Origin of the sequence: Mycobacterium sp. 1245499.0, from assembly GCF_001673615.1 — a bacterium.
Taxonomy (GTDB): Bacteria; Actinomycetota; Actinomycetes; order Mycobacteriales; family Mycobacteriaceae; genus Mycobacterium; species Mycobacterium europaeum_A.
On sequence record NZ_LZMG01000153.1, the window covers coordinates 1 to 41,883 of the forward strand.

General features: G+C 69.2%; 28 protein-coding genes and 1 pseudogene. 14 read left to right on the top strand and 15 right to left on the bottom strand.

Features of this window, described 5'->3' with window-relative positions; genetic code table 11:
* The 3 genes from A5646_RS27915 to cobG form a co-directional block, all read right to left on the bottom strand.
* A partial coding sequence (locus A5646_RS27915; RefSeq protein WP_231998264.1) for an SAM-dependent methyltransferase occupies nucleotides 1-169 on the bottom strand: 169 nt, incomplete at its 3' end.
* Entirely contained in the window at nucleotides 166-792 is a 627-nt protein-coding gene (locus A5646_RS07840) for a precorrin-8X methylmutase (protein ID WP_067021047.1), read from the bottom strand. The genes A5646_RS27915 and A5646_RS07840, both read right to left, overlap by 4 nt.
* A gap of 45 nt (nucleotides 793-837) precedes the next feature.
* Nucleotides 838-1,932 (bottom strand): precorrin-3B synthase, encoded by a 1,095-nt coding sequence (gene cobG, locus A5646_RS07845; protein WP_066881049.1) that lies wholly within the window; start codon nucleotides 1,930-1,932, stop codon nucleotides 838-840.
* A 102-nt stretch (nucleotides 1,933-2,034) separates the two neighbouring features.
* Between cobG and A5646_RS07850 the strand changes: the two genes are divergently transcribed.
* The 6 genes from A5646_RS07850 (at nucleotide 2,035) to A5646_RS07875 (ending at nucleotide 9,504) form a co-directional block, all read left to right on the top strand.
* Entirely contained in the window at nucleotides 2,035-2,862 is an 828-nt protein-coding gene (locus A5646_RS07850) for an ABC transporter permease (RefSeq protein WP_067021051.1), read from the top strand.
* 11 nt (nucleotides 2,863-2,873) lie between these two features.
* Nucleotides 2,874-3,629 (top strand): ABC transporter ATP-binding protein, encoded by a 756-nt coding sequence (locus A5646_RS07855; RefSeq protein WP_066867236.1) that lies wholly within the window; start codon nucleotides 2,874-2,876, stop codon nucleotides 3,627-3,629.
* Nucleotides 3,630-3,899: 270 nt separating this feature from the next.
* Nucleotides 3,900-4,574 carry a S9 family peptidase gene (locus tag A5646_RS07860; RefSeq protein ID WP_156749013.1) on the top strand — a complete coding sequence of 225 codons (675 nt, stop codon included), beginning with the start codon at nucleotides 3,900-3,902 and terminating at the stop codon, nucleotides 4,572-4,574.
* A 57-nt stretch (nucleotides 4,575-4,631) separates the two neighbouring features.
* Nucleotides 4,632-8,207, top strand: a complete 3,576-nt coding sequence (gene cobN, locus A5646_RS07865) for a cobaltochelatase subunit CobN (protein WP_067021054.1) — start codon at nucleotides 4,632-4,634, stop codon at nucleotides 8,205-8,207.
* 31 nt (nucleotides 8,208-8,238) lie between these two features.
* Nucleotides 8,239-8,628: a PPOX class F420-dependent oxidoreductase gene (locus tag A5646_RS07870; protein WP_067021058.1), complete on the top strand. Its 390-nt coding sequence runs from the start codon at nucleotides 8,239-8,241 to the stop codon at nucleotides 8,626-8,628.
* A gap of 12 nt (nucleotides 8,629-8,640) precedes the next feature.
* On the top strand, nucleotides 8,641-9,504 hold the full coding sequence (locus tag A5646_RS07875; protein WP_067021062.1) for a type 1 glutamine amidotransferase domain-containing protein: 864 nt from the start codon (nucleotides 8,641-8,643) through the stop codon (nucleotides 9,502-9,504).
* A 3-nt stretch (nucleotides 9,505-9,507) separates the two neighbouring features.
* Here the strand turns inward: A5646_RS07875 and A5646_RS07880 are convergent, their stop codons facing one another.
* The gene (locus tag A5646_RS07880; RefSeq protein ID WP_067021066.1) at nucleotides 9,508-10,215 is read right to left on the bottom strand and encodes a dienelactone hydrolase family protein; all 708 of its coding nucleotides are present in this window, start codon (nucleotides 10,213-10,215) and stop codon (nucleotides 9,508-9,510) included.
* Nucleotides 10,216-10,288: 73 nt separating this feature from the next.
* On the opposite strand from A5646_RS07880, the gene A5646_RS07885 reads away from it, so the two are divergent.
* The 3 genes and pseudogenes from A5646_RS07885 (at nucleotide 10,289) to lnt (ending at nucleotide 15,422) form a co-directional block, all read left to right on the top strand.
* Nucleotides 10,289-10,828 carry an FxsA family protein gene (locus A5646_RS07885; protein ID WP_067021069.1) on the top strand — a complete coding sequence of 180 codons (540 nt, stop codon included), beginning with the start codon at nucleotides 10,289-10,291 and terminating at the stop codon, nucleotides 10,826-10,828.
* Between the two features lie 165 nt (nucleotides 10,829-10,993).
* A complete protein-coding gene (locus A5646_RS07890; RefSeq protein WP_082984671.1) occupies nucleotides 10,994-12,526 on the top strand; it encodes an amidohydrolase in 1,533 nt (510 codons plus the stop codon).
* A 313-nt stretch (nucleotides 12,527-12,839) separates the two neighbouring features.
* A pseudogene (gene lnt / locus A5646_RS07895) lies at nucleotides 12,840-15,422 on the top strand (apolipoprotein N-acyltransferase).
* Nucleotides 15,423-15,461: 39 nt separating this feature from the next.
* Here the strand turns inward: lnt and A5646_RS07905 are convergent.
* On the bottom strand, nucleotides 15,462-15,797 hold the full coding sequence (locus A5646_RS07905; protein ID WP_007770897.1) for an RNA polymerase-binding protein RbpA: 336 nt from the start codon (nucleotides 15,795-15,797) through the stop codon (nucleotides 15,462-15,464).
* 179 nt (nucleotides 15,798-15,976) lie between these two features.
* On the opposite strand from A5646_RS07905, the gene A5646_RS07910 reads away from it, so the two are divergent.
* The 3 genes from A5646_RS07910 to A5646_RS07920 all read left to right on the top strand — a co-directional run bounded on the left by A5646_RS07910 (nucleotide 15,977) and on the right by A5646_RS07920 (nucleotide 31,898).
* Nucleotides 15,977-16,327: a hypothetical protein gene (locus A5646_RS07910; protein WP_082972054.1), complete on the top strand. Its 351-nt coding sequence runs from the start codon at nucleotides 15,977-15,979 to the stop codon at nucleotides 16,325-16,327.
* Nucleotides 16,328-16,744: 417 nt separating this feature from the next.
* Nucleotides 16,745-29,293 (top strand): type I polyketide synthase, encoded by a 12,549-nt coding sequence (locus A5646_RS07915; protein WP_067021077.1) that lies wholly within the window; start codon nucleotides 16,745-16,747, stop codon nucleotides 29,291-29,293.
* Nucleotides 29,294-29,300: 7 nt separating this feature from the next.
* The gene (locus tag A5646_RS07920; protein WP_067021080.1) at nucleotides 29,301-31,898 is read left to right on the top strand and encodes a sugar epimerase family protein; all 2,598 of its coding nucleotides are present in this window, start codon (nucleotides 29,301-29,303) and stop codon (nucleotides 31,896-31,898) included.
* Here the strand turns inward: A5646_RS07920 and A5646_RS07925 are convergent.
* The 9 genes from A5646_RS07925 to A5646_RS07960 form a co-directional block, all read right to left on the bottom strand.
* Nucleotides 31,895-33,130 (bottom strand): cytochrome P450, encoded by a 1,236-nt coding sequence (locus A5646_RS07925; RefSeq protein ID WP_067021083.1) that lies wholly within the window; start codon nucleotides 33,128-33,130, stop codon nucleotides 31,895-31,897. The two genes, A5646_RS07920 and A5646_RS07925, sit on opposite strands and share 4 nt — an antisense overlap.
* An 85-nt stretch (nucleotides 33,131-33,215) precedes the next feature.
* Nucleotides 33,216-33,632: a hypothetical protein gene (locus A5646_RS07930; RefSeq protein WP_065055083.1), complete on the bottom strand. Its 417-nt coding sequence runs from the start codon at nucleotides 33,630-33,632 to the stop codon at nucleotides 33,216-33,218.
* A 9-nt stretch (nucleotides 33,633-33,641) separates the two neighbouring features.
* On the bottom strand, nucleotides 33,642-34,700 hold the full coding sequence (locus tag A5646_RS07935; protein ID WP_067021086.1) for a dihydrodipicolinate reductase: 1,059 nt from the start codon (nucleotides 34,698-34,700) through the stop codon (nucleotides 33,642-33,644).
* A 13-nt stretch (nucleotides 34,701-34,713) separates the two neighbouring features.
* Entirely contained in the window at nucleotides 34,714-35,136 is a 423-nt protein-coding gene (locus A5646_RS07940) for a hypothetical protein (RefSeq protein ID WP_066869672.1), read from the bottom strand.
* Between the two features lie 12 nt (nucleotides 35,137-35,148).
* On the bottom strand, nucleotides 35,149-35,844 hold the full coding sequence (locus tag A5646_RS07945) for a hypothetical protein (RefSeq protein WP_066869669.1): 696 nt from the start codon (nucleotides 35,842-35,844) through the stop codon (nucleotides 35,149-35,151).
* Nucleotides 35,841-35,969, bottom strand: a complete 129-nt coding sequence (locus tag A5646_RS30235; protein WP_011724800.1) for a hypothetical protein — start codon at nucleotides 35,967-35,969, stop codon at nucleotides 35,841-35,843. The genes A5646_RS07945 and A5646_RS30235 overlap by 4 nt, the downstream gene beginning before the upstream one ends.
* 14 nt (nucleotides 35,970-35,983) lie before the next feature.
* Nucleotides 35,984-36,784, bottom strand: a complete 801-nt coding sequence (locus tag A5646_RS07950) for a CbbQ/NirQ/NorQ/GpvN family protein (RefSeq protein WP_067021089.1) — start codon at nucleotides 36,782-36,784, stop codon at nucleotides 35,984-35,986.
* Nucleotides 36,785-36,805: 21 nt separating this feature from the next.
* On the bottom strand, nucleotides 36,806-38,356 hold the full coding sequence (locus A5646_RS07955; RefSeq protein WP_067021092.1) for a nitric oxide reductase activation protein NorD: 1,551 nt from the start codon (nucleotides 38,354-38,356) through the stop codon (nucleotides 36,806-36,808).
* A 188-nt stretch (nucleotides 38,357-38,544) separates the two neighbouring features.
* Nucleotides 38,545-39,210, bottom strand: a complete 666-nt coding sequence (locus tag A5646_RS07960) for a hypothetical protein (protein ID WP_231998265.1) — start codon at nucleotides 39,208-39,210, stop codon at nucleotides 38,545-38,547.
* 427 nt (nucleotides 39,211-39,637) lie between these two features.
* On the opposite strand from A5646_RS07960, the gene A5646_RS07965 reads away from it, so the two are divergent.
* Nucleotides 39,638-40,741 (top strand): dihydrodipicolinate reductase, encoded by a 1,104-nt coding sequence (locus A5646_RS07965; RefSeq protein WP_067021098.1) that lies wholly within the window; start codon nucleotides 39,638-39,640, stop codon nucleotides 40,739-40,741.
* Nucleotides 40,742-40,750: 9 nt separating this feature from the next.
* Here the strand turns inward: A5646_RS07965 and A5646_RS07970 are convergent, their stop codons facing one another.
* Nucleotides 40,751-41,350: a TetR/AcrR family transcriptional regulator gene (locus A5646_RS07970; protein ID WP_067021101.1), complete on the bottom strand. Its 600-nt coding sequence runs from the start codon at nucleotides 41,348-41,350 to the stop codon at nucleotides 40,751-40,753.
* 207 nt (nucleotides 41,351-41,557) lie between these two features.
* Between A5646_RS07970 and A5646_RS07975 the strand changes: the two genes are divergently transcribed.
* Nucleotides 41,558-41,883 (top strand): SDR family NAD(P)-dependent oxidoreductase (locus A5646_RS07975; protein WP_156765549.1); only part of this gene is annotated, 326 nt, incomplete at its 3' end.

The following is a 41,883-nucleotide window of genomic DNA, read 5'->3' on the forward strand; positions in this document are numbered from 1 at the left end:
TGCCGCGCGCGATGCTGCGGCCGTGCCGGGCGCTGTGGTAGGCCACCACGTCGGCCTCGCCGATCACCCGGGCGGCCTTGACGGTCACCAATTCCGGGTCACCGGGCCCCAGCCCGACGCCCCACAGTGTGCCCCTGTCGGCGCTTTGCGCGGTGCCCGCCGCGGTCACTCGCGGTCGCTCGCGATCGCGTTGACGGCCGCGGCCGCCATGGCGCTGCCGCCCCGGCGGCCCCGCACCACCAGATACGACGTCCCGCGGGGGTTGGCGATGAGCTCCTGCTTGGACTGCGCCGACCCGACGAAACCCACCGGTCCGCCCAACACCCCGGCCGGTGGGGCCAGCCCGTCGTCGATCAGCTCGAGCAACCGGAACAGCGCGGTCGGGGCGTTGCCGATGGCCAGCACCGCGCCGGGCAGCCGGTCCGCCCACAGCTCCACGCCGGCCGCCGAGCGAGTGGTCTGCCGGCGCGCGGCCAACTCGGCCGCCCGGGGATCGGCCACCAGGGACACCACCTGGTTGTCGGCCGGCAATCGCGCCGCGGTGATGCCGGCGGCCACCATCGACGAATCGCACAGCACGGGAGCGCCGCCGCGTAGGGCGGCGCCGACCCGGTCGACGACGTCGTCGGTGAACGCGACGTGCTCGGCCACGTCGACCTGCCCGCAGGTGTGAATCAGCCGGACCACCACCCGTGCCACATCGGCGGGAAATCGCGCCAGATCGGCTTCGGCGCGGATCGTCGCGAACGACTGGCGATAGATCTCCGCCGCGTCGCGGGTGTAGTCGAGCACCCGCCCACTTTAAGGCTCTCCCGCGTGGTGACCCGCCGCACCCGGCTACAGGCGCCGGTATCCGTCCGAGGTGGCCACCAGCACGTCACCGGTGAGCGGACTGCCACACGCCCGGTCGCAGCCGACGAAGTGACGGTGCACCCCCGAATCGGGATCCAGCGACCGCGCGGCGTCGGCCCGCACATCGGCGGCCGACCGCGCGCAGCCGGGGCTGCCGGTGCAGGCGCTGACGCTCAGCCAAGGCGAGTTCTCGTCGAACACCAGGCCCAAGGGCGCCAGGACGCGCAGCGCGACGTCGGCGACCTCTTCGGCAAGATCGCACACCAGCACCGAGCGCCACGGCGTGATCACCAGCGGCGCCTCGATCGCCGCCAGGTAGTCCGCGACGCGCGCCGGCAGCACGCCGAGCGGCACCGCGGCGCCCAGCGTCACCCGGCCGTCGTCCTGGCCGATCCAGCCCACCGGCGCCTTGGTGACGGCCGGGAACGAGGGGGCGCGCGGCTCGGCACCGGGCACCAGTCGTCGTAGGTCGTCCAATTCCTGGACGCGCCAAGCGGTTTCGCGAATATCGAGGAACCGCATCGCGAGCGCGACGAGCGTGTCGATCACCTCGTCGTGCGCCAGCCGGACACCGGTGTCGCGTCCGGCCAGCAGCAGCGCGCAGCCGTTGGGAAAGGCGTGCACGCCCACGTCGGCGCGCAGCCCGGAGACGTCGGCCCGCCCGTCGTCCAGGCCGAACCAGAATCGACCGCCCAGCTCGGCGAGCCGGGGCTTGCCGCAGATCGCTGCGTCGAGTTCGCCGACCCAGCGCCGGACATCGAGATGGCCGCCGGAGCGTCCGGACAGCGGTGAGGCGACGATATTGCGGACCCGCTCGTGCGTCGTCGACGGCAACAGCCCCGCGGCGGCGAGCGTCTCGCCGACCGCTTGGACGTCGGTCAGCCCACGCAACTGCACATTGCCCCGAGCGGTCAGCTCGAGCGTTCCCGAACCCGATGCGGTGGAGACGGCGGCCAGCGCGGCCAGTTGGGCGGCGGTGATCATGCCGCCGGGTAGCCGGATCCGGGCCAGCGCACCGTCGGCCGCCTGGTGCACCTGCAGCGCACCCGGGCATGCGTCGGTGTCGCGCGTCCTGGCCACCCGTCCACGGTACGGCCCCGAGCGTCACACGCCGGTCGGGATTGCCTTCAGCCAGACGTAAACCCTTACCCGGGCCCCCGTCCGCGCCTTAGCGTCGGCACAGTGAGCATTGCCACCGCGCTCGATGCTGCCTCGAGCAAGCCGGCCGGCGCCCCAGCCGGCGGGGCTAGCGGGCTGTGGGCGCGCCGCAAATGGGAAATCGTGCGCGTCGTGTCGCCGCTGGCGTTGTTGGCGCTGTGGCAGCTGGGCAGCGCGATAGGCATCATCCCCGCCGACGTGCTGCCGGCCCCCTCGCTGATCCTCGAGGCCGGCGTGGAGGTGACCCGCAACGGGCAGCTCGGCGACGCGCTGCACATCTCGTCCGTCCGTGTCGTCGAGGGGCTGCTGCTGGGCGGGGTCATCGGAATCGTGGCGGGCGCGGCGGTCGGCCTGTCCCGCTGGGTCGAATCGACCGTGGACCCGCCCATGCAGATGATCCGGGCGCTGCCGCACCTGGGGCTGATCCCGCTGTTCATCCTGTGGTTCGGGATCGGCGAGCTGCCCAAGGTGTTGCTCGTCGCGCTGGGCGTGGTCTTCCCGCTCTACCTCAACACCTTTTCGGCGATCCGCCAGGTCGACCCCAAGATGCTGGAAACCGCTCAGGTGCTGGGCTTTTCGTTCACTCAGCGGTTCAACCGGATCATCGTGCCCAGCACCGCGCCGCAGGTGCTCGTCGGCTTGCGCCAGTCGCTGGCCATCGCGTGGTTGACGCTGATCGTCGCCGAGCAGATCAACGCCGACAAGGGAATCGGCTTCCTGATCAACAATGCCCGCGATTTCCTGCGGATCGACATCATCATCTTCGGGCTGACCATCTACGCCCTGCTCGGCATCATCACCGACGCGATCGTCCGGCTCATCGAGCGCCGCACGCTGCGCTACCGACAGTGAAAGGTCCCGGCTTGACTCTCACCGCTGAATCGGACGCCACCACCCGCGGGCGGACCGACATCGCCGGCGAACTGCGCAACGTCGACAAGTGGTACGGAAACCGGCAGGTACTCAACGACGTTTCGGTGCGCGTGAAGAGCGGCGAGATCGTCGCCCTGCTCGGGCGCAGCGGCTCGGGCAAGTCGACGGTCCTGCGGGTGCTCGCCGGGCTGTCGCGCGATCACAGTGGGCAACGCGTGGTGTCCGGCGCGCCGGCGCTGGCGTTCCAGGAGCCGCGCCTTTTTCCGTGGCGCGACGTGCGCACCAACGTCGGCTACGGCCTGACCCGCAGCCGCCTCCCGCGCCAGCAGGTGCGGGAGCGCGCCGAGCGCGCGCTGGCCGACGTCGGGCTGGCCGACCACGCCGGCGCCTGGCCGCTGACCCTGTCCGGCGGTCAGGCGCAACGCGTTTCGCTGGCCCGGGCGCTGGTCGCCGAACCGCGACTGCTGCTGCTCGACGAACCGTTCGGCGCGCTCGACGCGCTGACCCGGTTGACGATGCACACATTGCTACTGGATCTGTGGCGCCGCCACGGGTTCGGGGTGCTGCTGATCACGCACGACGTCGACGAAGCGGTGGCGCTGGCCGATCGCGTGCTGGTGCTCGAGGAAGGCCGTGTCATCCACACGCTGACTGTCGACGATCCGCGCCGCGCGCCCGGTGACCCCGGTCCGCACACCGAGCAGCACCGCGCGGAGTTGCTGGATCGCCTCGGGGTGCGCCTGTGAGCAAGTGGTTTCGCCGCGCTGGCCGCGACGGTCGGATTGCTGTCGGCCGGAAGTGTTTCGCGCACGGCCGGTTTGGGGCCCACGCCGCCACTGGGCGCCCGCAGTAGCCCAAAACTATTGGGCCGCAGCGCGATTAAATTCACCGGTGGCCGTTGTGGCGACCCGCAGGTCTGCCAACTGGGTGGACCACCCGATTCAATGAGGCGGCGCCAAGGCCTCGCCCCTCACTCCAAGGATTGAACACGCGTCAGTATGGGCATCCTGGTGCCCGTGAGAACGCTGGAATACGCCCCGGGTCGACTGGCCGATGTCTTCGGCGAACCGGCACCATCCACGATCCTGCTCTGGCACGGGGCGCAAACCGATGCCCGCGCGGCCGTCGGCCCGCTGGCCGGCATGCTGGCCGGGCGCGCCGCGGTGGTGGTCGCGCCCGACTGGAACTCCCATGCCGACGACGGCGGGCGCGCGGACCTGTTGGCGTCGCTGGAATTCGCCCGCAACCTCGCCACCGACGCCGCGCGCATCCTGCTCGTCGGGTGGTCAATGGGTGGTGCGGCCGCGGCGGGGGTGACGCTGCACGCCGCGCGGCTCGACTTCGCTCCCGCGCACACGGTTTGCCTCGCCGGAGCCTTCATGGTCCCCGATCCGATCTTCGGTGCCTCCCTGCCCGACGTCCTGAACGGCGCCGAAATCGGTTCACCGTTCACGTTGCTGCACGGCGTCGACGACGACGTCGTCCCCGTCGACGCGAGCAGAAACTTCGCCGCCCGCCTGGAGCGGGTGGGCTGGCCGGTGGAATTGGTAGAGCTGGCGGCCGATCACGGCTCGATCGCCGGCGCCGACTACGACGCCCTCGCGGACCGCTACGAACCGGCCAAAGACGGACCGGCGCGGATCGTCGCCCAACAGGTTGCCGACCGGATCGCGGCGATGCTGGGCGGTTGAGCGGTGCGGTCGCGGCCCAGTAGGTGCGGGCGCGCCCCGTTGCGGTACGAATGATGGGTGGCTGAGCCGACCATCCTGCTGCTGTCGACCTCCGATACGGACCTGATCAGCGCCCGTTCCAGCGGGAAAAAGTATCGGTGGGCCAACCCGTCTCGGCTGTCCGAATCCGAACTGCCCGACCTGCTGGCCGACGCCGCCGTCGTGGTGGTGCGGATCCTGGGCGGCTACCGCGCCTGGCAGAGCGGCATCGACGCGGTGATCGCCAGCGGGGTGCCCACGGTATTGGTCAGCGGCGAGCAGGCCGCCGACGCCGAGCTGACCCGCCTGTCCACGCTCGCGGCCGGCATCGCGGTGCAGGCGCACATCTATCTAGCCCATGGCGGCGTCGACAACCTGCGCCAGCTGCACGCCTTCCTGTCGGACACGGTGCTGATGACCGGGTTCGGGTTCACCCCGCCGGTCGTGACGCCGACGTGGGGCGAGCTACCGCGGCCGAACGCCGAAGACGTCGACGGCCCGACGATCGCGGTGCTGTATTACCGAGCGCAGCACCTGGCCGGCAACACCGGCTACGTCGAGGCGCTCTGTCGGGCCATCGAGGACGCCGGCGCGCGCCCGATGCCGATCTACTGCGCGTCGCTGCGCACCGCGGAACCCGAACTGCTGCAACGGTTGGTCGCCGCCGACGCCATGGTGGTCACCGTGCTGGCCGCCGGGGGACTGAAGCCGGCCACCGTGTCCGCCGGCGGGGATGACGACAGCTGGAACGTCGAACACCTTGCCGCCCTGGATATCCCGATCCTGCAGGGATTGTGCCTGACCAGCCCGCGCGCCTCGTGGCGCGAGAACGATGACGGCCTGAGCCCGCTCGACGTGGCCAGTCAGGTCGCGGTGCCCGAATTCGACGGCCGCATTATCACGGTGCCGTTCTCCTTCAAGGAAATCGACGAAGACGGGCTGATCTCCTATGTCGCCGACGCGGAACGCTGCGCCCGCGTCGCGGGACTGGCGGTGCGGCACGCACAGCTGCGCCACGTCGCCCCGGCGGATAAGCGGGTCGCCCTGGTGTTCTCGGCCTATCCGACCAAGCACGCCCGGATCGGCAACGCGGTCGGCCTGGACACGCCGGCGAGCGCCGTGGCGCTGCTGCAGGCGATGCGCGAGCACGGCTACCGGGTGGGTGAGCTGCCCGGCGTCGAGGCCAACGACGGCGACGCCCTGATCCACGCGCTGATCGAGCGGGGCGGACAGGACCCCGACTGGCTCACCGAAGGGCAGCTGGCCGGAAATCCGATTCGGATGTCCGCCAAAGACTATCGTGAATGGTTCGCGACCCTGCCCACCGAATTCACCGATGCCGTCACCGAGCACTGGGGCCCGGCGCCCGGGAATCTCTTCGTGGACCGCAGCAACGACCCCGACGGCGAAATCGTGATCGCCGCACTGCAATCGGACAACCTGGTGCTGATGGTGCAGCCGCCCCGCGGTTTCGGGGAGAACCCCGTCGCCATCTACCACGACCCGGACCTGCCGCCCAGCCACCACTACCTGGCCGCCTACCACTGGCTGGACGCCGGCTTCGGCTCGCACGCGGTGGTGCACCTGGGCAAGCACGGCAACCTGGAATGGCTGCCCGGCAAGACGCTGGGCATGTCGGCGGCCTGCGGGCCCGACGCCGCGCTGGGCAACCTGCCGATGATCTACCCCTTCCTGGTCAACGATCCCGGCGAGGGCACCCAGGCCAAACGGCGCGCGCACGCCGTCCTGGTCGACCACCTCATCCCGCCGATGGCGCGCGCCGAATCCTACGGCGACATCGCGCGTTTGGAGCAGCTGCTCGACGAGCACGCCAACGTCGCCGCGCTGGATCCCGGCAAGCTGCCCGCCATCCGCCAGCAGATCTGGACGCTGATGCGGGCCGCGAAGATGGACCACGACCTCGGTCTCACCGAACGTCCCGAGGAAGACTCCTTCGACGACATGCTGCTGCACGTCGATGGCTGGCTGTGCGAGATAAAGGACGTCCAGATCCGCGACGGCCTGCACATCCTGGGCCAAAAGCCCACGGGGGAGGCCGAACTGGACCTGGTGCTGGCGATTTTGCGGGCACGCCAACTGTTCGGTGGCGAGCACACCCTGCCCGGACTGCGGCAGGCCCTCGGTCTGGCCGAGGACGGCACCGACGACCGGTCCGCGGTCGACCGAACCGAGGCCGTGGCCCGCGAACTCGTTGCCGCGCTACAGGCGGCGGGCTGGGAGGCCGATGCGGCCGAACGGATCACCGACAATGCCGAAGTCGCCGCGGTGCTGCGCTTCGCGGCCACCGAAGTGGTGCCACGGCTGGCCGGTACCGCCGCCGAGATCGAGCAGGTGCTGCGCGCCCTGGACGGCCGGTTCATCCCGGCCGGCCCGTCGGGCTCGCCGCTGCGCGGCCTGGTCAACGTGCTGCCCACCGGCCGCAACTTCTACTCCGTCGACCCCAAAGCGGTGCCGTCCCGGCTGGCCTGGGAAGCCGGTGTGGCGCTGGCCGATTCGCTGCTCGCCCGCTACCGCAACGACCACGGGCGGTGGCCACAGTCGGTCGGGCTGTCGGTCTGGGGCACCTCGGCCATGCGCACCGCCGGTGACGACATCGCCGAAGTCCTTGCCCTACTGGGTGTTCGACCGGTGTGGGACGACGCATCGCGGCGCGTCGTCGACCTGGCACCGATTCCGCTAGCCGAGCTGGGCCGCCCGCGCATCGACGTGACGGTCCGCATCTCCGGCTTCTTCCGGGACGCCTTCCCGCATGTCGTGACCATGCTCGATGACGCGGTACGGCTGGTCGCCGACCTCGACGAGCCCGCCGAAGACAACTACGTGCGTGCGCACGCCCAAGCCGACCTGGCCCAGCATGGCGATCAACGTCGTTCCACCACAAGGATTTTCGGATCCAAGCCGGGCACCTACGGCGCCGGGTTGCTGCAGCTGATTGACAGCCGCAACTGGCGGGACGACGCCGATTTGGCCGCGGTGTACACCGCGTGGGGCGGCTTCGCCTACGGCCGCGACCTGGATGGCCGCGAGGCCGTCGACGACATGAACCGCCAGTACCGGCGCATCGCGGTAGCCGCCAAGAACACCGACACCCGCGAACACGACATCGCCGACTCCGACGACTACTTCCAGTACCACGGCGGGATGGTGGCCACCGTGCGCGCGCTGACCGGCCGGGAGCCGGCCGCCTACATCGGCGACAACACCCGGCCCGACGCGATCCGCACCCGCACCCTGTCGGAGGAGACCACCCGGGTGTTCCGCGCGCGGGTGGTCAATCCGCGCTGGATGGCGGCGATGCGCCGGCACGGATACAAGGGCGCGTTCGAGATGGCGGCGACCGTGGACTACCTGTTCGGTTATGACGCCACCGCCGGAGTGATGGCCGACTGGATGTACGAACAGCTCACCGAGCGCTACGTGCTGGACCCGGAGAACCGGAAGTTCATGTCGGAGTCCAACCCGTGGGCGCTGCACGGCATGGCCGAGCGGCTGCTCGAGGCGGCCGGGCGGGGCATGTGGGCGGCGCCGCAGCCGGAGACCTTGGATGGGCTGCGGCAGGCGCTGCTGGAAACCGAGGGCGATCTGGAAGGCTGACTTCCGCGTAGGCGCGGCGTAGGTTGACACCGTGACGCCGACGTTCGCCGACCTCGCCAACACGCAGTACATCCTGCTGACCACCTTCACCAAGGACGGCAGGCCCAAGCCGACGCCGATCTGGGCGGCCCTGGACAAGCAGCGCGGCGACCGACTTCTGGTCATCACGCAGGAAAAGTCGTGGAAGGTCAAGCGAATCCGCAATACCCCGCGGGTCACGCTGGCCACCTGCACCATGAACGGTCGCCCCACCAGCGAGGCCGTCGAGGGAACCGCGGCCATCCTGGACAAGTCGGAAACGGCCGCCGTCTACGACGCGATCGGCAAGCGTTACGGCATCGTCGGCAAGGTGTTCAACTTCGTCAGCAAGCTACGCGGCGGCATGGACAACAATGTCGGCCTGGAGCTGAAGGTGGCCTGAAACCACGGCGTCATGGCTACGGTGCTGATCCCGATCCCGGACCGCGACTTCGACCCCACCGAGGTCGCCGTCACCTGGAAGGTGCTGACCCGGAGCGGCCACCGGGTGGTCTTCGCGACTGAAACCGGCATGCCCGGGGAGGCCGACGACATCATGCTGACGGGGCGTGGACTGGACCTCTGGTCCGCGCTGCCGGTGCTGGGCGCCGTCGCGCTGATCGGGCTGGCGTTGCGCGCCGATAAGGCGGGCCGCGATGCCTATCGGGATATGTTGCGCTGCAATGAGTTTCAGCGCCCCATTGCCTGGTCTCAGGCCACCCTCGACGGTGTCGATGCGCTGGTGTTGCCGGGCGGGCACCGTGCGCGCGGGATGCGCAGCTACATCGACAGCGACATTCTGCACCGGCTCGTCGTGGCGGCGTTCGCCCGCGGACTGGTGGTGGGCGCCATCTGTCACGGTGTGCTGCTGGCCGCGCGCAGCGTCGATCCCGGCACCGGTCGCTCGGTCCTTCACGGGCGCAAGACGACGGCGCTGACGTGGGCAATGGAGCGGTTGGCCTGGCAGCTCACCCGGTTCACCCGGTTCTGGGATCGCAACTATTACCGGACGTATACCGAGGACCCGGGCCAAGCCGACGGCTACATGTCGGTGCAGGCCGAAGTCACACGGGCACTTGAAGATCCGTCCGATTTCCGGGACGTCTCCCGCGGATCGCCGAACTGGCGGCGCAAGACCTCGGGACTGCTGCGCGACACGCCGACCGACTCGCGGGCCGCTTTCGTCGTCGACGGCGGGGACTATGTGTCGGCGCGCTGGCCCGGCGACACCCACACGTTCGCCACGGTCTTGTCGCAGAAGCTCACCGCGGCCCGCTGACGGCTACGTCGCGGCGCCCGTGCCCAGATGCTCGCCGAAGAATGCGAACACCCGGCGCCACGCGTCTTCGGTGGCGTCGCGGTCGTAGCCGAATCCCGCGATGCGAAGCAGCGGTTGGCCGGGCAGCTCGTTGGCGAAGCTGTGCCCGGCGCCGGGGTAGGTCTTTACATCGGCGGTGATGTTCTTGGCGGCGATCGCCTTGTTCAGCTTTTCGGGCGCACCCCGCCCCAGCGGGTCCCGGCCGCCGAAGCTCGCCACCACCGGGCACGCGCCGTCCAGCGTCTTGTCGAGGTTGCGCGGCAGGGGAGTGCCGTAGAACGGTGCGGAAGCGCCGAAACCCTTGGGGGACATGACAAGAGCAAACTGGCCGCCCATGCAGAAGCCCGCGACACCGACCTGCCCGGAGCACTCCGGCATGGCCTGCAGGTGGTCCCGCGCGGACAGGATGTCGTCCAGGGCGCGGCCGCGCTGCGTCTGCAGCTCCTTCATGACGCGCGTGATGCAGCGGATGCGGCCACCGCGGGCATACAGGTTCGGGGTGACGGCCAGATATCCGGCCGCGGCGATGCGGTCGTTGATCGACTGCTTGTCTCGCCCGTAGCCGATCGCGTCGTGGATCACCACCACACCCGGCCACGGTCCTTGCCCCGACGGCGTGCTCAGTAACGCATCGATCGGTCCGTCGGGGGTATCGATCTGAATCGTGGTCATAGCGTCATCTAACTGCAATCGCACCGCCGAACACCACGGGAACTTGGGCGCGGTCCGCGGACGTTGGTCTGGCATGGTGTCGCGGCTGCTGTTGATCTACGCCGTCGTCGAACTCGCTGCGATCTTCGCGCTGGTGTCGACGATCGGATGGGGCTGGACCCTGCTGGCGCTTCTGGCGACCGTCCTGCTCGGCTGGGGCCTCATCGCCCCGATGGCGGGTTCCCACGTCGTCCGCCGGATCGGGCGACTGCGTTCCGGCCTGGCCGAGCAACGCGCCGCGGCCGGCGACGGCGCGCTGGTCAGCCTGGCCGCGCTGCTCGTTCTCGTCCCCGGACTGGTCAGCACGGCGCTGGGCTTGCTGCTGCTCATCCCGCCCGTCCGGTCGGCCGTCGGCCCCGGGCTGACCGCCCTGGCGGTGCGCAAGCTGCAACGACAAATGCCCGGACTCGGTTACGCGGGCGCGTTCCGTCCACAACCTCAATCGGCTCATTCGGCGTCGTATCCCGCCGGGAATTTCGATGGGCGCGGCCGCGGCGACTACATCGACGGCGAGGTCATCGACGTGCGCGACATCGAGGCGCCGGTGCGGCCGCAAGGATTCGACGCGCGCTGACCCGCCGCGGCGGACCACGCCGCCCACCCGCCGACTGACCGTTATGGCCCCGCGACCCGCCGCACGTAGTTTTGGGCTGTGTCCCGCTCCGCCGTGAGTCCCGCGCCGCAGACGCTGCTGGTCAACGGTCGGGTGCACAGCCCGGCCCAACCCGACGCCACCGCGATGGCCGTCCGCGACGGCGTGGTGGCGTGGCTGGGCGGCGACCAGGTCGGCCGCCGCATGTTCCCCGATGCCGTCGTCGAAGACCTCGACGGCGGTTTCGTGGCGCCGGGATTCGTGGACAGCCACATCCATCTCACCGCCACCGGGCTGACGCTCAGTGGGCTGGACCTGCGCGGCGCCGGGTCGCAGGCGGAGTGCCTGCGGATGGTCGCCGACTACGCCGCCGCCCATCCCGGCCGGCCGGTGTGGGGTCATGGTTGGGACGAAACGTCGTGGCCCGAGAACCGCCCGCCCAGCACCGCCGACCTCGATGCCGCTCTCGGTGGCCGGCCCGCCTACCTGGCCCGCGTGGACGTGCACTCCGCGCTCGCGTCGACGGGCCTGCGGCGGCTGGTCGCCGAACTTCCGGCGTCAACCGGTTACAGCGCCGAGCGGCCGCTGGTCGGCGATGCGCACCATCGGGTGCGCGCCGTGGCGCGGGACCTGCTGACGGCCGATCAACTGGCCGAAGCCGGCGCCGCGGCACTGCGGGCCGCCGCGGCGGCCGGCATCGTCGCGGTGCACGAATGCGCCGGACCCGACATCGGCGGGATCGACGATTGGCTGCAGTTGCGCGCGCTCGACCATGGCGTCGAGATCATCGGTTATTGGGGTGAGCCGGTGAACAGCCCCGCGCAGGCGCACGAGCTGATGGCGGCGACCGGCGCCCACGGGCTGGCCGGCGACCTGTTCGTCGACGGGGCGCTGGGGTCGCGCACCGCCTGGCTGCACGAGCCTTACACGGATGCGCCCGACCGCACCGGAACCTGCTACCTGGACACCGAGGCCGCCGAGGCGCACCTGCGGGCCTGCACGCAGGCCGAAGTCACCGCGGGATTCCATGTCATCGGAGACGCCGCCGTGACCGCCGTGGTGGATGCCCTCGAGCGTGTCGTCGCCGACCTCGGGCCGGTCGCCGTCGCGCGCTGCGGACACCGCCTCGAGCACGTCGAGATGGTCAGCGCCGAGCAGGCCGTCAAGCTCGGCCGATGGGGGGTCATCGCCAGCGTGCAGCCCAATTTCGACGCGCTGTGGGGCGGACCCGACGGCATGTACGCGCGGCGGCTCGGTGCCGAGCGCGGCAGTCGGCTCAACCCCTTTGCGCTGTTAGCATCCCAAGGCGTGCCCCTCGCGCTAGGTTCCGACGCTCCGGTCACGGGCTTCGACCCGTGGCTGAGCGTGCGCGCGGCGATCCATCACCGCACTCCCGGCAGCGGGGTCTCGGCGCGGGCCGCGTTTGCTGCGGCCACCCGCGGGGGCTGGCGGGCGGCCGGGGTCCGCGACGGGAAGACGGGCACGCTGGTGCCGGGCGCGCCCGCCTCCTACGCCATCTGGGACGCCGGGGACCTGGAGGTGCACGCCCCGCGCGACACGGTCCAGCGCTGGTCGACCGACCCGCGTTCCCGGGTGCCCGCGTTGCCCCGATTGGGCCCGGGCGACGCCCTCCCGCGGTGCCGGCGGACGGTGCATCGGGGCGCTGTCATCCATGGTTAGGGACCGGCCGCGCGGCGACGAGCCGGCGGACCAGGCCGATGCGGCCGATCAGGACCTACCCCGGCGGCCGGACACCGACCCCATCAGCGACGAGGCCGAATCGGACCGCGACGACCAGCCCGCCGACGTGCGCCCCGAGCCGGGAGAACTCGAGGACGACGATCGTGACGGGGGCCCCGCGGAATCGGAACCGGGCGACGAGCCCGGGCCGTCCGGGCCCACGCTGGCCGAGCGGCTGGGGACGGTGGCGCGCGGCGCGCTGACCGGGCTGGTCGCCGCCGTGATCGCGCGGCTGCCCGCCGCCCAGGCCGCCATGCTGCCCCGCCTGACCCGGCTCAGTTGCGCCATCGCGGGCGGCCTGCTGTTCTGCGCCAGCTTCCCGTCGCTGAACTGGTGGTGGGCGGCCGTGGTGGCCGCCGCATTGCTGGGATGGGTGCTGACGCACCCGGCGACCACGCCGGCAGGCGGCCTGGGTTACGCGTTCCTGTTCGGGCTGGCGTTCTACCTGCCGCTGCTGCCGTGGGTAGGACTGCTGGTCGGGCCCATCCCATGGATCGCGCTGGCCACCGTATCGGCGCTGTTTCCCGCCCTGTTCGGCCTGTGCGCCGTCACCGTGCGCCGGCTGCCCGGTTGGCCCATCTGGTTCGCGCTGATCTGGGCCGCTCAGGAGTGGCTCAAGTCGGCCGTCCCGTTCGGCGGCTTTCCCTGGGGTTCGGTCGCATTCGGTCAGACGCACGGTCCGTTCCTGCCGCTGGTCCAGCTCGGCGGCGTGGCGCTGCTGTCCATGGCGATCATGCTGGTCGGCTTCAGCGCGACGGCCATCGCGCTCGAGATCGTGAAGTGGTGGCACTCCGGTCACCCCGCTGCACGCCCCGCCGGCGGCACCGACGAACCGGGGCACCCCGATCCCGCGCCGCCCGCGGTGGTGGTGCCCGGCGTCTGCATCTGCCTGGTGCTCTTCGCGTCGCTCATCGTCTGGCCACAGGTGCGCCACGCCGGTACCGGGTCGGGCGGCGAGCCGTCGGTCACCGTCGCAGCCGTGCAGGGCAACGTGCCGCGGCTGGGCTTCGAATTCAACGAACAGCGGCGGGCGGTGCTGGACAACCACGTCCGGGAGACCCTGCGGCTGGCCGACGACGTGCGCGCCGGGGCCGCCCCGCAACCGCAATTCGTGATCTGGCCGGAGGACTCGTCGGACATCGACCCGCTAGTCAACGGCGACGCCGCGCTGCAGATATCCCAGGCCGCGGCGGCCATCGGCGCGCCGATCCTGATCGGCAGCGTGCTCGAGGTGCCGGGGCGTCCCCCGCAGGATCCGAACTACACCAACACCATGATCGTGTGGAATCCGGCGACGGGCCCGGCCGATCGCCACGACAAGGAAATCGTGCAGCCGTTCGGCGAGTACCTGCCGATGCCGTGGCTGTTCAAGCACCTGTCCGGCTACGCGGGCCGCGCCGGAAGCTTCGTGCCGCGCCGGGGCCCCGATGTGGTGCACATCGCAGGGGTGCCCCTGGGCGTCGCCACCTGTTGGGAAGTGATCTTCGACCGGGTGCCGCGACAAGCGGTGCTCGGCGGTGCCCAACTGCTGGCCGTACCGGCCAACAACGCCACCTTCAACAAGAGGATGAGCGAGCAGCAGCTGGCATTCGCCAAGGTCCGGGCCGTCGAACACGACCGGTACGTGGTGGTGGCCGGCACCACCGGAATCAGCGCCGTCCTCGCCCCCGACGGCGGCGAGTTGGCGCGCACCGACTTCTTCCAGCCCGCGTATCTGGACATGCAGGTGCGCCTCAAGACCAGGCTGACGCCGGCCACTCGCTGGGGACCGCTGCTGCAATGGGCCATGGTCCTGGCGGCCGGGGCGGTCATTCTGGCCGGGATACGGCAGAATGGATGGTTCCCGCGTTCGACACGTCTGCGGTCCACACGTCGATCGACAGGGGCCGGTGCCACCCCGGGCGACCCCCCGCCCGACGAGCACGACCCGGACACTGCGCCCGACCCCCGGGACCGCACGCCGGCAGACGACGGCGACTGACCACCCTCCGTCCGACCAGGACGGCCGGCTTTTCGAATTCGGGCGACACAGAGGAGCTACATGACCACCGGCCAGCCGGCGCCCCAGGTTCCGGGCAACCGCCCCAGCCAGCGCGTCTTGGTGATCATCCCCACCTACAACGAGCTGGAGAACCTTCCGGTGATCCACCGGCGGCTCAAAGAGGCGTGCCCGCACGTGCACCTGCTCGTGGTGGACGACAGCAGCCCCGACGGCACCGGCCAGCTCGCCGAGGAGCTGGCGGCCGGCGATGCGGGACGCACGCACGTCATGCACCGCACCGCCAAGGACGGCCTGGGCGCGGCGTATTTGGCGGGCTTCGCCTGGGGTTTGAGCCGTGACTACTCGGTGCTGGTCGAGATGGACGCCGACGGCAGCCACGCGCCCGAGCAGCTGCACCGCCTGCTGGACGCCGTCGACGCCGGGGCCGATCTGGCCATCGGCTCGCGCTACGTCGACGGCGGGACGGTACGCAACTGGCCATGGCGGCGCTGGGCGTTGTCCTGGACGGCGAACACCTATGCCCGCCTGGCGCTCGGCATCGGCGTGCACGACATCACCGCCGGCTACCGCGCCTACCGCCGCGAAGTGCTCGAGGCGATCGACCTCGACGGCGTCGACTCCAAGGGCTACTGCTTCCAGATCGATCTGACCTGGCGAACCATCTGCAACGGCTTCACCATCACCGAGGTGCCCATCACCTTCACCGAGCGCGAGCTCGGCGTGTCCAAGATGAGTGGATCGAACATCCGCGAGGCCCTGGTCAAGGTCACCCGCTGGGGTGTGCAGGGCCGGCGGTCGGGGGCCCGGACCAGCAGGGCCGACAACCGCAGCTAGTTCTGCGGCCTGCGGGCCGGCCCCGACTGAATCGGCGGCTCAGCCGCGACGGCGGGTCTTGATGATCTCGAGGCGCTCCTTGAGCAGCTCTTCGAGCTCCTCGACGGAGCGGCGCTCCAGCAACATGTCCCAGTGCGTCCGCGGCGGCTTCACCTTCTTCGGCTCGGGCAGGTCGCCCTCGATCAGGGTGCCTTCCAGGCCGTTGCGGCACAGCCAGGTGCCGGGGATCTCGGCGTCGTCGGCGAAGGGAACCTCGAACTCCTCACCGTTCTCGGTGCGGTACTTCGCGAGCTGACGCGGAGCCAGGTCGTGGTTGCGGTCAGTCTCGTAGCTCACGGCCCCGAGGCGACTGCCTCTCAGTACGCGATCAGCCATGGCTGCTACTCCTTCAGGTCTTCTCGGAGCTCTCCGGCTCCCTTACTGCGTTCAGTGCGAACTCTTCATCTAGCAAACGCTGCGATCATCTGCGCAGTTCCCCGGCCGGAGCCGGCATACGCGACGCGACCTTCCATGATACCGGGATCGCCGGGAAAACCCGACTAAAGTCGGCAGGCGTGAGCCGCCGTACCCGCCCGCAGCCCTGTCGCTGGTGTGGTCGAGACGTCACCGACGCGGGAATGGGCCGTCGTCGCCAATACTGCCGGCAGTCGTGCCGGCAGCGGGCGTACGAGCAACGGGCGTCGCTGAACCGCAACGGCGCGGCGGCCGTCCCCGAGGACGCGGTGGTGCTGTCGGCCGACGAAGCGGCCGACCTGTCGGATCGCGTCTACCAGGTGCGCTGCGCGGCCGAGGACGTCGCCACGGCCGTGGACGAAGGCGCCGGTGCCACCGAGCTGCGCCGGTTATGCGACACCCTGATCCAAGCCGCCAGGGCCGCCGACGGCTGGCGCCGAGCGGGTGTGTGACCGCGCCGCGGCACCGGACCGGCCGTGCCTGGCGCCGCACCGGGACATTTCCCGACATGCGCCTGACCACCGGCTATGGCCGGCCGGGTACAGTCGCGCCATGGACGTCGGGCCATGTCTACAACGCACCGCTGTCCAGCGAGCACACCGGGCACCTCGTGTCACATCTTCTTTGCGCGGCGCGGCGCAACTGTCCAGGCCGGTCCTCCCGTAGCAGTCGGGAGCAGCGGACGTTTTGAAATCCTGTCGGAGTTGGCCATACTCACCAGCAACATTCTTGGGTCGGAGAGCGGCACGACGCTGGTCGAACGGGAAACGACGCCGCCTCGTGCAGCAAATTCCGTGACTCGGCGAGAACCGCATCCGGCGGTGGAAGACGGCCGCACGTCGTCAGGCGAAGGTTAGGCGAGGTTTGTGATGGTTGATCAACTCCAGCATGCGACCGAAGCGCTGCGCAAAGCGCTGGTCCAGGTTGAGCGCCTGAAGCGCACCAACCGTGCGCTGCTGGAGCGGTCCAACGAGCCGATCGCGATCGTCGGTATGTCCTGCCGCTTCCCGGGCGGCGTGGACAGCCCGGAGGCGCTGTGGCAAATGGTCGCCGACGGCCGCGACGTGATCTCGGAGTTTCCCACCGACCGCGGCTGGGACGTGGCGGCCCTGTACGACCCGGATCCCGACGCGCGGCACAAGTGCTACGTGAAAACCGGCGGCTTCGTCGACGGCGTCGCGGACTTCGACCCGGGCTTCTTCGGCATCGCGCCCAGCGAGGCGCTGGCGATGGATCCTCAGCATCGGATGCTGCTCGAACTGTCGTGGGAAGCCTTGGAGCGAGCCGGGATTGACCCCAGCGGGCTGCGCGGCAGCGCCACCGGCGTGTTCGCCGGGCTCATCGTCCAGGGCTACGGCATGCTCGCCGAGGAGATCGAGGGTTACCGGCTGACCGGGATGACCTCCAGTGTCGCCTCGGGGCGGGTGTCCTATGTGCTGGGGCTGGAGGGCCCGGCGGTGTCGGTGGACACGGCGTGTTCGTCGTCGTTGGTGGCGCTGCACATGGCCGTGCAGTCGCTCCGCTCGGGGGAGTGCGACCTGGCCCTGGCCGGCGGTGCGACGGTGAACGCCACGCCGACCGTCTTCGTGGAGTTCAGCCGGCACCGCGGCCTGGCGCCCGACGGCCGGTGCAAGGCCTACGCGGGTGCGGCCGACGGCGTCGGCTGGTCCGAGGGCGGCGCCATGCTGGTGGTGGAGCGCTTGTCGGACGCGCAGCGCCTGGGGCACCCGGTGCTGGCGGTGGTGCGCGGCTCGGCGGTCAACCAGGACGGCGCCTCCAACGGGTTGACCGCGCCCAACGGTCCCTCGCAGCAGCGGGTGGTGCGTGCCGCGCTCGCCAACGCCGGGTTGGCCGCGGCCGACGTCGACGTCGTCGAGGGGCACGGCACCGGAACCACTTTGGGTGACCCGATCGAGGCCCAGGCGCTGCTGGCGACCTATGGGCAGGATCGCAGTGAGCCGCTTTGGCTGGGGTCGATCAAGTCGAACATGGGCCACACGCAGGCCGCCGCCGGGGTGGCCGGCGTCATCAAGATGGTGCAGGCGATGCGCCACGAGACACTGCCCGCGACGTTGCACGTGGACGCTCCTAGCCCGCACGTGGACTGGTCGGCGGGTGCGGTGTCGTTGCTGACCGAGGCACAACCCTGGCGGGCCGAACGCCCGCGCCGGGCGGGCGTGTCGTCGTTCGGCATCAGCGGCACCAACGCGCACGTCATCGTCGAGGCCGCCCCGGCCGAACCGGTGCGGGAGGCCGGCCCGGCGCGGGCGGTGGTCCCGTGGGCGGTGTCGGCGAAGTCCCCGTCGGCGTTGGCCGCGCAGGCGGCCCGGCTGGCCGAATACGTTCGCGCGCACGATGATCTGGACGTCGCCGACATCGGGTGGTCATTGGCGGGCCGCGCGACGTTCGAGCACCGGGCCGTCGTGGTGGGCGGTGACCGCGACCGGCTGCTGGCCGGGCTGGAGGAGCTGGCCAACGACGACCCGACCGGATCGGTCATCCGGGGCACCGCGACACCGGCTGGCAAGACGGTGTTCGTCTTCCCCGGCCAGGGCTCCCAATGGCTGGGCATGGCAATCGAATTGCTGGACACCGCACCGGTATTCGCACAGCAGATCCGGGAGTGCGAACAGGCCTTCGCCGAATTCGTCGACTGGTCGCTGACCGACGTGCTTCGCGGCGTGCCCGGCGCTGCGAGCCTGGACCGCGTCGACGTTGTGCAGCCGGTGCTCTTCGCGGTGATGGTGTCGCTGGCCGAGCTGTGGAAGTCGGTCGGGGTGAACCCCGACGCGGTGATCGGCCATTCGCAAGGGGAGATCGCGGCCGCCTACGTCGCCGGCGCGCTGGCGCTGCGCGACGCCGCCCGGGTGGTCACGTTGCGCAGCAAGCTGCTGACGTCACTGGCCGGCCCCGGCGGCATGCTGTCCATCGCCTGCAGCACCGAACGGGCGCGGGAGCTGTTGGCGCCGTACGGGAACCGAGTCAGCATCGCCGCCGTCAACGGCCGCTCGGCCGTCGTGGTGTCGGGCGAGGTGGCCGCGCTCGACGAGCTCGTCGGCTTCTGCGCCGACCTCGAGCTGCGGACCCGGCGCATCGACGTGGACTACGCCTCGCATTCGGTTGAGGTCGAGGCGATCCGCACCGACCTCGCCGAGGTGCTGTCCGGCATCGAACCGCGCTCCACGCGCATCGCGTTCTTCTCCACCGTGACCGGAAACCGCTTGGACACAGCCGGATTGGACGCCGAGTACTGGTACCGCAACATCCGGCAGACCGTGCAGTTCGACCAGGCGGTCCGCAGCGCCTGCGAACACGGCTACCGCACATTCATCGAATCCAGTCCACACCCCGCCTTGGTCGCCGGCATCGAAGACACCGCCAACGACAGCCTGCCGGGTGACACCGAGGCCATCGTCGTCCCCACCCTGGGCCGCGAGGACGGGGGACTCGAGCGATTCCTGACTTCGGCCGCCACCGCGTTCGTCGCGGGGGTCAGCGTGCAGTGGCGCGGCGCGCTGGACGGCGCGGGCTTCGTCGAGCTACCGACGTATGCCTTTGATCGGCGGCGTTTTTGGCTCTCCGGGGAGGGCATCTCGGCGGACGCGTCGGGCTTGGGGCTCGGCACCAGCGGGCACCCCCTGTTGACCGCGGTCGTCGAGCTGCCGGCCTCGGGCGGGGTCGTCCTGACGGGCCGTTTGTCGCCGGGTCTGCAGGGCTGGCTGACCGATCACGCCGTGTCCGGCACGGTCGTGTTCCCCGGATCCGGCTTCGTGGAGCTGGCGATTCGCGCCGGCGACGAAGTGGGCTGCTCGACGGTCGACGAACTCACGTTGCAGGCGCCGTTGATGTTGCCCGCCAAGGATTCCGGGTCGGGCTCGGTCGCCGTGCAGGTGGTGGTGGGTCCCGCCGAAGAGTTCGGTCAGCGCGCGGTGTCGATCTTCTCGCGCCCCGACACCGGCTCGGGCTGGGTGTGCCACGCCGAAGGAACGCTGAGCCCCGGCTCGGTCGAGCCGGGTGCGGACCTGTCGGCCTGGCCGCCGGCGGGAGCCGTCAAGGTCGACGCGGCCGACGGCTACGAGCAGTTGGCGGCGCGCGGCTATGGCTACGGCCCGGCCTTCCAGGGCCTGACCGCGACGTGGGTCCGCGACGACGAGGTGTTCGCCGAGGTGCGTCTGCCCGACGCCGCCGGCGGCGTCAACGGGTTCGGCGTCCACCCGGCCTTGCTGGATGCGGCCATGCACGCACTGGTGGTCAGTCACCCGATAGCCGGCCAGACCGACGAAGTGGTGTTGCCGTTCTCCTGGCAGGGCGTGTCGTTGCATGCGGCGGGGGCGTCCGCGGTGCGCGTGCGCATCGCCTCGGCATCGGCGCCGGAGTCCGCTTCGACCCTGTCCAGGGCGCTCTCGATCGAGCTGGCCGACGGATTGGGCTTGCCGGTGCTGTCGGTGCGCGCGATGGTCGCGCGTCCGGTGAGCGAGCGGCAGCTGCGCGCGGCCGTGTCGGCCTCTGGCCCGGACCGGTTGTTCGAGGCGGTGTGGTCGCCCGCTACGACCACGGCCGGTGACGCCGAGCCGCCGGTACACGAGGTTTTCGAATCCGTTGCCGCCGGCGAAGATCCGGTGTCCGGAACGTATGAGCGCACCCATCGGGCACTGGCGGCCGTGCAGTCGTGGCTCACCGAGCATGACTCCGGGGTGCTGATCGTCGCGACCCATGGCGCGATGGGCTTGGCCGGGGAGGACGTCCCCGATCTGGCCGGCGCGGCCGTGTGGGGGCTGGTGCGTTCGGCGCAGACAGAGCATCCCGGCCGCATCGTGCTGGTGGATTCCGATGCGGCGCTTGACGATAGCGCGATAGCGACCGTTCTGGCCGTCGGCGAGCCGGCGGTGTTGCTGCGTGACGGCAAGGCGTACATCGCTCGGGTGCGCGGCAGCCGCGCAGTCGACGGCGTCATGACGCCCCCGGCTGACGGGCCGTGGCGGCTGGGCATCAGCAGCGCGGGAACCTTCGAAAACCTGCAGCTGGAGCCCGTTCCCAACGCCGGTGCCGCGCTGGAACCGGGCCAGGTTCGGGTGGCGCTGCGTGCCATCGCCACCAACTTCCGCGACGTCATGATCACCCTGGGCATGTTCACCCACGACGCCCTGCTCGGTGGCGAGGGCGCCGGCGTGGTGGTCGAGGTCGGGCCGGGAGTCACCGAGTTCGCGGTCGGCGATTCGGTCTACGGCTTCTTCCCCGACGGCAGCGGCACGTTGGTGCCCGGCGACGTCCGCCTGCTGCAGCACAAGCCCGCCGACTGGTCTTATGCCGAAGCGGCCGGCATCTCAGCGGTTTTCACCACCGCCTATATGGCCTTCATCCACCTGGCCGACGTCAAGCCCGGGCAGCGGGTGTTGGTGCACGCCGCCGCCGGCGGCGTGGGCATGGCCGCGGTTCAGCTGGGCCGGCACTTGGGCCTGGAGGTGTTCGCGACCGCGAGCCGCGGCAAGTGGGACACGTTGCGGGCCATGGGCTTCGACGACGACCACATCGCGGATTCGCGCAGCCTCGAGTTCGAGGAGAAGTTCCGGGCGGTGACCGGCAGGACCGGCATGGCCGGGATGGATGTGGTGCTGGACTCGCTGGCCGGCGAATTCGTCGACGCCTCGCTGCGGCTCGTCGCTCCCGGCGGCGTGTTCCTGGAGATGGGCAAGACCGACATCCGCGACCCGGGTGTGGTGGCCCAGGACTACCCGGGTGTCCGCTACCGCGCCTTCGACCTGTTCGAGCCCGGCCGTCCGCGGATGCATCAGTGGATGGACGAGCTCGCCGGGCTGTTCGACGCTGGGGTGCTGAAACCGTTGCCCGTCACGACCTTTGATGTGCGGCGCGCCCGCACCGCGCTGCGCTACCTGAGCCAGGCCCGGCACATCGGCAAGGTCGTCATGACTCTGCCTTCTGGGCTCGCATCCGGCACCGTGCTCATCACCGGCGGCACCGGCATGGCGGGTTCGACGCTGGCCCGTCACCTGGTGGCCAACCACGGCGTCGAAGACCTGGTGCTGCTGAGCCGGCGCGGTCCGGACGCCCCCGGGTCCGCCGAGTTGATCGCCGAGCTGCAAGCCGCCGGAGCCCGCGCGCGCGTGGTCGCGTGCGACGCCGCCGATCGGGCGGCACTGGCGCAGGTGATCGCCGACATTTCGGCGCAGCGGCCGCTGTCTGGCGTGATTCACGCGACCGGCGTGCTGGACGACGCGACGATCACCTCGCTGACACCGGAGCGTGTCGACGCGGTATTGCGGGCCAAGGTCGACGCGGCGTGGAACTTGCACGAGTTGACCCGCGACCTGAATCTGGCCGCCTTCGTGATGTTTTCGTCGATGGCCGGCCTGGTGGGCTCTTCGGGCCAGGGCAACTACGGAGCGGCGAACGCGTTCCTGGACGGGTTGGCCGCACACCGGCGGGCGCACGGGTTGCCCGCGATCTCGCTGGCCTGGGGGCTGTGGGATCAGGCCAGCGCCATGACCGGCGGACTGGACGCCGCCGACCTCGCCCGGCTCGGCCGCGACGGAATCTTGGCGCTGTCCTCGGACGAGGCGATGGAACTGTTCGACACGGCATTGATCGTCGACGAGCCGTTCATGGCGCCGGCCCGCATCGACCTCGCCGCGCTGCGGGCCCATGCGGTCGCGGTGCCGCCGATGTTCACCGATCTGGTCAACGCCCCGACGCGCCGCCGGGTCGATGACTCGCTGGCCGCCGCGAAATCGAAGTCGGCGCTGGCGCATCGCCTGGACGGGCTGTCCGACGCCGAGCAGCACGCCGTGCTGCTGGACCTGGTGCGATCGCACATCGCCACCGTGCTCGGGAACACCACCGCCGAGGCGATCGATCCCGACAAGGCCTTCCAAGAGTTGGGATTCGACTCCCTGACCGCCGTCGAAATGCGCAACCGACTCAAAACCGCCACCGGCCTTGCGCTTTCGCCCACCCTGATCTTCGACTACCCGACGCCCAACGGACTGGCCGGCTACATCCGCACCCAGCTCGCGGGGCTGCCGCAAGAGGTCAAGCACGCGCCGGTCGCGCGTGCCACCGACGACGACCCGATCGTTATCGTCGGCATGGCCTGCCGCTATCCGGGTGGGGTAACTTCGCCGGACGACTTGTGGGACATGCTGATCGAGGGCCGTGACGTGCTCTCGGACTTCCCGACCGATCGCGGCTGGGACCTGGCCGGCGTGTACAACCCGGATCCCGACGTGCCGGGCACCTGCTACACCCGCACCGGCGGCTTCGTCGATGGCGTCGCGGACTTCGATCCGGGCTTCTTCGGCATTCCGCCCAGTGAGGCGCTGTCGATGGACCCGCAGCAGCGCATGTTCCTGGAGTTGTCCTGGGAAGCGTTGGAGCGAGCCGGAATCGACCCCGGCAAGCTCCGCGGCAGTGCCACCGGAATGTTCGCCGGCGTATACACGCAGGGCTATGGCATGGGCGCCGCACCGACCGCCGAGGGTTTCCGGCTGACCGGGCAGTCGTCGAGCGTGGCGTCCGGCCGGGTGTCCTATGTGCTGGGGCTGGAGGGCCCGGCGGTGTCGGTGGACACGGCGTGTTCTTCGTCGTTGGTGGCGCTGCACATGGCCGTGCAGTCGCTGCGCTCAGGGGAGTGCGACCTGGCCCTGGCCGGCGGCGTCACCGTCAACGCCACCCCCGATATCTTCGTGGAGTTCAGCCGCATGCGCGGGCTGTCCGAGGACGGCCGGTGCAAGGCCTACGCGGGTGCGGCCGACGGCACCGGATTCTCCGAGGGCGGCGGCATGCTGGTGGTGGAGCGCCTGTCGGACGCGCAGCGCCTCGGGCATCCGGTGCTGGCCATGGTGCGGGGCTCCGCCATCAATCAGGACGGTGCCTCCAATGGGCTGACCGCGCCGAACGGTCCCTCGCAGCAGCGGGTGGTGCGCGCGGCGCTGGCCAGTGCGGGCTTGACGGCGGCCGACGTGGACGTCGTCGAGGGCCACGGGACGGGAACCACTTTGGGTGACCCGATCGAGGCCCAGGCGCTGCTGGCGACCTATGGGCAAGAGAGGGCCGAGCCCGGGAAACAGCCACTGTGGCTGGGGTCGATCAAGTCGAACATGGGCCACACGCAGGCCGCCGCCGGGGTGGCCGGCGTCATCAAGATGGTCCTGGCGATGCGCCACGAAATGTTGCCCGCCACACTGCATGTCGATGAGCCGAGTCCGCACGTGGACTGGTCGGCGGGCGCGGTGTCGTTGTTGACGGAGGCGCAACCGTGGCCGGGCGACCGGCCGCGCCGGGCGGGCGTGTCGTCGTTCGGCATCAGCGGCACCAACGCGCATGTCATCGTCGAGGCCGTGCCGATCGAGCCGCCGCGCGCCGCGGACGGGCCCAAGGCGCCGGTGGCGGCCTGGCCGGTGTCGGCGAAATCGCTGTCCGCGTTGCACTCTCAGGCCGCCCGGTTGGCGACCCACCTGCGCGCCCACCCGGAGGCGGACATCGCCGATGTGGGGTGGTCGCTGGCCGGCAGGTCGGCCTTCGAACACCGCGCCGTCGTCGTCGGTAGCGATCGCGACCCGTTGCTGGGGGGCCTGGACGAGCTTGCCGCCGACGACCTGGCCGGTTCGGTCATCCGTGGCACCGTGACCGCAGGCAAGACGGTCTTCGTGTTCCCGGGCCAGGGGTCCCAAACGCTGGGCATGGGAATGGGACTGCACGCCGGCTATCCGGTCTTCGCCGAGGCGTTCAACACCGTCGTGGCCGAACTGGACCGGCACCTGCTTCGCCCGCTGCGCGAGGTGATGTGGGGGCACGACGAGAACCTGCTCAACAGCACGGAATTCGCGCAACCCGCGCTGTTCGCGGTCGAAGTCGCGCTGTTCCGGCTGCTCGAATCCTGGGGTGTGCGCCCCGACTTCGTGATGGGCCACTCGATCGGGGAGCTGGCGGCTGCCCACGTCGCCGGCGTGCTCTCGTTGGAGAACGCCGCGGTACTGGTCGCGGCCCGTGGTCGATTCATGCAGGCGCTGCCCGAAGGCGGCGCGATGGTCGCGGTGCAGGCTACCGAAGACGAAGTGCGGCCGCTGCTGGCGTCCGCCGAAGAAGCCGGCGTCGGCATCGCCGCGGTCAACGGGCCGACCTCGGTGGTCATTTCGGGCGCCGAAGGCGCGGTGATCGCGATCGCGGACCGGCTCCGCGTCGACGGCCACCGCGTGCATCGGCTCTCGGTCTCGCACGCGTTCCACTCTCCGTTGATGGATCCCATGATCGACGAATTCGGCACCGTCGCGGCCGGATTGGCCGTCGGTAAGCCGACCATCCCGATCGTGTCCAACGTGACCGGTCAGCTGGCCGGTGACGACTTCGCATCGCCGGCGTACTGGAAGCGGCACGTGCGGGAGGCGGTGCGGTTCGCCGACAGCGTGCGGTTCGTGCGCTCGGCCGGGGCGACCCGTTTCCTCGAGGTCGGACCGAGCAGCGGCCTGACGGCATCCATCGAAGAATCGCTGGCCCTGGACCCTTCGGCGGCCCAGGTGACCACGATGTCCGCGCTGCGCAAGGATCGACCGGAGCCGGTCGCCCTGGTCAACGCCGTTGCGCAGGGATTCGTCGCCGGGATGGACGTGGACTGGCGCGGTGCGCTGGGCGGGCCTGGTTTCGAAGCCAACCTGGTCGAGCTGCCCACGTATGCCTTTGACCGGCGCCGCTTTTGGCTTGCCGCCGACGGCGCCCCGGCCGACGCCGCGGGCCTGGGCCTGGCGGCCAGCGAACACGCCCTGCTGGGCGCGGTGGTGGAACTGCCGGCCACCGGCGGAGTGGTGCTGACCGGCCGGTTGGCGCCCGGCACCCAGGGCTGGTTGACCGATCACGCCGTTGGCGGTGTGGTGCTGTTCCCCGGTGCGGGATTCGTCGAGTTGGCGATCCGCGCCGGCGACGAGGTGGGCTGCGGCGTCGTCGATGAGCTCAATCTGGCCGCGCCGCTGGTGTTGCCCGCCGGCGGATCGGTCGCGGTCCAGGTCGTCGTCGGCGGCCCGGACGACTCGGGTGCCCGTGCGGTGTCGGTCTTTTCGCGCGCCGAAGCGGGCTCGGGCTGGTCCTTGCATGCCGAGGGCGTGCTGCGGGCGGGTTCGGTGCAGCCGGGCGCGGACCTGTCGGCGTGGCCGCCGGTGGGTGCGGTCGCGGTGGATGTCGGCGACGGATACGAGCAATTGGCCGAGCGGGGTTACGACTACGGGCCGGCGTTCCGCGGCCTGACATCGATGTGGCGCCGCGGCGACGAGGTCTTCGCCGAGGTGGCGCTGCCCGCCGACGCCGGGGTGTCGCCGGCCGGGTTCGGCGTCCATCCGGCGATGCTCGACGCGGCGCTGCACGCGGTGATGCTGGCGTCCGACAGCGACGAACTGCCCGAGGGCTCGATGTTGGTCCCGTTCTCCTGGCAACAGGTGTCGTTGCACGCCGCGGGCGCGGGGGCGGTCCGCGCGCGGATCGTACCGGTGAGTTCGTCGGCGGTGTCGATCGAATTGGCCGACGGGCTGGGGCTTCCGGTGCTCTCGGTGGCGTCGATGGTGGCCCGCCCGGTCACCGACAAGCAGTTGCTGGCCGCCGTGTCGAATTCGGGACCGGACCGGCTCTTCGAGGTCATCTGGTCGGCTCAACCGCATTCGGCGACGCAGCCGGTGTCGGTGTCCGCTTGGGGCGCAGAGGAATTGGGTGACCCTTCGGCCGAGCGCTCGGCGGTGCTGTTCGAATCGGCACCGGTGTCCGGCGACGTGATCACCGAGGTGTACGCGGCGACGCGCGCGGTGCTGCCCGTGCTGCAGTCGTGGTTGTCCCGCGAGGGCGCGGGCACCCTGGTTGTGGCGACCCGGGGCGCGATGACGCTGCCGGGGGAGGACGTCACCGATCTGGCCGGCGCGGCGGTCTGGGGGCTGGTGCGGTCGGCGCAGACCGAGCACCCTGGACGAATCGTGCTCGTCGACACGGACGCCCCGCTGGACTCCGACGCGATAGCAGCGGTGCTGGCGCTCGGCGAGCCGCAGGCGATACTGCGCAACGGCGCGGTCTACACCGCCCGAGTGCTCGGCAGTCGCGCCGTCGGCGGCCTGCTGCTGCCCCCGGACGAGGGACCGTGGCGACTCGGCATGAGCAGCTACGGCACCATCGAAAATCTGCGGATAGAGCGCATTCCCGACGCCGACGCGCCGTTGGGTCCTGGTCAGGTGCGCGTCGCGCTGTCGGCCATCGCGGCCAACTTCCGTGACGTCATGATCGCGCTGGGCCTCTATCCCGACCCCGAGGCCATCATGGGCATCGAGGCGTCCGGTGTGGTGATCGAAACCGCCGCGCCCGACGGGCGTTTCGCCGTCGGCGACTGCGTCATGGGGCTGTTCCCCGACGGAACCGGGACCATCGCCAAGACCGACCAGCGCCTGCTCGTCAAGGTGCCGCCCGGCTGGTCACACACCGCCGCCGCGACGGCGTCGGTGGTGTTCGCCACGGCGAACTACGCGCTGGTGGACCTGGCCGGCGCCAAGCCCGGTCAGCGGGTGTTGGTGCACGCCGCCGCCGGTGGGGTCGGCATGGCCGCGGTGCAACTGGCCCGGCACATCGGCCTGGAAGTGTTCGCGACCGCCAGCCGCGGCAAGTGGGACACGTTGCGCGACATGGGCTTTGACGACGATCACATCGCCGACTCGCGCAGCCTGGAATTCGAGGAGAAGTTCCGCGCGGTCACCGGCATGGCCGGCATGGATATCGTCCTGGACTCGCTGTCCGGTGATTTCGTCGACGCGTCCCTGCGCTTGATGAAGCCCGGCGGGGTCTTCTTGGAGATGGGCAAGACCGACATCCGTGACCCCGAGGTCGTCGCCCGAGACCACCCGGGGGTGCGCTACCGCGCCTTCGACCTGTTCGAGGCGGGGCCGGATCGCATCGCCCAGATGCTCGACGAGCTGGCGGCCATGTTCGGCGAGGATGTGCTACGGCCGTTGCCGGTCACCAGGTTTGACGTGCGACGCGCGCCCGCCGCGCTGCGCTACCTGAGTCAGGCCCGCCATGTCGGCAAGGTCGTGATGACGATGCCGGACGCGTGGACGGCCGGCACGGTGCTGATCACCGGCGCCACCGGCATGGCCGGTTCGGCGGTCGCGCGACACGTGGTGACCCGTCACGGTGCGCGGAATCTGGTGCTGGTCAGCCGCCGCGGCCTGGACGCACCGGGCGCCGCGGAGCTGGTCGCCGAGTTGAGCGCGGCCGGTGCGCACGTGGAGACGGTGGCCTGCGATGCCGCCGATCGCGAGGCCCTGGCCAAGGTGATCGCCGAAATCCCGATGCAGCACCCGCTGACCGGGGTGATCCATGCCGCCGGCGTCCTGCACGACGCGGTCGTGACGTCGCTGACCCCCGACCGGATCGAGTCGGTGTTGCGGTCCAAGGTCGACGCGGCCTGGAACCTGCACGAGTTGACCCGCGACCTGGACGTCGCTGCCTTCGTGATGTTTTCGTCGATCGCGGGGCTCGCGGGCGCGTCGGGGCAGGCCAACTACGCGGCCGGCAACTCGTTCCTGGACGGGTTGGCCGCCCACCGGCGGGCGCACGGGCTGCCGGCGATCTCGCTGGGCTGGGGTCTGTGGGATCAGGCCAGCGCCATGACCGGTGGCCTGGGTGCGGCCGACCGCGCGCGGTTCGGGCGTGACGGGATCGTCGCCATGTCGTCGGACCAGGCGCTGGAGCTGATGGACACCGCGCTCATCGTCGACGAGCCGTTCATGCTGCCCGCCCACATCGACCTCGCGGCGTTGCGGGTGAAGTTCGATGGCGGCACCTTGCCACCGATGTTCGTCGATCTGATCAACGCCCCGACGCGGCGTCAGGTCGATGACTCGTTGGCCGCCGCCAAGTCGAAATCTGCTCTGCTGCAACGCCTTGAAGGTCTTCCCGAGGACGAGCAGCAGGCGATCCTGCTGGATCTGGTGCGGGCCAACATCGCCACCGTGCTGGGCAGCTCCAGCCCGGAGGCAATCCATCCGGACCGGGCGTTCCAGGAACTCGGTTTCGACTCGTTGACCGCCGTGGAGATGCGCAACCGGCTCAAAGCCGCGACCGGGCTGGCGCTTTCACCGACGCTGATCTTCGACTACCCGAACTCCGCCGCGCTGGCCGGCTACATGTACCGCGAATTACTCGGATCGTCGGACCAACCCGCGGCGGCGGCCGCGCCGGGCGAAGCCGAGATTCAACGCGTCGTGGGGTCCATTCCGGTCAAGCGCCTTCGGCAGGCCGGTGTGCTGGAGCTGCTGCTGGCGTTGGCGAGCGAGGCCGAGGGCGCCGCGCAGGCCGCCACGGTGACCACCGAAAAGGACATCGCGGACATGGACCTCGACGCTCTGGTCAACGCGGCATTGCGCGACGACGACGAGTAGGCATGACGTGAGAATCGCGGTCACGGGGGCCAGCGGCGTGCTCGGCCGCGGCCTCGCCACTCGGCTGCTCAGCCAGGGCCACGACGTCGCAGGGATCGCCCGTCACCGCCCCGAAAGCTGGCCGAGCGCAGCGGATTTCGTGGCGGCCGATATCCGCGACGCCGACGCGGTCCGACGCGCCCTGGCCGGCGCGGACGTCGTCGCCCACTTCGCGTGGGCGAGAGGTTCCGGACACGACGACCAGGTCAACATCGGTGGCACCCGCAACGTGCTCGACGCGATGGCCGAGACCGGTTCCAGGCGGATCGTTTTCGCGTCGTCGGCCCATGTGTACGGCGGGGGAGAAGGACCGAAGGCCGAAGACGACGCCACGGCCCCGGTCAGCGCCGAGGGCCGACTCAAGGCCGAAGTGGAACAACTGCTCGCGGAATCGGGCGCGGAATGGGTCGCGATCCGTTCCGCGCTGATCCTGGGGCGAAGCGTCGACAACTGGGTGCGCCGCCTGCTGGCATTACCGGCGTTCCCGCACCGGTCGGCCGATCGCGGTATGCAGGTGGTCCACCTCGACGACGCGCTCCGGCTGTTCAACCGTGCGATCGTCGATGCCGAAACCCCGGGCGGGCCGGTGAATCTCGCCGCATCGGGCGACCTGACCTTCCGGCAACTCGCCGCCGCGCTGCACCGGCCGGTCGTGCGCCTGGGCCTCGAGCCCGCTGAGCTGCGACTGGTGCGGGGGACCCCGCTCATGGACACCTCGCGGCTGACAAGCGAATGGTCATTCCGGCCGGCGTGGAAATCGGGCGAATGCGTCCAGGACTTCGCGCTGGCGGTGCGCGGCCGGGTGACCGTGGGCGCCCGGGTGATTGCGCTGCCGTGGCGGCTGGCCAACATCCAGGACCTCCCGTCGGTGGACGCGCCGAGCGGCGACGGCGTCAAGCCCATTTGGGCGGGCGCAGCGGGGGATAACGGGGAATTCGACACGCCGATCGACCCCCGTTTTCCCACCTTCTTGGCCACGAATTTGTCTGAGGCGCTGCCCGGCCCGTTTTCGCCGGCGTCGGCGTCGGCGACGGTTCGCGGACTGCGGGCCAGCGCCGTGTGCGTCGCCGAGCGGTTGCGGCCCGGCGGGACGATCCAGCGCGAAATCGCGATGCGCATGGTCGCGGTGTTCGCCCACCGGCTCTACGGCGCCATCACGACCGCGCACTTCATGGCCGAGACGGTGCCTTTCGTCAAGCCCACGACGGTGGTCAGCAACAGCGGGTTCTTCGGCCCCAGCATGGCCGCCCTGCCGATCTTCAGTGAGGAGCATCCGCACTCCGACACCGGCCGAATTCGCAGGCAACTCCGGACCATCCGCAACATCGGGGTGTTCGGCGTCAACCTGATCGGCCTGTCCGCCGGCGCGCCGCTGGACACCCGTGAGTTCGTCGCCGACGTCGATCGCCTGGAACGCCTGGCCGGCGGCGACCTCGCCGGGCTCGATGATCGTCGGCTGCTGAGCCTGATTTCACTGGCGCGTGACCAGGTGGTGCACGGCTGGGTGCTGGCGGCAGGCTCGTTCCTGCTGTGCGCGGCGTTCAACGTGCTGCTGCGTGGTTTGTGCGGGCGCGAGATCGCGGCGCCCGGCGGACCGGAATTGGTCAGCGCGCGTTCGGTCGAGGCGATGAAGCGGTTGGTGGTCGCCGCGCAGCGCGATCCGAAAGTCACGGCGCTGCTGGCCGAACCGGGCGACCGGCTGGACAAGCTTGCCGTCGAGGCGCCGGAATTCCATGCCGCCCTGCGCGACGAGCTGGCGCTCATCGGCCACCGTGGTCCGGCCGAGCTCGAGATGCTGTCCACCAGCTACGCCGACGATCCCGAGTTGCTCGTGCGGATGGTGAGCAGGGCGATGAGCGCGCCGTCCGCGCCGCAGCCGCAGCGGTCCCGAATCCCGTTGCACGCCAAGCCCGTTGCGGCTCTGGCCACCCAGCAACTGCGCGACCGTGAGGTCCGCCGCGACAAGGTGGTGCGGGCCAACTGGGTGCTACGCACGCTGCTTCGCGAATATGGACGTCGGGCGGTCGAGGCCGGGGTGTTCACCGCCGCCGACGACGTCTTCTATCTGCTCGTCGACGAACTCGACGCGCTCCCCGCGGATGTCGGCGCGCTGGTGGCCCGGCGCCGGGCCGAACAACGTCGGCTGGTCGCGGTGGCGCCGCCGACCGTCTTCAGCGGAAGCTGGCAGCCGACCGCGACCTCATCGGACGCGCTGGCCAGCGGGGACACGTTGCGTGGCGTCGGCGTTTGCGGGGGACGGGTGCGCGGCCGGGTGCGGATCGTGCGGCCCGAGACCATCGACGACCTGCAACCCGGTGAGATCCTTGTCGCAGAGGTCACCGACGTCGGGTACACCGCGGCGTTCTGCTACGCCGCCGCCGTCGTGACCGAACTCGGCGGTCCGATGTCGCACGCCGCGGTGGTGGCCCGCGAATTCGGGTTTCCGTGTGTCGTCGACGTCCAGGGCGCCACCAAGGCACTGCCGCAGGGAGCCATGGTGGAGGTCGACGGAGCCACCGGCGAGATCCGTGTGCTCGAGCTGGCCGCGGACGACGCGCTGAGCTAATCGAACTCCATCTCCAGCTCCACCGGCCCGCTCAATCCCAGCATCGGTTTCCAGCGTGCCGTTGCCACGCGGCGCGGATTGGTCATGCGCCGGGCGATGACTTTGAGGGCCCCGGCGAGTTCGGTTCGGGCGAGATTGGCGCCCAGGCAATAATGGGCGCCGCCGCCGAACGTCAAAATGGGCGGCGGCTCCTCGCGGGTGATGTCGAACCGGTCCGGGTGCGGATAGACCTCTGGATCGCAGTTGGCCGCAAAGGTATTCACCGAAATGAAGGTGCCCGCCGGAAACGTGTATTCCGCGAACGTGACGTCGTCCAGGACGGTGCGCAGGGTGGTGCAGACCGCCGGCGAGTGGCGCATGCATTCCTCGACGGCTCGCATCGCGAGGCCGGAATCGTCGCGCAACATCGCCAGTTGATCGGGATGGTCACACAGCGCGTGCATGCACGCGGCCAGCTGATTGCGGGTGGTGTCGGTGCCGGCGCTGAGAATGCTGAACGCCAGCATGCGCATCTCCGCGTTGCTCAGCCGGTCGCCGTCATCCTGGGCGCGGATCAGTTCGGAGATCAAGTCGTCGGTCAACCGGCCCCGCCGCTCGGTGATCATGTCGTCGATGTAGGCGTCGAACTCATCCCAGGCCCGCATCACGATGTGCTGCTCGTTCGCCAGGTCGGAGTCGAACCTGACGATTTTGAAGATGTCCTCGGCCCACAGCGAGAACTGCTCCCAGTCCTCGGGGGGCGCGCCCAACAGCGCGCAGATGATCGGGATCGGGTACGGCCGGGCGATGTCGGTGACGAAATCGCATCGGCCCGTTCGGCCATCTGAGGCGACCTGGTCGATCAACTCGTTGATCACGGTGTCGATGGTGTCTTCCATGCGCGCCGACGCCCGCGGCGTGAAGGCCTTGGACACCAGACCGCGCAGCCGTCGGTGTTCCTCGCCTTCCATGCCCAGGATGGTGCCGAGGACCCGTTCATAGAGCGGGCCGGACGTTATCCCGCGAGCGGTCATGTGCATGCCGGGCGGGAAAACGAACCGGGGATCGCGAAGTATCCCGCGGGCGAGTTCGTAGCCGAGCACCTCGGGTCCCAGCGGCCCGATGGCTATCGGCGACCGCCTGCGCACCTCGTGGATGCGCGGGGCGACCTCGTGCACGGTGTCCGTGATGTCGTAGTGCAGCGTCGGGAGGTCGGCGTCGAAGACGCTCGGTGCTGCGGTGTCGACGGTCATCGTGTCTCCTTCGGCCGGATCAGCTCGGCTGGTAGCGCTTTGGCCGTACTCCGGTCGGCGCCGAAACCAGCCATACCGTCTCCAATCACGGAATATTGGTCGCCAGGAACGTCAGTGGCAGGCCCAGGATCGACACGTCGTTTTCGTCGAGGTAAGTGCCCTCGCCCTCCATGTGTTGTCGGAATCGCCTTGTCGCGCCGTAGCGTTCGGCGACGGCGTCGGCGCCAGCGGCTTCCGGAACCCCGATCACCACGGTGAACACGCCGTCGCCGTGGCGCTCCAAGAACTCCGTCACCGAAACGGCAACCTCGCCGGTCGATCCCGGGATCGGGCTGATCAACTCGATGCCCCGACTCCAGTCGAGGTGGATGTCGAGGCCGAGCTCGGTTAGCTGCAGGGGCTCGAAGACGAATCCCAGATCGCTGAACATTTGTGCCGCGGCGGCATGTCGTTCCGGTGCCACGGCGAACACGACGTGATGGAGCGAGGGTTCTTCAGGCATCGGCGTTTCCTATCGAGAATCGGCGCGCAGCACCCCACGCGGCAGCAGCAGCGGCAGGTCGTTGTAGGTGACGATCCCGGGAGGGGCGGCGACGACGGCGGGTATCGCGGTGAGCGCCGGCATCGCGGTGATGGTCAGCCCCAACATGATGTAGTCGTCCAGGGTCTGGCCCGCAAAGTCCGGTGGGGGAAGGAAGCTCAGCGTGGTCTTGATCGTCGGCTGGCCCTGCACCTCGATCGTGTAACCCATGTCCAGCGGCCAATCCGGGTCCAGCGATTGGCCCTTGCGCCACCGGCCGCGGATTTCGATGACCTCCCGGCCGGCGACGATCCCCTTCCAGCGGACGTCCACACCGGCGACGCACCCCTTGTTGATCGTCCAGTCCCCGGGCAGGTGCAGATCCTCGGTGGTCTGGGCGTAGTCGACCTCGCAGCGCACGTCGTCGAGGTCGGCGCCCAACGCATCGGCGATCAACAGCACGCCATCGGCGAAGATGCCGGAGCCCTGCTCGGTGATGGCCGGCAGGTCCGGTTGATCGATGGGATAGCCGAAGCCCATGGGTATTTCGGTCGCGGGCGAGTTGTAGATCGTGGTGTCAACCGATTCCAGCATGGAGACCTTGTCCACCCGGTCCGAAAGACCCGCCGACACGATGGCGAACAGTTGGATGAAGCCGGGATTGATGCCGCTGCCGAAGATGGTTGATCCGCCGTCCGCGCAGGCCCGTTCGATGCGTTCGCGTCCGGCACCGAGGTGGTGCCCGGTGATGAACCCGGCGGTGCCCACCACGTTGATGCCCGCGCCGAGGATGCGGACCAGCTCGTCGACGTCCGCGAACATCGGGTTGTAGACCACACAGTCCGGCTCGAGCGCGAGCAGCGAATCAATATCGTTGGTGGCCTTGATATTCAGCGGATCGATCCCGCACAGCTCGCCGACATCACATCCGGCCTTATCCGGTGACCAGGCGTAACAGCCGACGAGCTCGAGCGTCGGGTTGGCGACTATGGCCTTGACCGAGCTCTTGCCGACGTTGCCCGTCGTCCACTGAACGACCCGATGGATCAACGGTTCAGTCCGTTCATGGGTGCGGCGCCGCCTGGGCTTGCCGGGCCAGCCTGTCGTTGTGGATCTTGACGAGTTCGCGGAACCCCAGCCGGTGATACTTCGGTATCGGCTGGATGCCCCAGACGTCCTGGGCGGTGGCTTTGCCCTCGGCGCCCTCGGGCGGCCCGAACGGCGGGTAGGGGTACTTGCACTCCAAAGTGTCGTTGGAATACCGGATCTTCAGTAGCTCGCTGCAGATCTGGGTGAGGCTCAGGGTCGGGTATCCGTAGTAGACCGCCATGAACGGCAGCGTGAAGGCGCCTTCGATCACCAGCGCCACCAGGCATACGAGCACGGCGCGCTTGATCCACTTGTGCATGCGGGCGTAGTACGGCGTGGTGCCGGGCTCGAGACCGGCGGCCGGGTCTTTGTCGTCGGTGGTCGACGGTGCGGTCATGGCATGGCTCCTTTAGTCGGAGAAGATTTCTCGATTGACGGTGTGCAGGTACGGAATCGCGAGGAACGGGGTGATGTAGAAGATGTCGTAGAGCCACCAGCCGATGACCGGGAACACGACGCCGGCGTAGCGCACGTCGGCGAACATGGTCATGTTGAACACATAGGCCGACCAGATCACCACGCCCATCCAGCAGGTGACCACCATCCACTGGTGGCCCCAGCGCTTCATCTGCAAGAAGCCGATCGCGGCGGCCACCCGCATGGAGAACACCGTCAGGATCAGGCCCGCCACGTAGGCCTTCTCGCCCGGCCCGGCGGCGCCCCCGATCCACAGCTCGTTGTAATGCCAGAAATAGCCGGCGTCGAACATGTTGCCCCAGCCGACCATCAGCACGCGGTTGATCAACGTGTGGTTGGCGACCAGGTCCAGGGCCCAGCCCAGGCTGTTGAGCATGCCGTCGATCAGGGTGAGATAGCCGATCAGGGTCACGATCATCGGCCGGACCGACAGGCCGTCGCGCAGGGCTTGGCGTTGCAGCCACACCCCACGCATGAAGATGGGGAACCCGATCAGGCCAGGCGCCCACATGCCCATCAGGGCGGCGCCGACGATCATCCACTTGTCGGCACGCCGCTGAGCCCGGCGCGATTCGTCGTGATGATCCTCGAGGCCGACCGAATTCGTCTGCGCGGCATCAAGGCTCACAGGTCCCACCACCCCCGCGCGAACGACATGTACAGCTGGACGCCGAACATGGCCAGCAGGTAGCCGTAGATGAAGATCTGGAAGACGATGAGCGCCCTCTTGCGTTTCTGCTCTTGTCTGTCCATGCCGTTGCTCCTTTCTAAGAACTGCTCGATGCGTCTGCGGCGCCCAGGCTGGCAGCCGCGACTTCGCGAAGGCCGTCGGTGACGGCGCCGTCGGTGCTCAGTGGCGCGAGTATGCACGCGTCGGCCGCATCCAATTCCGTTGCGCCAGCGGCGATCAGGTGGGCAGCGGTGACCAGCACCCTGGTCGAGGGCGGCTCGAAGTGGAAGGCTTGGTGTGCGGTGCGGATCGCGACTGCGCATCCGACCAGCCGCCTCGCCGTAGCCAACGGAATTCCGGATTCGGCGACGATTACCTCGGCCTCCCGGTCGGGCGGTAAGTAGTGCATTGCCAGCGTCGCGAACCGCTGGCGGAACGACGGTTTGAGCTCCTTGAGCGAGCTGCGATAGGCGGGGTTGTACGAACACACCAGCATGAACTGCGCGGGCGCTTTGACCACCTCGCCGGCGCGATCGAGATACAGCGACCGCCGGTGATCGGTAAGTGAATGCAGGATCGCCAAGGAGTCGTGGCGCGCCTCGACGACCTCGTCCAGGTAGCAGATCGCGGCGGCCTTGACCGCCCGGGTCAGCGGGCCATCGGTCCAGACGACGTCGCCGCCGGTCACCATGAAGCGGCCGACGAGATCGGAGCTGGTGAGGTCGTCGTGGCAGCTGATGGTCACCACGGGCCGCTGCAACAGTGAGCCCATGTGCTCGACGAAGCGGGTCTTGCCGCAGCCCGTTGGGCCGGTGAGCATCACCGGGATGTGGCGAAGGAAGGCCTGCTCGAACAGCTGAACTTCGTTGCCATTGGCGAAATATGTTTCGGTGGTCATCTCTTCCTCAGCGGGTCGCGTTCATGCCGTGACCAGTTCGCGATGGACATGGGCCAGTACCCGGGGTAGCTCCTCGATGCGCCGGATCCGTTGCGACCGGCGGGGTCCGAACACCTCGGGGAGGGGATCGACGCGGGTCGGTCCCACGCCCACGTAGTACATCGACACCCCGGCCTCGTTGGCCTCCTCGACGGCGTGGGCGGTGTCCGCCCAGGCATACCGGCCCTCATAGCCCTCATCGGAGATCAGTCCGTCACCGATGACGATCAGCAGGCGGCGCTCGGAGGCCTGCGCCAGCAGGCGGCTCGTCAGATGGCGAAGTGGCGCACCGAGCCTGGTGTATCCGCGGGTGGACAAACCCAGCCCGCTCGGCGGTACGAATCGGCGGTCGTCGAAGTCCTTCAGGCAGCGGACTTCGACTCGATGACGGGTGTTGCCGGTGAATACGAAGACGCCGTGGCGCTCGTGTGCCAGCGTCATGGCGCGGGAAAGCGCATCGGCACAGGACAACTCCAGCTGGAACACGCGGCCGCCGTGCACCCCCAGCGACGAACTGCCGTCGAGCAGCAAGGCGGTGGTGACATCGCGGCTGCTGGGCAGCAGATCACGGAACACCTTCGGCTCCTTCGCCTCGCCGGTCGCCAGATCGATGTAGTGATCGACGTATTGGTCGACGTCGAGGTCGGAGCCGTCTTCGAGGCGGTTGGTCATCGCGCGGTGGGTGTGTTCCTCGAACCACTTACGCACGTCGACGGCCACCGGCACCGGCCGGCGGGCGTGCCGGCCGTCGGAATGCTCGGCCCGCTCTATCAGGGCGACGTGGTCACGCATGAATCGCTGTGTCCACATGTTCCATTCGGGGTAGGGAATGCCGGGCCGGTGTTCCGGCGTGACGTCGAGATCGTTGTCCTGCGGCCGGCTCGGCGGCGGCAGGTTGGGGTTGCGGACCCCGCCGTCGCCGCCGACCGGAACGGAGTACGGCCGCGGCAAACGCTTCTGCGTCGTGGTCCAGGGCATCCTGCCGAAGCTGCGTCGCAACTTGTCGGCCAATCCGTGCGGCGCCGTGTACGCCAGCGGCAACGAGCCCAACAGTGGGTGAATCGTCAATTCCTGGCTCGTGCCCGCCAATGCGATTGCGCGATTGAGCATTTCCGCGGCGGCCATGTCACCGGCCTCGGCGCGGACCTCGGGAAGTAGTCGACGGACCTCGGGGAGCAGTCCCGGCCAACGCGACGCGATCCAGCCTACTGCGACGCCGCCCTCGATGAGGGCGAGCGCACGCAGTTCCCGGGCCGAGAGCTCGTTGAGGCGATATTCGGTGAGGCGTTCTTTCGACGGCGAACATTGCAGGGCCACGCCACATGTCAGGGTTCGGCGTGTCCAGTCGGGCCCTGAAAGTTGGGGGGCGGGGTAGGGGACGTGAACGAACTTCAGGGCCGCGTTCAGGCCGAAGCCGCGTCGTTCCCCGGTGACCAGCCGCACGCCCTCGCGCCGTTGGTCGCTGAGCGCGACCGCCGTGACGGAGCAACCCCGTTCCAGCGCCATCGCCTGGCCGTCGGAATGTTCAACCATGAGCCGAATGCCGCGTGTTCCGGCTGCCCGGGCCGCGATTCAGAACGTGCCGATGTTGGAGAACAGCCAGTACCAGAACCAGATGATCAGTCCGGTGCCGCCCCAGGCGGCGACATAGCGAAGGATTTCCCATAGATAGCCCATGATGTGACTTCCTCGGTGGCGTAGTGGGTTTCGGCTCGAGCATGTCAATCGGAGAAGAGTTCGCGGTTGACGGTGTGCAGGTAGGGGATGGCGAGGAACGGGGTGATGTAGAAGATGTCGTAGAGCCACCAGCCGACGACCGGCAGCACGACGCCGGCGAAGCGCACGTCGGCGAACATGGTCATGTTGAAGACGTAGGTGATCCAGATGACCACGCCCATCCAGCAGGTGACGACCATCCACTGATGGCCCCAGCGCTTCATCTGTAGAAATCCGATGGCCGCCGCGATGCGCATGGTGAAGACGGTCAGGATGAGGCCGACCTCCAAAGCCTTTTCGCCCGGTCCGGCCGCGCCGCCGACCCACAGCTCGTTGTAGTGCCAGAAGTAGCCGGCGTCGAACATGTTGCCCCACCCGTTGAGCATCACCCGCGCCAGGATGGTGTGGTTCGCCACCAGGTCAAGGGCCCATCCGACGGTGTTGATGGCGGCGTCGATGATGACGAGATAGCCGAGCAACGTGACCAGCATCGGTCGAACGGAGAGGCCATCGCGCTGGGCCCGGCGCAGCAATCGCACGCCCCACAGAAACAGCGGCAAGCCGAAGACGCCTAGGGCGGCGGTGCCGATCAGCAGACTGCCGGAGATGAGCCATTTGTCGGCCTGGCGTTGCGCGAGTTGCGACCGTTCCAGATGTTCGTCGATGGTCAGACCCGTTGGGGGAGCGCCGTTTGAGCCGGCGGTGGTGGCCTCACTGCCGGCATTGCGCTGATGCAGCCTCGGCAGATTCACGAACCCTCCCCGTCTGCTGATCCAATCGGCCTGTGCAATATAACAGGCTGACTATAGTCAGCGTAAGATAGGCGGCCGAGTTTTATGAATCTCAAAGGGTGCACCAGGTCGCCGGCCGTTCTCACGATGCTATAGCGCGTCGTAACCAGCCAATCCGCCCGTCGCGGGGCACCCCGGCGTGTGAGGTACACGCCGAATAACACTGACATAAGTCAGCCCTCAATCGTTGACACAGCTTTCACCGGACGCCTACGCTCAGCGAGCGCTCAGCCGGTGTGGCCTCGTGTGCCGGCGGCGGAAACGGTGCACCCGGTGTAGCGCTGTCGGTGCATGCAAAGGAGTAGCGATGACACCCAAGCCGCCAGCTGAGAAGAAGTATCGCGTAATCCAGTGGGGCGTAGGGAATGTCGGCACGATTGCGCTCCGCCATTTCGTGCACAACCCTGCCTATGAACTGGTCGGGGTGCTGTGCAATCGTCCGGAGAAGGTGGGTAAGGACGCCGGTGAGCTCTGCGGCAAGGCGCCGACGGGGGTGCGGGCCACCACCGACAAGGCCGCCATCGAGGCACTGGACGCCGATTGCGTGTTCTATGCGCCGCTGTGGTCTGACCCCGATGAGGTGTGCCGCCTACTGCGCGGGGGCAAGAACGTCGTTGCCTCCGGCGGCGCCTGGTGGTATCGAACCGAACACAGCAAGGCGGACATCGACAAGATCGATGCCGCCTGCCACGAGGGTGGCACGTCGTTCCATGCGGGTGGTGTCAACCCCGGCTTCGCCGGAGACCTACTCGTGCTGACGCTGGCCCGAATCGTCAGTCAAATCGACACCATTCACATCTACGAGGTGGTGAACTTCGGTCGAGACACGCTGAAGTACCTGCACGAGATGGGCATGGGCAGCGACCCGGCCGGGTTCGAGGACGGCCCGAACCTGTTGGGACAGGCGTGGCCATTGTTCGCACAGTCCATGGCAATGGTTGTCGAGGGGATGGGGAAGACGGTCGAGAGATACACGACTGAGGTGGAGCTGGGGCACGCCACGCGCGACATTCCCTTCGAAGGGGGAGAGACCAGCGATATGCCGGGCTTCAAGGGCGTGATCAAGAAGGGCACGGTCGCTCGCCAGCACCACAAGTGGACGGCGTGGGTAGAGGGCAAGCCCCTCGTGATCTTTCATGAGATATACACGATGGACACCTTCGATGCTATTGAGCCGCAGGAGGATTGGCCTCAGCATTACCACTACCGCATAGTGATCGAGGGCGACTCGTCCACCGAGCTGATCCTGCAGGGGGCGCAGGACCCGGGTGGGGGCTACGCGCTGCCCGGCTACACCTGGACCGCGATGGGCCCGGCGAACGCCATTCCCGCGGTCTGCGACGCCCCGCCGGGGTTCATGTCCCATCGGGAATTCGGGCTGATGCCGCTGCGTGGCGTCATACGGCCCTGACCCGACGGGTCAGGGTTTCAAGCTTCGCAACGTCCTCTCGACGTAGTCTTCCAGCAGCGTGTGGCCAGTCGGCCAGTGGTTGGTGGTGATCAACAGCGCGTACAGACCCAGCAAGAAGAACACCGCACTGTTCATCGGATTGACCTCGGCATCCGTCTCGCCGCGTTCCTGGGCCTGCGCGATCTCCCCGGCGACCAAGACGATCAGCGGGTGATCCCTGCCGTCTTCGGTCTGCGGGCGGGTTTGGGAGAAGTGCAGCGCGAGAAAGTCATTGAACAGCCGATCGCCCAGGCGGCGTTCCAAGCCGACGACCAATCGGACCGCCTCGTCCAATGCCGCAGCGAGGTCGTGCTTCGACTTCAGGAATTGCGCGAACTGCTTGGCGATTCGGTCCTCTTCGCGGCGCTCCAGCTCCAGCAGCACATGCTCTTTGGTGGGGAAGTGGAAGAAGAAAGTCCCGTGGGCCACGCCGGCCGCGGCCACAATGGCCCCCACGTCGGCCTCGGCCATCCCGGCGCGGGCGAACTCGCCGATTGCGGCGCCCATCAATCGCTCCCGCGTCTGCAGGCGCTTAGCTTCTCGTGCCGACAGCCGGTCCGTCACAGCCATTGCTTCCCTCACGGTTGACCTGACTCATGCCAGGATTTCGAGGCTAACCCCGACCAGTATGCCGTGTGTCGACCAAAAACGCTTGCACAACGTGTCATTGTCGAGCGCCACCCGCCACGGCGGATATCTGCGTCCAAAGTTCGTTGACTTTAGTCAGCAATATTCATAGATTGAACGCGCACCACACCGCACATCGGAGGAGCCGGCATGGCGTTGGAGCAGTTCAGGCTGGACGGACAGGTCGCGATCGTCACCGGAGCCGGCAAGGGTGTGGGTGCGGGCATCGCCCGGGTGCTGGCGGAGGCGGGCGCCACCGTGGTCGGGACCGCGCGGACCGAGGCGGATGTCGTTGGCACGATTGCGGGTATCGAGGCCGCCGGCGGCAAGGGGCTGGCGCTCGTCGCGGACGCGATGAGTCGTCCGGATTCAGAGCGGGTCGTCAGCACGGCCATGGAGCGCCTCGGTCGCATCGACATTCTGGTCAACAATGTCGGCGGGTCGACCTACGCGCGATTCCTCGATATCACCGACGA

Excerpts from the sequence above, each read along its gene's own strand:
- A5646_RS07875 (WP_067021062.1), top strand. The coding sequence starts at position 8,641 with ATGGCTACGGTGCTGATCCCGATCCCGGACCGCGACTTCGACCCCACC.
- A5646_RS07880 (WP_067021066.1), bottom strand. The coding sequence starts at position 10,215 with ATGACCACGATTCAGATCGATACCCCCGACGGACCGATCGATGCGTTA.
- A5646_RS07885 (WP_067021069.1), top strand. The coding sequence starts at position 10,289 with ATGGTGTCGCGGCTGCTGTTGATCTACGCCGTCGTCGAACTCGCTGCG.
- A5646_RS07890 (WP_082984671.1), top strand. The coding sequence starts at position 10,994 with ATGGCCGTCCGCGACGGCGTGGTGGCGTGGCTGGGCGGCGACCAGGTC.
- A5646_RS07905 (WP_007770897.1), bottom strand. The coding sequence starts at position 15,797 with ATGGCTGATCGCGTACTGAGAGGCAGTCGCCTCGGGGCCGTGAGCTAC.
- A5646_RS07915 (WP_067021077.1), top strand. The coding sequence starts at position 16,745 with ATGGTTGATCAACTCCAGCATGCGACCGAAGCGCTGCGCAAAGCGCTG.
- A5646_RS07925 (WP_067021083.1), bottom strand. The coding sequence starts at position 33,130 with ATGACCGTCGACACCGCAGCACCGAGCGTCTTCGACGCCGACCTCCCG.
- A5646_RS07930 (WP_065055083.1), bottom strand. The coding sequence starts at position 33,632 with ATGCCTGAAGAACCCTCGCTCCATCACGTCGTGTTCGCCGTGGCACCG.
- A5646_RS07940 (WP_066869672.1), bottom strand. The coding sequence starts at position 35,136 with ATGACCGCACCGTCGACCACCGACGACAAAGACCCGGCCGCCGGTCTC.
- A5646_RS30235 (WP_011724800.1), bottom strand. The coding sequence starts at position 35,969 with ATGGACAGACAAGAGCAGAAACGCAAGAGGGCGCTCATCGTCTTCCAG.
- A5646_RS07950 (WP_067021089.1), bottom strand. The coding sequence starts at position 36,784 with ATGACCACCGAAACATATTTCGCCAATGGCAACGAAGTTCAGCTGTTC.
- A5646_RS07955 (WP_067021092.1), bottom strand. The coding sequence starts at position 38,356 with ATGGTTGAACATTCCGACGGCCAGGCGATGGCGCTGGAACGGGGTTGC.
- A5646_RS07965 (WP_067021098.1), top strand. The coding sequence starts at position 39,638 with ATGACACCCAAGCCGCCAGCTGAGAAGAAGTATCGCGTAATCCAGTGG.
- A5646_RS07970 (WP_067021101.1), bottom strand. The coding sequence starts at position 41,350 with ATGGCTGTGACGGACCGGCTGTCGGCACGAGAAGCTAAGCGCCTGCAG.